57 protein-coding genes, 3 pseudogenes and 1 riboswitch (2 of these 61 cut by a window edge) are annotated in these 55,428 nt (G+C 70.2%); of the genes and pseudogenes, 20 read left to right on the top strand and 40 right to left on the bottom strand.

Annotated features, from left to right (window positions below; genetic code table 11):
• Positions 1-517, bottom strand: the beginning of a protein-coding gene (locus ABZ471_RS02570; protein ID WP_359061567.1) for a gamma-aminobutyraldehyde dehydrogenase. 923 nt of this gene lie to the left of the window's left edge; only the first 517 of its 1,440 coding nucleotides appear in the window; its start codon is at positions 515-517; its stop codon lies beyond the left edge, outside the window.
• Positions 518-714: 197 nt separating this feature from the next.
• Between ABZ471_RS02570 and ABZ471_RS02565 the strand changes: the two genes are divergently transcribed.
• From ABZ471_RS02565 to ABZ471_RS02535, 7 genes and pseudogenes are all read left to right on the top strand, one after another.
• The gene (locus ABZ471_RS02565) at positions 715-1,233 is read left to right on the top strand and encodes an Lrp/AsnC family transcriptional regulator (protein ID WP_359061564.1); all 519 of its coding nucleotides are present in this window, start codon (positions 715-717) and stop codon (positions 1,231-1,233) included.
• Positions 1,218-2,600 (top strand): aspartate aminotransferase family protein, encoded by a 1,383-nt coding sequence (locus tag ABZ471_RS02560; RefSeq protein WP_359061562.1) that lies wholly within the window; start codon positions 1,218-1,220, stop codon positions 2,598-2,600. Before ABZ471_RS02565 ends, ABZ471_RS02560 begins: the two co-directional genes overlap by 16 nt.
• Positions 2,601-2,808: 208 nt before the next feature.
• Positions 2,809-3,549, top strand: coding sequence for an ATP-binding cassette domain-containing protein (locus ABZ471_RS02555; protein WP_359061560.1), 741 nt, complete (start codon positions 2,809-2,811; stop codon positions 3,547-3,549).
• A complete protein-coding gene (locus ABZ471_RS02550) occupies positions 3,531-4,895 on the top strand; it encodes a hypothetical protein (protein WP_359061558.1) in 1,365 nt (454 codons plus the stop codon). Before ABZ471_RS02555 ends, ABZ471_RS02550 begins: the two co-directional genes overlap by 19 nt.
• 112 nt (positions 4,896-5,007) lie before the next feature.
• Positions 5,008-5,415, top strand: coding sequence for a VOC family protein (locus ABZ471_RS02545; RefSeq protein WP_359061556.1), 408 nt, complete (start codon positions 5,008-5,010; stop codon positions 5,413-5,415).
• 38 nt (positions 5,416-5,453) lie between these two features.
• Positions 5,454-6,652 (top strand): annotated as a pseudogene (locus ABZ471_RS02540) (Rossmann fold nucleotide-binding protein).
• 163 nt (positions 6,653-6,815) lie between these two features.
• Positions 6,816-7,502 (top strand): LAETG motif-containing sortase-dependent surface protein, encoded by a 687-nt coding sequence (locus ABZ471_RS02535; RefSeq protein WP_359061554.1) that lies wholly within the window; start codon positions 6,816-6,818, stop codon positions 7,500-7,502.
• Positions 7,503-7,574: 72 nt separating this feature from the next.
• On the opposite strand, the gene ABZ471_RS02530 is transcribed toward ABZ471_RS02535, so the two are convergent.
• The 6 genes from ABZ471_RS02530 to ABZ471_RS02505 all read right to left on the bottom strand — a co-directional run bounded on the left by ABZ471_RS02530 (position 7,575) and on the right by ABZ471_RS02505 (position 14,065).
• Entirely contained in the window at positions 7,575-8,372 is a 798-nt protein-coding gene (locus tag ABZ471_RS02530; RefSeq protein ID WP_359061552.1) for a maleylpyruvate isomerase family mycothiol-dependent enzyme, read from the bottom strand.
• Positions 8,373-8,397: 25 nt separating this feature from the next.
• The gene (locus tag ABZ471_RS02525; protein WP_359061550.1) at positions 8,398-9,420 is read right to left on the bottom strand and encodes an ABC transporter ATP-binding protein; all 1,023 of its coding nucleotides are present in this window, start codon (positions 9,418-9,420) and stop codon (positions 8,398-8,400) included.
• Positions 9,420-11,021: an iron ABC transporter permease gene (locus tag ABZ471_RS02520; protein ID WP_359061548.1), complete on the bottom strand. Its 1,602-nt coding sequence runs from the start codon at positions 11,019-11,021 to the stop codon at positions 9,420-9,422. Before ABZ471_RS02520 ends, ABZ471_RS02525 begins: the two co-directional genes overlap by 1 nt.
• Positions 11,022-11,062: 41 nt before the next feature.
• A complete protein-coding gene (locus ABZ471_RS02515; protein WP_359061546.1) occupies positions 11,063-12,172 on the bottom strand; it encodes a thiamine ABC transporter substrate-binding protein in 1,110 nt (369 codons plus the stop codon).
• Between the two features lie 73 nt (positions 12,173-12,245).
• A riboswitch (TPP riboswitch) is annotated at positions 12,246-12,353 on the bottom strand.
• Between the two features lie 24 nt (positions 12,354-12,377).
• Positions 12,378-13,484 (bottom strand): 23S rRNA (adenine(2503)-C(2))-methyltransferase RlmN, encoded by a 1,107-nt coding sequence (gene rlmN, locus ABZ471_RS02510; protein WP_359061544.1) that lies wholly within the window; start codon positions 13,482-13,484, stop codon positions 12,378-12,380.
• A gap of 125 nt (positions 13,485-13,609) precedes the next feature.
• The gene (locus ABZ471_RS02505; protein WP_359061542.1) at positions 13,610-14,065 is read right to left on the bottom strand and encodes a hypothetical protein; all 456 of its coding nucleotides are present in this window, start codon (positions 14,063-14,065) and stop codon (positions 13,610-13,612) included.
• A 42-nt stretch (positions 14,066-14,107) separates the two neighbouring features.
• Here ABZ471_RS02505 and ABZ471_RS02500 point away from each other — a divergent pair, with 42 nt between their 5' ends.
• The 3 genes from ABZ471_RS02500 (at position 14,108) to ABZ471_RS02490 (ending at position 15,361) form a co-directional block, all read left to right on the top strand.
• Positions 14,108-14,326 carry a hypothetical protein gene (locus ABZ471_RS02500; protein ID WP_359061540.1) on the top strand — a complete coding sequence of 73 codons (219 nt, stop codon included), beginning with the start codon at positions 14,108-14,110 and terminating at the stop codon, positions 14,324-14,326.
• A 121-nt stretch (positions 14,327-14,447) separates the two neighbouring features.
• Positions 14,448-14,654: a hypothetical protein gene (locus ABZ471_RS02495; protein WP_359061538.1), complete on the top strand. Its 207-nt coding sequence runs from the start codon at positions 14,448-14,450 to the stop codon at positions 14,652-14,654.
• A gap of 317 nt (positions 14,655-14,971) precedes the next feature.
• A complete protein-coding gene (locus ABZ471_RS02490) occupies positions 14,972-15,361 on the top strand; it encodes a hypothetical protein (protein ID WP_359061536.1) in 390 nt (129 codons plus the stop codon).
• Positions 15,362-15,842: 481 nt separating this feature from the next.
• Here ABZ471_RS02490 and ABZ471_RS02485 read toward each other — a convergent pair whose 3' ends face one another.
• Positions 15,843-16,220, bottom strand: coding sequence for a hypothetical protein (locus ABZ471_RS02485; RefSeq protein ID WP_359061534.1), 378 nt, complete (start codon positions 16,218-16,220; stop codon positions 15,843-15,845).
• 723 nt (positions 16,221-16,943) lie between these two features.
• Here ABZ471_RS02485 and ABZ471_RS02480 point away from each other — a divergent pair.
• A pseudogene (locus tag ABZ471_RS02480) lies at positions 16,944-17,096 on the top strand (site-specific integrase); the annotation flags it as partial.
• Between the two features lie 90 nt (positions 17,097-17,186).
• Positions 17,187-17,393 (top strand): cold-shock protein, encoded by a 207-nt coding sequence (locus ABZ471_RS02475; RefSeq protein ID WP_359061532.1) that lies wholly within the window; start codon positions 17,187-17,189, stop codon positions 17,391-17,393.
• 267 nt (positions 17,394-17,660) lie between these two features.
• Here ABZ471_RS02475 and ABZ471_RS02470 read toward each other — a convergent pair whose 3' ends face one another.
• The gene (locus ABZ471_RS02470; protein WP_359061530.1) at positions 17,661-17,975 is read right to left on the bottom strand and encodes a hypothetical protein; all 315 of its coding nucleotides are present in this window, start codon (positions 17,973-17,975) and stop codon (positions 17,661-17,663) included.
• 291 nt (positions 17,976-18,266) lie between these two features.
• The gene (locus ABZ471_RS02465) at positions 18,267-18,839 is read right to left on the bottom strand and encodes a TetR/AcrR family transcriptional regulator (RefSeq protein WP_359061528.1); all 573 of its coding nucleotides are present in this window, start codon (positions 18,837-18,839) and stop codon (positions 18,267-18,269) included.
• A 126-nt stretch (positions 18,840-18,965) separates the two neighbouring features.
• Here ABZ471_RS02465 and ABZ471_RS02460 point away from each other — a divergent pair, with 126 nt between their 5' ends.
• The 4 genes from ABZ471_RS02460 to ABZ471_RS02445 all read left to right on the top strand — a co-directional run bounded on the left by ABZ471_RS02460 (position 18,966) and on the right by ABZ471_RS02445 (position 21,956).
• A complete protein-coding gene (locus tag ABZ471_RS02460) occupies positions 18,966-19,988 on the top strand; it encodes a hypothetical protein (protein WP_359061526.1) in 1,023 nt (340 codons plus the stop codon).
• Between the two features lie 376 nt (positions 19,989-20,364).
• Positions 20,365-20,604 (top strand): hypothetical protein, encoded by a 240-nt coding sequence (locus ABZ471_RS02455; RefSeq protein WP_359061524.1) that lies wholly within the window; start codon positions 20,365-20,367, stop codon positions 20,602-20,604.
• A gap of 231 nt (positions 20,605-20,835) precedes the next feature.
• On the top strand, positions 20,836-21,165 hold the full coding sequence (locus ABZ471_RS02450; RefSeq protein ID WP_359061522.1) for a deoxyxylulose-5-phosphate synthase: 330 nt from the start codon (positions 20,836-20,838) through the stop codon (positions 21,163-21,165).
• Positions 21,162-21,956: an SMI1/KNR4 family protein gene (locus ABZ471_RS02445; protein WP_359061520.1), complete on the top strand. Its 795-nt coding sequence runs from the start codon at positions 21,162-21,164 to the stop codon at positions 21,954-21,956. Before ABZ471_RS02450 ends, ABZ471_RS02445 begins: the two co-directional genes overlap by 4 nt.
• Before the next feature lie 199 nt (positions 21,957-22,155).
• On the opposite strand, the gene ABZ471_RS02440 is transcribed toward ABZ471_RS02445, so the two are convergent.
• From ABZ471_RS02440 to rpsB, 5 genes are all read right to left on the bottom strand, one after another.
• Entirely contained in the window at positions 22,156-23,340 is a 1,185-nt protein-coding gene (locus tag ABZ471_RS02440) for a phosphatidate cytidylyltransferase (RefSeq protein WP_359061518.1), read from the bottom strand.
• Positions 23,340-23,897: a ribosome recycling factor gene (frr, locus tag ABZ471_RS02435; protein ID WP_359061516.1), complete on the bottom strand. Its 558-nt coding sequence runs from the start codon at positions 23,895-23,897 to the stop codon at positions 23,340-23,342. Before frr ends, ABZ471_RS02440 begins: the two co-directional genes overlap by 1 nt.
• Before the next feature lie 184 nt (positions 23,898-24,081).
• Positions 24,082-24,840, bottom strand: coding sequence for a UMP kinase (gene pyrH, locus ABZ471_RS02430; protein ID WP_359061514.1), 759 nt, complete (start codon positions 24,838-24,840; stop codon positions 24,082-24,084).
• Between the two features lie 203 nt (positions 24,841-25,043).
• Positions 25,044-25,880 (bottom strand): translation elongation factor Ts, encoded by an 837-nt coding sequence (tsf, locus tag ABZ471_RS02425; protein WP_359061512.1) that lies wholly within the window; start codon positions 25,878-25,880, stop codon positions 25,044-25,046.
• 151 nt (positions 25,881-26,031) lie between these two features.
• On the bottom strand, positions 26,032-26,973 hold the full coding sequence (rpsB, locus tag ABZ471_RS02420) for a 30S ribosomal protein S2 (protein WP_359061510.1): 942 nt from the start codon (positions 26,971-26,973) through the stop codon (positions 26,032-26,034).
• 298 nt (positions 26,974-27,271) lie between these two features.
• On the opposite strand from rpsB, the gene ABZ471_RS02415 reads away from it, so the two are divergent.
• Positions 27,272-27,832 (top strand): M23 family metallopeptidase, encoded by a 561-nt coding sequence (locus ABZ471_RS02415; protein WP_359061508.1) that lies wholly within the window; start codon positions 27,272-27,274, stop codon positions 27,830-27,832.
• 160 nt (positions 27,833-27,992) lie between these two features.
• Here ABZ471_RS02415 and ABZ471_RS02410 read toward each other — a convergent pair whose 3' ends face one another.
• From ABZ471_RS02410 to ABZ471_RS02330, 17 genes and pseudogenes are all read right to left on the bottom strand, one after another.
• Complete coding sequence (locus ABZ471_RS02410) at positions 27,993-28,550, bottom strand: helix-turn-helix domain-containing protein (protein ID WP_359061798.1); 558 nt, start codon at positions 28,548-28,550, stop codon at positions 27,993-27,995.
• 64 nt (positions 28,551-28,614) lie between these two features.
• On the bottom strand, positions 28,615-29,457 hold the full coding sequence (gene whiG, locus ABZ471_RS02405; RefSeq protein WP_359061506.1) for an RNA polymerase sigma factor WhiG: 843 nt from the start codon (positions 29,455-29,457) through the stop codon (positions 28,615-28,617).
• 351 nt (positions 29,458-29,808) lie between these two features.
• Positions 29,809-30,969, bottom strand: a complete 1,161-nt coding sequence (gene dprA, locus ABZ471_RS02400; protein ID WP_359061504.1) for a DNA-processing protein DprA — start codon at positions 30,967-30,969, stop codon at positions 29,809-29,811.
• The gene (locus ABZ471_RS02395; RefSeq protein ID WP_359061502.1) at positions 30,966-32,591 is read right to left on the bottom strand and encodes a YifB family Mg chelatase-like AAA ATPase; all 1,626 of its coding nucleotides are present in this window, start codon (positions 32,589-32,591) and stop codon (positions 30,966-30,968) included. The genes dprA and ABZ471_RS02395 overlap by 4 nt, the downstream gene beginning before the upstream one ends.
• A gap of 1 nt (position 32,592) precedes the next feature.
• On the bottom strand, positions 32,593-32,955 hold the full coding sequence (locus tag ABZ471_RS02390) for a YraN family protein (protein WP_359061500.1): 363 nt from the start codon (positions 32,953-32,955) through the stop codon (positions 32,593-32,595).
• 88 nt (positions 32,956-33,043) lie between these two features.
• Entirely contained in the window at positions 33,044-33,352 is a 309-nt protein-coding gene (locus tag ABZ471_RS02385; protein WP_003965949.1) for a DUF2469 domain-containing protein, read from the bottom strand.
• A gap of 56 nt (positions 33,353-33,408) precedes the next feature.
• Positions 33,409-33,933, bottom strand: coding sequence for an NUDIX hydrolase (locus ABZ471_RS02380; RefSeq protein ID WP_359061498.1), 525 nt, complete (start codon positions 33,931-33,933; stop codon positions 33,409-33,411).
• A complete protein-coding gene (lepB, locus tag ABZ471_RS02375; protein WP_359061496.1) occupies positions 33,923-34,705 on the bottom strand; it encodes a signal peptidase I in 783 nt (260 codons plus the stop codon). The genes ABZ471_RS02380 and lepB (ABZ471_RS02375) overlap by 11 nt, the downstream gene beginning before the upstream one ends.
• A 111-nt stretch (positions 34,706-34,816) precedes the next feature.
• Positions 34,817-35,827 (bottom strand): signal peptidase I, encoded by a 1,011-nt coding sequence (lepB, locus tag ABZ471_RS02370; RefSeq protein WP_359061494.1) that lies wholly within the window; start codon positions 35,825-35,827, stop codon positions 34,817-34,819.
• Positions 35,727-36,806, bottom strand: a pseudogene (gene lepB / locus ABZ471_RS02365) (signal peptidase I); the annotation flags it as partial. The gene lepB (ABZ471_RS02370) and the pseudogene lepB (ABZ471_RS02365), both read right to left, overlap by 101 nt.
• Positions 36,799-37,494 carry a signal peptidase I gene (lepB, locus tag ABZ471_RS02360; RefSeq protein ID WP_359061492.1) on the bottom strand — a complete coding sequence of 232 codons (696 nt, stop codon included), beginning with the start codon at positions 37,492-37,494 and terminating at the stop codon, positions 36,799-36,801. The gene lepB (ABZ471_RS02360) and the pseudogene lepB (ABZ471_RS02365), both read right to left, overlap by 8 nt.
• A gap of 45 nt (positions 37,495-37,539) precedes the next feature.
• Entirely contained in the window at positions 37,540-37,890 is a 351-nt protein-coding gene (rplS, locus tag ABZ471_RS02355; RefSeq protein WP_359061490.1) for a 50S ribosomal protein L19, read from the bottom strand.
• 135 nt (positions 37,891-38,025) lie between these two features.
• On the bottom strand, positions 38,026-38,859 hold the full coding sequence (gene trmD / locus ABZ471_RS02350; RefSeq protein WP_359061488.1) for a tRNA (guanosine(37)-N1)-methyltransferase TrmD: 834 nt from the start codon (positions 38,857-38,859) through the stop codon (positions 38,026-38,028).
• A complete protein-coding gene (gene rimM, locus ABZ471_RS02345; protein WP_359061486.1) occupies positions 38,859-39,401 on the bottom strand; it encodes a ribosome maturation factor RimM in 543 nt (180 codons plus the stop codon). Before rimM ends, trmD begins: the two co-directional genes overlap by 1 nt.
• Positions 39,402-39,483: 82 nt before the next feature.
• Positions 39,484-39,723, bottom strand: a complete 240-nt coding sequence (locus ABZ471_RS02340) for an RNA-binding protein (RefSeq protein WP_005479813.1) — start codon at positions 39,721-39,723, stop codon at positions 39,484-39,486.
• A gap of 5 nt (positions 39,724-39,728) precedes the next feature.
• Positions 39,729-40,148 carry a 30S ribosomal protein S16 gene (rpsP, locus tag ABZ471_RS02335; RefSeq protein ID WP_359061484.1) on the bottom strand — a complete coding sequence of 140 codons (420 nt, stop codon included), beginning with the start codon at positions 40,146-40,148 and terminating at the stop codon, positions 39,729-39,731.
• A 284-nt stretch (positions 40,149-40,432) separates the two neighbouring features.
• On the bottom strand, positions 40,433-41,035 hold the full coding sequence (locus tag ABZ471_RS02330; RefSeq protein WP_359061482.1) for a hypothetical protein: 603 nt from the start codon (positions 41,033-41,035) through the stop codon (positions 40,433-40,435).
• Between the two features lie 522 nt (positions 41,036-41,557).
• Between ABZ471_RS02330 and ABZ471_RS02325 the strand changes: the two genes are divergently transcribed.
• Positions 41,558-42,418: a class I SAM-dependent methyltransferase gene (locus ABZ471_RS02325; protein ID WP_359061480.1), complete on the top strand. Its 861-nt coding sequence runs from the start codon at positions 41,558-41,560 to the stop codon at positions 42,416-42,418.
• Positions 42,419-42,482: 64 nt separating this feature from the next.
• Here ABZ471_RS02325 and ABZ471_RS02320 read toward each other — a convergent pair whose 3' ends face one another.
• From ABZ471_RS02320 to ABZ471_RS02290, 7 genes are all read right to left on the bottom strand, one after another.
• A complete protein-coding gene (locus ABZ471_RS02320; protein ID WP_359061478.1) occupies positions 42,483-42,770 on the bottom strand; it encodes a hypothetical protein in 288 nt (95 codons plus the stop codon).
• Between the two features lie 131 nt (positions 42,771-42,901).
• Positions 42,902-44,839: an ATP-dependent zinc metalloprotease FtsH gene (gene ftsH / locus ABZ471_RS02315; RefSeq protein WP_359061476.1), complete on the bottom strand. Its 1,938-nt coding sequence runs from the start codon at positions 44,837-44,839 to the stop codon at positions 42,902-42,904.
• 117 nt (positions 44,840-44,956) lie between these two features.
• On the bottom strand, positions 44,957-46,504 hold the full coding sequence (gene ffh / locus ABZ471_RS02310; RefSeq protein ID WP_359061474.1) for a signal recognition particle protein: 1,548 nt from the start codon (positions 46,502-46,504) through the stop codon (positions 44,957-44,959).
• Between the two features lie 82 nt (positions 46,505-46,586).
• The gene (locus ABZ471_RS02305; RefSeq protein ID WP_359061472.1) at positions 46,587-49,091 is read right to left on the bottom strand and encodes a [protein-PII] uridylyltransferase; all 2,505 of its coding nucleotides are present in this window, start codon (positions 49,089-49,091) and stop codon (positions 46,587-46,589) included.
• Positions 49,092-49,117: 26 nt separating this feature from the next.
• Positions 49,118-49,456, bottom strand: a complete 339-nt coding sequence (locus tag ABZ471_RS02300) for a P-II family nitrogen regulator (RefSeq protein ID WP_030990174.1) — start codon at positions 49,454-49,456, stop codon at positions 49,118-49,120.
• Positions 49,453-50,796 carry an ammonium transporter gene (locus ABZ471_RS02295; protein WP_359061469.1) on the bottom strand — a complete coding sequence of 448 codons (1,344 nt, stop codon included), beginning with the start codon at positions 50,794-50,796 and terminating at the stop codon, positions 49,453-49,455. Before ABZ471_RS02295 ends, ABZ471_RS02300 begins: the two co-directional genes overlap by 4 nt.
• 404 nt (positions 50,797-51,200) lie before the next feature.
• The gene (locus tag ABZ471_RS02290) at positions 51,201-52,685 is read right to left on the bottom strand and encodes a hypothetical protein (protein WP_359061467.1); all 1,485 of its coding nucleotides are present in this window, start codon (positions 52,683-52,685) and stop codon (positions 51,201-51,203) included.
• Positions 52,686-53,141: 456 nt separating this feature from the next.
• On the opposite strand from ABZ471_RS02290, the gene ABZ471_RS02285 reads away from it, so the two are divergent.
• The gene (locus ABZ471_RS02285; RefSeq protein ID WP_359061465.1) at positions 53,142-53,804 is read left to right on the top strand and encodes a bifunctional DNA primase/polymerase; all 663 of its coding nucleotides are present in this window, start codon (positions 53,142-53,144) and stop codon (positions 53,802-53,804) included.
• Positions 53,805-53,989: 185 nt separating this feature from the next.
• Here the strand turns inward: ABZ471_RS02285 and ftsY are convergent, their stop codons facing one another.
• Entirely contained in the window at positions 53,990-55,192 is a 1,203-nt protein-coding gene (ftsY, locus tag ABZ471_RS02280) for a signal recognition particle-docking protein FtsY (RefSeq protein ID WP_359061463.1), read from the bottom strand.
• Positions 55,193-55,363: 171 nt separating this feature from the next.
• Between ftsY and ABZ471_RS02275 the strand changes: the two genes are divergently transcribed.
• Positions 55,364-55,428: the 5' end (the start) of a cytosine permease gene (locus tag ABZ471_RS02275; protein WP_359061461.1), read on the top strand. 1,411 nt of this gene lie beyond the right edge of the window; the window shows 65 of its 1,476 coding nt (coding positions 1-65); it begins with the start codon at positions 55,364-55,366; the stop codon falls past the right edge of the window.

Below are 55,428 nucleotides of genomic sequence, written 5' to 3'. Positions count from 1 at the left end.
TGCCCGCGGCGATGGCCGGGGCGAACTTCCACACGGCCATCATCATCGGGTAGTTCCACGGCGCGACCTGCGCACACACACCGACCGGCTCACGGCGGATGATCGAGGTCATCCCGTCCATGTACTCGCCGGCCGAGCGGCCCTCGAGCAGCCGGGCCGCGCCCGCGAAGAAGCGGATCTGGTCGACCATCGGCGGGATCTCCTCGGAGCGGGTCAGCCCGATGGGCTTGCCCGTGTTCTCCACCTCGGCCGCGATCAGCTCCTCGGCGCGCTCCTCGAACGCGTCCGCGATCTTCAGGAGGTACTTCTGCCGCTCGGACGGGGTCGTGTCGCGCCAGGCCGGGAAGGCCGCGGCGGCGGCGGCCATCGCGGCGTCCACGTCCACCTGCCCGGACAGCGGAGCGGTGGCGTACGCCTCGCCCGTCGCGGGGTTGACCACCTCGGTGGTCCGTCCGTCGGCGGCGTCCCGGAACTCACCGTCGATGTAGTTGCGCAGACGACGCAGCTCGGTGCTCACTGCCGGCCTCCTGATCTGGTTCAAGGGTTCACGCTGTCCAGCTGTCCCAGCTGTCCAATCGCTGAGACAACCCAACCCTAGTCTCCGTACCCACGTTTTCAACACCCCCGCCGTCACCAGTTCTGCGAAATCCGCAAGTCTGGGTATCGAAAACAACGAATTTCATCGCCGGGCCCTTGCGAAACTGTCGAGACGTCGTGCACAGTGAGGTCGTGGCCAGTCGAAGCGCAGACCAGAGGGACTCGTCCCGCGAGTCCAGGAACGGCACTCCCCAGCTGGATGCCGTCTCCCTCGCCATCATTCAGCAGCTCCAGGAGGACGGCCGCCGGCCGTACGCCGCGATCGGCAAGGCCGTCGGCCTCTCCGAGGCGGCCGTGCGCCAGCGCGTCCAGAAGCTGCTGGACCAGGGCGTGATGCAGATCGTCGCCGTGACGGACCCGCTCACCGTGGGCTTCCGCAGGCAGGCGATGGTCGGGATCAACGCCGAGGGCGATGTCGAGTCGATCGCGGATGCGCTGACCGGCATGTCGGAAGTCGAGTACGTGGTGATGGCCGCGGGCTCGTTCGACATCCTCGCCGAGATCGTCTGCGAGGACGACGACCACCTGCTGGACGTCATCAACAAACGCATCAGGGCCCTGCCCGGCGTGCGCTCCACCGAGAGCTTCGTCTACCTCAAGCTCAAGAAGCAGACCTACATGTGGGGAACCCGATAACCGTGACCCAGAAGGACCTCAGCCGTACCGCGTACGACCACTTGTGGATGCACTTCACCCGCATGTCCTCGTACGAGAACTCCCCCGTCCCGACCATCGTCCGGGGCGAGGGCACCTACATCTACGACGACAAGGGCAGGCGCTACCTCGACGGTCTCGCGGGCCTGTTCGTGGTCCAGGCCGGTCACGGCCGCACGGAACTCGCCGAGACCGCCTTCAAGCAGGCCCAGGAGCTGGCCTTCTTCCCGGTGTGGTCCTACGCCCACCCCAAGGCCGTCGAGCTGGCCGAGCGCCTCGCCGACTACGCCCCGGGCGACCTGAACAAGGTCTTCTTCACCACCGGCGGCGGCGAGGCCGTCGAGACCGCGTGGAAGCTCGCCAAGCAGTACTTCAAGCTCAAGGGCAAGCCGACCAAGTACAAGGTCATTTCGCGTGCGGTCGCCTACCACGGCACCCCGCAGGGCGCCCTGTCCATCACCGGCCTGCCGGCCCTGAAGGCCCCCTTCGAGCCGCTGGTGCCGGGCGCGCACAAGGTGCCGAACACCAACATCTACCGCGCCCCGCTCTTCGGTGACGACCCGGAGGCCTTCGGCCGCTGGGCCGCCGACCAGATCGAGCAGCAGATCCTCTTCGAGGGCCCGGACACCGTCGCCGCGGTCTTCCTGGAGCCCGTGCAGAACGCCGGCGGCTGCTTCCCGCCCCCGCCCGGCTACTTCCAGCGCGTGCGCGAGATCTGCGACCAGTACGACGTGCTGCTCGTGTCGGACGAGGTCATCTGCGCCTTCGGCCGCCTGGGCACGATGTTCGCCTGCGACAAGTTCGGCTACGTCCCGGACATGATCACCTGCGCCAAGGGCATGACCTCGGGCTACTCCCCGATCGGCGCCTGCATCATCTCCGACAAGCTCGCCGAGCCGTTCTACAAGGGCGACAACACCTTCCTGCACGGCTACACCTTCGGCGGTCACCCCGTGTCCGCGGCCGTGGGTCTCGCCAACCTCGACCTGTTCGAGCGCGAGGGCATCAACCAGCACGTGCTCGACAACGAGGGCGCCTTCCTGCAGACCCTGCAGAAGCTGCACGACCTGCCGATCGTCGGCGACGTCCGCGGCAACGGCTTCTTCTACGGCATCGAGCTGGTGAAGGACAAGCACACCAAGGAGTCCTTCAACGAGGAGGAGACCGAGCGCGTCCTGTACGGCTTCCTCTCCAAGGCGCTGTTCGAGAACGGCCTGTACTGCCGTGCCGACGACCGTGGCGACCCGGTCATCCAGCTCGCCCCGCCGCTGATCTCCAACCAGGAGACGTTCGACGAGATCGAGCAGATCCTGCGGGCCACCCTCACGGAGGCGTGGACGAAGCTCTGAGTCCTCGGCAGCGACCCTGATCATCCGACCGGATGATCGCCCCGGCCCCGGCGCCGTCCGTTCGAGTGAGAACGGCGGCCCGGGGCCGTGTGCTGTCCGGCCTCCCGGTGACGCCTGCCTAGCGTTCCAGTGACCGATCGGCCCAGCCTTCGTTCCCCCGGACGGGGGAAGAGGCACGGGAAAACGGATCAGAACGAGGTGTACGCCCATGGAGGCCCCGCCGGACAACGACGTGCTGTGGACACGTTCCCTGCACTTCAGGCACCCCGACGGCTCGCCCGGCCTGGCCGGGGTCTCGCTCGAAGTGCGTGCGGGCGAGATCCTCGCCGTCAGCGGCCCGCGCGGCAGTGGCAAGACCACGCTGCTGCGGTGCCTGTCCGGCGTGGTCTTGGCCGAGCGCGGCGAGGTCTGGTTCAACAGCGCACCCGTGCACACGATGGGGGCGATGGCCCGTGAGCGGCTGCGCCGCGACCGGTTCGCCTGGATCGACCCGGCCCCCGTGCTCGTACCGGAACTGAACGTCTGGGAGAACGCCGCGCTCCCGCTGATGCTGCGCGGCACCGGCCGCCGCCGGGCCAAGGTGGCCGCGCTGGAGTGGCTGGAGCGGCTGGACGTCGGCGACCAGGCCCGCAGGCGCCCGCACGCGCTGCAGCAGGCCGAGCGCCAGCGCGTCTGCATCGCCCGCGCGCTCGCCACCGGGCCCACCGTCCTCTTCGCTGACGAGCCGACCGCCCCGCTGCACCGCGCCGACCGCGCCCATGTGCTGCGCACCCTCACCACGGCGGCCCGCTCGCACGGCATCACCGTCGTGCTGGCCACGCACGACGGTGAGACCGCGGCCCTCGCCGACCGCACGGTCTCCCTGCTGGACGGGCGACGCGTGCGCACCGTGCACCTGCCGGAGACGTCCGAGACGGAAGGCCGGGCGGCGTGCTCGCTCTCCGTCTGACCCGCGCGGCCCGGCCCGCCGTCCAGCTGCGCCGCCTGCTGGTGGCCGCCGCCTCGGGGGGCACCGGCTTCCTCCTGCTCGGCGCCCTGGGCTACGCGCTGGGCCACCCCGGGACACCGGGCGGGGCCGTGCTGCGCCTGGCCTGGTGCGCGGTTCCGCTCGCCGCCACGGTGTACTTCGCACTCGCGGTGGCGCGCACGGATCCCGGCACCAGCCCCCGCCCGGGCCTGTCGGCCGTCGGCCTGGGCCCGGGTCGTCTGATGGCGATCTCCGCCCTGACGACGGCCCTGTCCTGCGCCCTGGGCTCGATGCTGGCATTGCTGGTCTTCCTGCACCTGCGCGGCGACCTGACGGGCATGCCCTTCGACGGCGCGGCGGCCCAGTTCCTGGCCGCGGACCAGCCCCTGCCGGTGCCGGCGGCCCTGACCCTGCTGGCCCTGGTCCCGGCGTTCGCCTCCACGACGGTGGCCGTGGCGCTGCGCCCCCGGGACCCGCGCCCGCCGGCCGGGACCGCCCGCACCTCCGGCCGCACCGGGTCGCACGGCCGCTCGGCGGCGCAGGGAACGTCCGGGGCGTACGGGAGGTTCGGGGCGCGGTTGCACGCCCCCGCGCGGAAGAAGGCCGCCGCCGCGCAGTCTCCGGCCGGGCCCACCGCGCCCGAGGTCGCCGTCGCGGAGGCCGCCGTCCCGGAAGCGCAGGAACGGGACACCGACGGGGCCGCCACGCTCATGAGCCCCCCGCCGCCCCGCGAAGCCCCCGCCGGCCTCCCGTGGGGCATCACCGTCATCGTCGCGGGCCTCGCCGCACAGGCCTACGCGGGCAGCTCCACCCCCGGCCCCGCCCTCACCGACCTGCCCGTCGAGGCCTTCACCGTGCTGACCGGCTGGATCCTCACCGCTCTCGGGCTCGTCCTCGCCTCCCCCGGCCTCACCCACCTGTGCGGGCGTCTTCTCCAGTCCGTCCGTCCGGGCGCCCTGCGGCTGCTGGCCGGCCGAGGCCTCATGGCGGAGGCCACCCGGATCGGCCGCCCCCTCGGCGTGGTCTGCGCGGTGGCGTCCGCCGCCTACTCCCTGACCGCCCTGTACCACGGACCCGCTCCCACCTTCGGCCCCCTGACCACCCTCGGCGCGCTCGTGGTCACCGGCTGCACGGTGGCGACCCTGCTGACGGCTGCCGTCGAGGCCCGTCAGTGCCGGGCCGACACCACCGCCGCCCTGCTGCGCCTCGGCGCCCCCGCCACGACGCTGCGCAGCGCCGCCGCCCTCCGCGCGGCCGCCCTGCTCGCCGTGTTCGGTCCGCTCATCCTGGTGATCGCCAACCTGGCGGCGCTGCCGATGGCCCACTGAGCCTCGTACGAAAAACTCTTTCGAAGAAAATCTCCGGTCGCCGATGAGTTCTGCGGCGGGCCGGCGTCTAACCCGGCGAACGGCAGCGAACGCTCGGATCCGAGGGAGAGACATGTACCAGCAGATGATCTTCGTGAACCTGGCCACCGACGACGTCGAGGCGTCGAAGAAGTTCTTCACCGCACTCGGCTACACGATCAACCCCCAGTTCAGCACCGACGACTGCACCTGTGTCGTGATCAGCGACACGATCATCGCGATGCTGCTCAGCAAGCAGCACTACGCCACCTTCACGAAGAAGGAGATCGCGGACTCGACGAAGTCCAGCGAGGTGCTGCTGTGTCTGAGCGCCGAGAGCCGCGCGAAGGTGGACGAGCTGGTGGACAGGGCGATCGCGGCCGGCGGCTCCGCCAGCGGCGAGACCCAGGACCACGGCTTCATGTACGGCCGCGCCTTCGACGACCTCGACGGCCACACCTGGGAGGTCATGTGGATGGACCCGGCCGCGGTGCAGGGCTGACCCCTTCCGGGCCGAACGTCCGTGCCTGGCATGGGCGGGTGCATCCCACACCCGCCCAGCCCAGCCGGGCCGCCCATGACCGCGAGATCGAGTCGCTCGCCGAGTTCGACGAGGTCGTCGCCGAGCACGGCTCGCTCGCGCAGTTCCGCCTCCAGGCCGTCGACCTGACGGACCGTACGGACGTCCTGCTCACCATCGACACCACCGGCGCCGTCTTCCTCGGCTGCCCGATGAACCCCCGCGGCGGCCGCCCGCGTCCGGTCGGCCGGTGCTCTGGTGTTCCCGCCTGTCCCGGGACTCCCCTTCGACCCCTACCGCGGTTTCGCCTACACGCCGGGGGAATTGTTCGAGTCCCTCGGCCAGGGCTACGAGGCGACACCGGACGCAGGGGCCTACGCCTGGTACCAGCGCACCAGGGCCGACGGCGACGTCCTCGCCCCGATGCTGCGCGCGATCCACGACGACACCGTCTCCGACGCGCTGGACGAACTCCTCGTCGGCGTCCAGGTGGTGGGCGATGGGGGCACCTCCCGCGCGAGCTGATTTCGAGCGTGGGGGAGGGTGGCCACGCCATGGCCCACGGCACGGACGCGTACGCCGGCGCCGCCCGGCTGGGCCGCGAGCTGACGCGTGCCGGATTCACCGTCGCCACCGGCGGCGGACCCGGCGCGATGGAGGCGGCGAACCTCGGCGCCTACGCCGCGCCCTTCGCGGACGACATGCTGCAGGACGCGCTCCGACTCCTGGCCAAGGCACCGTCGTTCCGGCCGTCCGTCACCGACTGGGCGCAAGCCGCCTTCGAGGTGCGCGAACGCCGGCCCGGCGGCGGGGAGTCGGTGGGCATCCCGACCTGGTTCTACGGCCACGAGCCGCCGAACGCCTTTCGCCGCGCACATAGCCAAGTACTTCGCAACGCCACCCTCCCCCACTCTCGGCTTCGCTCGAGCGGGGGAACCCCCAGGACGGCCTGCCGGCCCGCGCCACCGCCGGCGTGGTGTTCCTTCCCGGCGCCGCCGGCACCGTCCAGGAGATCTTCGACAACGCGACACCGAACTACTACGAGTCGCGCCGCGAACCCACACCCATGGCGCTCGTGAAGGAGGAGCACTGGACGCGCGAGTTGCCGGCCTGGCCGCTGCTGCGGTCGCTGGCGCGGGGGCGGTCGATGGAGTCCCGTATCGCCCTTGTTGACCGGATCGAGCAGGCTCCCGAGGCGTTGAAACGTCTCGGTGGTTAATAAGCAGGCAAAGCCAACGGCCGTCGCGGGCATATGCATTGACACTCCTTATGGAGCGCTTATAAACCTGTGAGCCTCCTGGGGGTGCTGGGGCATCACCTCTTCCCTCGTCCCGGCCTCCCCTCAAGCCCCCCGCAGCACTGCACTCTGTAAAGGACAAACGTTGTCCATAACCCGCCGCAGCGCACGCCGTTCCGTGCGCATCCTGGGTGTTGCCTCCGCCTCCGCCGCGCTGGCCCTCGGTGTCGCCGGGCAGGCGCTCGCCTGCAACATCAGTGAGTTCTCCGCCGAAGCCAAGTGCGACGGCAACAAGGGCACCATCGTCGTCAACGACCAGGACCCCTCCGGCACCCCGGCCACCATCACCGTGTTCTCGAAGAACGCCGCGGGCGTCGAGAAGCAGGTCGGCGAGCCGCAGGAGGTCAAGGGCTCCGTCGTGGGCACCACGGTGACCTTCCAGGAGAACTGGAAGCCGAACGCCACCTACCGCATCCACGTCAAGGCCGGTGACCAGGTCGACAAGGACATCAAGAACGACCTGGTGACCCCGTCCACGGCCTGCAAGAAGGAGGAGTCCCCGACTCCGAAGCCGTCGGCCACGCCGTCCCCGTCCAAGTCCACCCCGGCCGGCTCCGCGACCCCGACGCCGTCGGCCTCCGAGAGCAGCTCCGCCCCGGCGAGCACCCCGAGCAACGCGCCGTCCCCGGCGGCCGGTGACTCGAACCTCGCCGAGACCGGCGCGAACTCCAACACCGGCCTGATCGCCGGTGTCGCGGGCGCCCTGGTCGTCGTCGGCGGTGGCGCGGTCTACTTCGGCATGCGCCGCCGTGGGTCCAACAGCGGCAGCTGACGCCTCACTCCGTACACCGCTGCGGCCCGTCCCCGTATCCCCGGGGGACGGGCCGCAGTCGTGTCCGGCCGTTCACCCGAAAGTGGTCCGTTCCAGCCAGAACTCCAGCAGCTCGCGCTCGCCCAGCATCTCCAGGCCGGGCGCGTCCAGAGGCAGCCGCCGGTAGAAGGCGAGCAGGACCGGGGTGAGCGGGCCGCGCAGGGCGACGGTCGCCTTCTCGTGGCCGCGGCGCCAGCGAACGCCGTCCTCCTCCAGCTCGATGATCCACTCGGCGTTCAGGGCCGGATCGGTGTCGGTGGCGTGCAGGTGCATGCTCCGGCCGGGGCCACGCAGCTCCTGCGCCGCCGGGTGCGCCGCGTTCCGCTGCACCCACTCCACGAGCTGGAGCCATTCGTCCAGGGCGTCGGCGGCGATGTCGGGCGCGACCTCGTAGGGCAGCCCGGCCGTGAGCGCGGCGTCGGCGCGGTGCACGGTGATCTCGCACGCCATGCGCCGGGCCCAGAACCCGGAGTCGAGGATGCCGGCCCACGCCCACACCGTGGTGTGGGGCCCGGCCTCGCGCAGCGCCTCGACGACCCGCTCGCCGGTCTCCGCCAGCCACTTGTCCAGGGCCGCCGCGTCGCCCCGCTCCTCGGGTCCCGCGCCGAACGGAACCTGCTCCTCGGGGATGTTCTCCTGCGCCCGGCTGCGCACCAGGGCGTCCACCCAGCGCAGGGCGCCGCCCATATGGCGTACGAGGTCCTCAAGCGACCAGTCCGGGCAGGTCGGCACGGTGGCGGCGAGGTCCGTACCGGAGGTCACCACTGCCCTCAGCTGCCCCACCTGATGGGCGATTTCATCGCAGTAACGGTCATGTGCGAGCAATGTCATGACCCTCACCCTAGGGGCGCGGTGATCAGCCGAGCACGACGATTTCGGCCACGTCGAACGCGATCCCCACCTCGGTGCCGGCCTCCGGCGCGTCCCGGAGCGTACAGGCCGCCTCCAGGCGCGGGCCGTCGTCCCGGGGCTGGAGACGGACGGCCACATGGGTGCCCCGGAAGGTGCGGGCGGTCACCGTGCAGGGCAGGCCCTCGTCGGCGGCCACCAGCCGTACTCCGGCGGGCCGGACGAGCAGCTGCCGGGTGCCCTGGGGTGCGCCGTCGGGCACGGGCAGCTTGCCCCACGGGGTGTCCGCCGCCGCGCCCTCGACGGTCGCCGGGACGACGTTGTCGAAGCCGAGGAAGCGGGCCACGAACGCGTCCGCGGGGCGCTGCCAGACCTCCAGCGGCGTCCCGGACTGGGCGATGCGCCCGTCCCGCATCACCACCACGCGGTCGGCCAGCGCGAAGGCCTCGCCCTGGTCGTGGGTGACGGCGAGCACGGTCGTACCCAACCGGCCGAAGAGTTCCCGGAGTTCGACCACCAGCCGTTCCCGCAGCGAGCGGTCGAGCTGGCCGAGGGGTTCGTCCAGCATGAGCAGCCGCGGCCGGGGCGCGAGCGCCCGGGCGAGGGCCACGCGCTGCTGCTCGCCGCCGGACAGCCCGGCCACCGCCCGTCCGGCGGCCCCCGGCAGGCCGACCATCTCCAGCAACTGCCCGACCTCGGCGTCCCGTCCGCCCTTCGGCACGCCGTGCATCCGCAGCCCGAAGGCCACGTTGCCGCCGACGTCCCGCTGCGGGAAGAGCTGGTGGTCCTGGAACATCAGCCCGACGCCCCGCCGGTGCGCGGGCACGCCCGCCTGGTCCCGGCCGCCGAGCAGCACCTGTCCCGCGTCCAGGGGCTGCAGCCCGGCCACCGCTCTGAGCAGCGTCGACTTGCCGCTGCCGCTGGGCCCGAGCACACACACCACCTCGTGCTCGGCGACATCGAGGTCGACCGCGTCGAGCACGGGCCGCCCGCCGAAGCGCACGGTCGCGGCCTGGAGGCTCAGCAGCATCAGAACTCCCCCGTCCGGTCCGTGCGCAGCCGCTCCAGCACCAGCAGCGCGGCCGCGCACACCACCATCAGAATCGTGGACAGGGCCATCGCCTGCCCGTAGTTGAGGTCCCCGGGGCGGCTCAGCAGCCGGGCCACGGCGACCGGGAGCGTCGGGTTGTCGGGCCGCGCGATGAACACGGTCGCCCCGAACTCGCCGAGGGACACGGCGAAGGCGAACCCGGCCGCGATCAGCAGCGCCCGCCGCACCAGCGGCAGATCGACCTCCCGCCACACCCGCCAGGGCGAGGCCCCGAGCACGGCAGCCGCCTCCCTAAGCCGCCCGTCCACCGCCCGCAGCACGGGCAGCATGGTCCGTACGACGAAGGGGGCGCCCACGAGCGCCTGCGCGAGCGGGACGAGAATCCAGGACTGTCTGAGATCCAGCGGGGGTTTGTCCAGCGCGATGAGGAAGCCGAAGCCGACGGTGACGGCGGACACGCCGAGCGGCAGCATGAGCAGCGCGTCGAAGCCGCGCACCAGCCGTCCCGCGTCCCTGCGGGCCAGCGCGGCGGCCGCGAGTCCGCCGATCAGTACGGCGATGGCGGTGGCGGCGACGGCGTACTCGAGGGAGGTCCACACGGCGTGCAGCGGCGCCACGAGGAAGGTGCCGCCGTCGGAGTCGGTCAGCGCCCGGTAGTAGCCGAAGCCCGGCGCGTCGAGGGAGCGCCGCACCAGCACGGCGAGCGGCAGGACCAGCAGCAGGGCGATGGTGACCAGGACCCCGGCGAGCAGTGCCCACTGCCCGGCCCCGCGCGGCCGGCGGGCGGTCACCTTCGGGTCGACGAGCCGCAGGGCGGTCTCCCGCCGCCGTACCGTCCAGGCGTGCACGGCGAGGATCGCGCCCACCGCGACGAACTGGACGAGGGTGAGGACGGCGGCCGTCGGCAGGTCGAAGATCTCGGAGGTCTGCCGGTAGATCTCCACTTCGAGGGTGGAGAACGTGGGCCCGCCGAGGATCTGCACCACACCGAAGGAGGTGAAGGTGAACAGGAACACCATCAGCGCGGCAGCGGCCACGGCGGGTACGAGAGCGGGAAGCGTCACCTTCCGCCAGGCCCGCACCGGAGACGCGCCCAGCATCCGTGCGGCCTGCTCCTGCCGGGGATCGAGCTGGGCCCACAGCCCGCCCACCGTACGGACGACGACCGCGTAGTTGAAGAAGACGTGCGCCAGCAGGATCGCCCACACGGTCGTGTCCAGCCGCAGGCCCCACAGGTCGTCGAGGAGCCCGCCACGGCCGACGAGCGCGAGGAACGCCGTACCGACGACGACGGTCGGCAGCACGAACGGGACCGTGACGACGGCCCGCAGCAGCTGCTTGCCCGGGAAGTCCAGGCGGGCGAAGACATAGGCGGCGGGCAGGGCGAGCAGCAGGGTGAGCGCGGTGGAGGCGAGCGCCTGCCAGGTGGTGAACCACAGCACGTGCCGGATGTCCGGCTGTGTGACGACATCCGCCATGCGCCCGAACTGCCAGACGCCGTCCGTCTTCAGCCCGCGCGCGACGATCGCGGCGACGGGCCAGGCGAAGAAGACGGCGAAGAACGCGACGGGCAGAGCCATGAGCCCCAGCCGCGCCGCGCTCCCGCGCGTCCGCCCTTCGGCTACTTCAGTACGAGCGACGTCCACGACTTGACCCACTGGTCGCGGTTGGCGGCGATCTTGCCGGGGGCCATGGTCTCCGGGTTCTTGGCGGCCGGGCCGTACTCGGTGAAGTCGGCGGGCACCGCGGCACCCTGCACCACCGGGTACACGAACATGTTCAGCGGCATGTCCTGCTGGAACTGCTTGGAGAGCAGGAAGTCGATGAACGCCTTGCCGCCCTTGGTGTTCCGGGCGTTGCTCAGCAGCCCGGCGAACTCGATCTGCCGGAAGCAGGTGCCGGTCGCGACGCCGGTCGGTGCGGTGCTCGGCCGCTTCTTGGCGTAGATCACCTCGGCGGGCGGGGAGGAGGCGTAGGACACCACGAGCGGACGGTCGCCACCGGCCTTCTTCCCTTCGGACGAGCCGGAGAACTCCTGGCGGTAGGCCTGCTCCCAGCCGTCGACGACCTTGACGCCGTTGGCCTTGAGCTTCTTCCAGTAGTCCTGCCACCCTCCCCCACTCTCGGCTTCGCTCGAGCGGGAGGTGCCCCCATCCCCGTACTGCGCGGCGCTGCCGAGCAGGAAGCCGAGGCCGGGCGAGGAGGTGGCCGCGTTCTCGGTGACGAGGAGGTTCTTGTACTCCGGCTTGGCGAGGTCGGCGAAGGACTGCGGCGGGGTCAGCTTGTGCTCGCTGAAGTAGGCCTTGTCGTAGTTGACGCAGATGTCGCCGTAGTCGACGGGCGTGACCCGGTGCTTGTCCTTGTCGAGCTGGTAGGCGGCACCGGCGGTGTCCAGGCCCTTCGCCGTGTACGGCTGGAAGAGACCGTTGTCGAGGGCACGGGACAGCAGGGTGTTGTCGACGCCGAAGAAGACGTCGCCCTGCGGGTTGTCCTTGGTCAGGATCGCCTTGTTGACGGCCTGCCCGGCGTCACCGTCCTCCAGGACCCTGACCGTGTAGCCGGACTGCTTCTCGAAGTCCTTGAGTACGTTCTTGGAGACGGCCCACGAGTTGTGGCTGACAAGGGTCACGGTCTTGGAGTCCGTGGAACCCTTGGTGTCCGTCGATCCGCACGCGGACAGGGTGACGAGGCCGAGCCCTATCGTCACGGCCACGAGGGTCTTGTTGTGCACTGGATGTCCTCCTGGGGGTTGGCCAGGAAGAACGCGGCCCCGCCCGGGCACGGACCCGGGCAGGGCGCAACAGCATGAGTGATGACCGAACTTCCTACCCAGAATGACCTGGGCAAGGTTCAGAGGGTCTGCGGCCCGATTGCCGCACTCTCAGCGCTGTGGCGCTCCCCTGTCGGAATATGAAGATGTTGTTGGCGTGGAAAGATTACCGCTCGGTGGCCGCCAGCTGACCACACGCCCCGTCGATCTCCTGCCCACGGGTGTCCCGGACGGTCACGGGCACCCCGTGGGCGGCGATCGCCTCGACGAACGCCTTCTCGTCCTCGGGCCGGGAGGCGGTCCACTTCGACCCCGGCGTGGGGTTCAGCGGAATCAGGTTGACGTGCACGGGCTTGCCCTTGAGCAGCCGCCCGAGCCGGTCACCTCGCCAGGCCTGGTCGTTGATGTCGCGGATCAGCGCGTACTCGATCGACAGCCGGCGCCCGGACTTCTCCACGTACTCGAAGCCGGCGTCCAGCACCTCGCGCACCTTCCATCGCGTGTTCACGGGGACGAGGGTGTCGCGCAGTTCGTCGTCGGGCGCGTGCAGGGAGATCGCGAGCCGGCACTTGAGGCCCTCGTCGGCGAGCCGGTGGACGGCGGGCACGAGCCCGACCGTCGACACCGTGATGCCGCGCTGGGAGAGCCCGAGGCCGTCCGGAGCGGGATCGGTGAGCGCCCGGATGGCTCCCACGACCCGGTTGTAGTTGGCGAGCGGCTCCCCCATCCCCATGAAGACGATGTTGGACAGCCGCGCCGGCCCTCCGGGCACCTCGCCGTCCCGCAGAGCCCGCATCCCGTCGACGATCTGGTGGACGATCTCGGCGGTCGACAGATTCCGGTCGAGCCCCGCCTGCCCGGTGGCGCAGAAGGGACAGTTCATCCCGCACCCGGCCTGGGAACTGATGCACATCGTCACCCGGTCCGGGTACCGCATCAGCACCGACTCGACGAGCGTGCCGTCGAACAGCTTCCACAGCGTCTTGCGCGTCGTCCCCTCGTCGGTCGACAGATGCCGCACGACGGTCATCAGCTCCGGGAACAGCGCCTCGCGCAGCCTGTCCCGCGAGCCGGCCGGGATGTCCGTCCACTGCTCGGGGTCGTGCGCGTACCGCGCGAAGTAGTGCTGCGAGAGCTGCTTGGCACGGAACGGCTTCTCACCGATCTCGGCCACCGCGTCCTTGCGCTGGGCGGGCGTGAGGTCGGCGAGATGCCGCGGCGGCTTCTTGGCTCCGCGCGGGGCGACGAAAGTGAGTTCTCCGGGCTTAGGCATGGCTGTACCAGTGTCGCAGATCAAACTCGGTGACCTGCGGCTGCCGCCTGCTACGACTGTCGTTAGTAGGCATCATCGGTCGCTGCTGAGCGGCCTCGGACGGCCCAGGGACGGCCCAGGGGCGATCACTCGTGGGCCGCCCGCCACTCGTCGAGCCGGACCCTGACCTGGTGGTTGTAGGCGTGCCAGAAGACCTCACCACTGACGGAGGCCCCGAGGGGCGGAAGATCCATCTCCTGCGGCATGGCCGTGATCTCCGCCAGTGCTATGGCGTCCGGCACGCCATCCATACGTATGAAGACCCCGAAGCGCCGGCGACCGATGACCTCTCCGGTGATCTGGGTCCCGACAGGCAGGGTTGTGACGGTTGCCGCCCAGCGCTCCCGCACTGCGTCCGCGGCCAGCACTTCAGGGCCCGTGAGCCACCCGTACTCATCCATCGACAGATCAGGACGCAGCGCGGCCAGAGCCTCAGAGGCGGCCCGAGCTTCGCTGAGGATTCGCCGCTGGGCGCGATCGCTCCACGGGTCGCCCCACACCGAGGCGTGCCCCGACAACGTCGCCCAGACCGGCAGCATCATCTTCGATGGACTCGCAAATCGAACACGTGCTTGAATTTGGCCATGCGATCGTTCCCCTCCGACCTGGCCCAGGCACAGCAGGAATGGAGCGCCACCTACAGGCAGCTCGCCGAGCGGCCGGGCCGTATCGAGCTGCGCCGGCGCCTGTATCGGTTGTCGGCTCAGCTGTTCTTCCATCCCTACCGGCAGCAACGGCGGCCGAGCCCCGCGGCGTGGTGGGAGCTGCGTGACCTGGAACGGTCGGGACGGGACGTGAGTTGAGCGGCTTCATCACCGGATGCAGCTGCGGCCTTGGCGCGACGCGTTCTGCGGTCCGGAAACTGAGGGTCCCCGAATGACGCACGGGACTGCGGGGGCGTATACCCCGGATGATCCTGAAGGTATGTCCGGACCGATTCGCGTGATCGTCCATCCGCCGTCGCCCACAGGTGGCCGACGCGTGCGCATTGACGGCGAGATCCTCGGGCTGGCCCACAACGCGGTCGACCTAGCCGAGTTCCTCCGCCGAGCCGGGCTGGAGATCGACCCTGCCGAGATCGCGGGGGTGCCGTGGATCGACTGGCGCGGAGTGGGGCCGGACCGCTGGTGAACGAAGACAAGTAGCTGACGCCTGACCCTGCCGAGACAGCGCCCTGGGCCAACACGCTTTCCAGGTCTGTTGGTGCCTTGCTGGGAGGAGTACAGGGCCGTTCACCTGCGTTCATGGGCGGGTAAGTGCTGGGACGACCCCCGCGGATGGTCCTGCCTGAACGGCGGTGAACCTCGCCGAATGAGACGGAAACTGAGACGGCCTGGCACAGGGCAAGACCGTCTTCACCTGCTGCGACCTTTCTGATGCGCCCTGCGTAGTCTCCGTGACTTAGTCGCTCCTGCCACGTTGGTCAGGTCCCAGCAAAGGAGATCAACATGAAGAAGCCGGATGACGCTACGGACGTGGACCTGTACAAGATCCTGTCGGATATGGCGCCTCGGGTCTCATCCCTCCACGCCAAGATCAAGGCGGCCCCAGAGGATGGTGACCCGGGCTGGGATAAGCAGAAGGCAGAGGCCATCTGTGAGGAGGCCGCCACCTGGGTCGAGAATGCGAAGACTGTCGAGCTTCCGACGGCCACGGACATCAGGGGCGCACTGACGTTTCCGGTGATGCCGGACTTCGGGGCGCTCTACGCGCAGGCAGGGTTCTGCTACCCGGCTTCTGATTACGACAGGTCTGAGACGCTTGAGCAGGCTCGCCAGCTCAAGGACGCAGCCGCCTCGTTGCAGGCGCAGTTCCCCTACGGAAGTCATAAGGGTTAGCAGTGACCTCGACCGGTTGGAGATCACTGAGCCAGGCGTAAAAGCGTGGTCCGGGAATTGCTACGGGCGCGGTGACACTCAAGGCCAGCGGACTGTTCATGACCCAGTCCAGGGCCGCTGTTCAAGGCCCGCCGAGCGGGCACCCGAAGGCCACAAGGATGCCGCCGGTCACCGCTTTAGGAGCGAGGTGGGGCGATCACGCGCACGGCCTACGGAGTCCGTACCGTGGGCAGTCTGGCATCCCTCACCCCTGCAGACCCCGGTTCCCCGTGAGTCCCCGTCCGTTCTGGCACGAGAATGGCACGGCCACGGGACCGTGCCCAGGGCTCCTTGTGCTCGTCCGCGACCGTCCCACATGCACCGCACCTGAACTATCGACCTGCAGCCCAAGCGACCCCGGCACTCGCCGAGTCGCCCGCACCATCGTGCTCACCGGCTGACACCTGACACGGTTTAACTCATGGCCATTAAATCGGGTTTGTTACGAGTCCGTCTCGGGCACGGGCGGGTGCGACGTAATCCAATCCGGTGGCAGGTTCAGATTGGGCGCGTGGTGGCCCTGCCTAATCCGATCCTTCGGCGGTGGGGGACCGTTCATCGAGACGTTGTCGCTGCCGTAATCCGGGTTCAGACTGCCGCCGCTGCCGCCTTGGTTCACATCACCGTAATCCTGGTTCAGACCGCCATTGCCGCCGCCGCCCTGACCGGCGTCACCACCACCCTGGTTCAGGTTCTGTACCGTGCTCGCCGACTGAGGAGCCGCTTGAGCACCGACTGCTCCCGCCGTTCCGACGAGAAGCGCAGCAATGAAAGATGCGCCCAAAATTCGAGGTATCTGCAGGCGAATATTAGTGGTCATTGCTTTCTCCCTTGAGCGATAGCCTTTCGCATTTCCGAATGCGACGGGTCGAGGATTTCCTGTGACGTTTACACCGGCTCGACGATGGCGCCTCGACGCCTCCTTGAAACAGGTTCGCTCATCTGGAGAAACAGGCAGAACGACGGAAAGTCGGGGCTTGACAGGCTCAGAACGGGAAGTGACGTTCCACGGCGATCCGGCGTCGCTGGGCCGGGTACCGAACCGGTCAACGATTGGCGTCGGACCGCTGTGTCAGCAGATGACCTGCGGCTATAGCAAGATCCCTGCGGCACGGCAGCAGCCACGACAACCCACCACTTCCCCGGCTCCCATCCCGTACGCCGTCGACCCACACCCCGTGGAGCGGGCGTGGTTCATGGCGTCCAGGTGGAGCGCGTCACTGTACGAACGACCTGGACGCCATGGGCCGCGTCTGCTCGGCTCCGCCTGGGTCGACGGCGTATGGGATGGGAGCACCCCACGCACGCCACTACGGTCCCGCAGTCGGCGACGGCGCCCCCTCCATCCCGGTGCCGGCCGATCCCCCGCCGGAGGCAATTGCCTTGACCGCGGGTCGCTCTATGCGGTGATCGACTCATGGCCACCGGCCCTATCCACATGTGGGCGCGCGTCGGCGCAGCGCGGGCGGAGCGGGCCGGAGGCAGGAGCGTCGCCCGCAGCGGAGCCGGGAAGCGCGCCCGGCGGAGCGGAGCGCAGCCGGGGCTTGACGCGGGAGAGAGCATCAAGGCCGTCAGTCAGTACCTCGGGCACACCGACCCGGCGCTGACGCTGCGGGTATACGCGCACCTCATGCCGGATAGCCATGCGCGCACCCAACAGGCAATAGATGTCGTACTCATGACAGAATCGCCCTAATATGTTTATCCGCGCATAATTAGGCGGTTTTCGCCCCAAGGCAGCCGGGGATCATGGACGTGATCATCCATCAGAGAGAGGGCACGGCGCATGGCTCAGGGCACTGTGAAGTGGTTCAACGCGGATAAGGGTTTTGGGTTCATCACCCAGGACGACGGCGGCCCGGACGTGTACGTCCACTTCTCGGCTATCCAGACGTCCGGTTACAAGTCGCTGGAGGAGAACCAACGGGTGGAGTACAGCATCACCCAGGGACCCAAGGGACCGCAGGCCGAAAACGTGGTCCCTCAACGCTAGGTCCCCTGGTCAGCCTCGGACCCGGACGAGGAAGCGGCGAAACGACGGCCCAGAGACGGCCCGGCCGCCCAGGCTAGCCCTCTATCTGCACCGAACACGCAGGTAGGGGGCTGGTTGCTGCCGGAGCACTGCCAGTTCTCCGGGCTTAGGCGTGGCTGTACCAGTGTCGCAGATCCAATTGGGTGACCTGCGGGTGTGGCGGACTGCGACTGCCGTCAGTAGGCGTCACCGGTCGTTGCTGATCGGCCTCGGACGGCCCAGGGACGATCACTCGTCGGCTGTCAGCCACTCGTCGAGCCGGACCCTGACCTGGTGGTTGTGGGCGTGCCAGAAGACCTCACCACTGACAGAGGCACCGAGGGCCGGGAGGTCCATCCCCTGCGGCATGGCCGTGATCTCCGCCAGCGCTATGGCGTCCGGCACACCATCCATACCTATGAAGACCCCGAAGGGCTGGCGGCCGATGACCTCTCCGGTGATCCGGGTCCCTACGGGCAGGGCCGCGACGGTTGCCGCCCAGCTCTCCAGCACCGCGTCCGCGGCCGGCGCTCTACGGCCCGTGGGCCACGCGTACTCGTCCATCGCCAGATTCTGACGCCTCGGTCACCGGGGGCTCGGAGGATGCGGGCACACCTCGAGCGGACCGGCCCGGCAGCTCTCTGTCACCCCCGCGACGAGTTGCCGCGGGCCGTCGCCGTCCGCGGGCGTTGCCATCAGCCTTGCCGCCATTGCCGTCGGCGCCTCCTGGTGGCGGACCAACGCTTCAGGAGGTCGGTCCGAGCACCGTCCAGCTGCTGCTGGCGACCGATGCGATGCCCGGACACAGACGCTGGCGTACGCCCCGTACGGCGTCGTCGATGTCAGCAGCGGATGTCAGACATGTGGTCGCGGGGCGGGTGACAGTGCGGTGCGGGCGGCGGAGAGGACCTGCTCGGACAGCGGGGAGTCCTTGGTGGCGCGGGCCAGGAGAAGGGCGCCGAGCATGGTGCACAGCCGGGCGATGCCGTCCTCGTCGTCGGTGGCGAGCCACTGGGTGAAGTCCTGTACCCCTTCCGCGTAGGTGCGGTGCGCCGCGTGGTCGCCACTGTCCCGCGCCATGTCGGTGGCGAGCGCGGCGACGGGGCAGCCCGAGGCGGGGTTGTCCCGGTGTCGGACGGACAAGTACCCGTCGATCAGGGACTGCTGGGCCTCGACACAGTGCCCCTCATGCTCTTCGAGTGTGGCGGCGTGGAACTCGGCCAGTTTGCCGAACGCGTGGGTGACCGCCTCGTCGATCAGAGCCTCCTTGGAGGCGAACTGCTTGTAGAAGCCGCCGTGCGTCAGGCCGGCCGCCTTCATCAGATCCGCGACGCTCACGCCCGTGCCCTGCTCGCGGAACAGCTGCGAGGCCCGCTCCACGACCCGCCGGCGGTTCGCCTGCGCCTGCGCCTGTGAGACGCGACCCATCGGGCACCTCCCTTTTGAATGTCGTACGACATCTATCGTACGGTGCATTTAGATTACTTGCGTCATCTATTCGGGGCGCTCCTCTCCCCTCATCCAAGGGCGCGCCCCCTTCATTGGAGACACTTCATGGCCACTCGCCTCGGCCCGGCCGCCGAAGCCGACCTGACCACCGCCACCTCCTCCTCCGCAACCGCGCCACCGGTCCGCCTCTGGCTCCAGCCGGCCGTGATCGCCCTGGTCGTCGTGGCGGCCTTCGTCGGCTGCTACATCGGTCTGCAGCGCAACCCCCAGCCGCACCGGGTGCCGGTGGCTGTCGCCGGGCAGGAGCTTTCGGGCGAGATACGCCGGGTCCTTGGTGACAGCGTCGATGTCCATCCTGTCGCCGACGCCGCCACGGGGCGCGCTGAGGTGGAGCGCCGCGATGTCGTGGCCGCACTCAGCGGCCGCGCGGACTCCGACCGGTTGCGCCTGGACGTCGGCGGGGCCAACGGGCAGTCGACGACGATGGCCGTCAAGAGCCTGATCGGCGCCTATGCCCACGGATCGGGCCAGCGCCTGACCACGGTGGACGTCGTCCCGTTCGCCCGTTTCGACTCCCGTGGACTGGCCGGGTTCTATATGGCGTTCGGCGTCACGCTGGCCGGCTTCGTCCTTGCCCAGAACGCCCTGGGCCTCGCGAACCATCTGCACCTGCGCCACCGGTTCTGGCTGCTGTCCGGCGTCTCTGTGGCCATCGGCATCGTCGCCACCGTCATCGCCGGACCCATCCTCGGGGCGGTGCCCGCGCCCGTGATGCCGCTGGCCTTCGCCCTGACCCTGCTTGCCGCGGCAGCCACGTTCACCACCAAACTGCTGGGCACGTACCTCGGCCCGGTCGGCGTGCCCGTCGCCACCCTTTTGCTGCTCACGGTCGGCAACTCCACCAGCGGAGCCACCATCGGCCCGGACCTCCTGCCCTCCGCCGCTCGCGCCGTCTCCGCCCTGCTGCCGCCGGGCGCGGCCGTCCGCGCCGTCACCGACCTGAGCTACTTCCACGGCGCGCAGGCGGTGCAGCCATTGGCCACCCTGGCACTGTGGGCGGCGATCGCCGCCCTCCTGGTGGGCCTGCACCCCCGTCGGAGGCGGCGGCGCACGCGGGTGACCACCTGACCCACGGTCAGGGTGAAGGTCGTGCCACAGACGTGCCACTACGGGCTCGCAGGGTCCTGCTCGAACACCGAAGGGCCGGCCCGGGAGAAACCCCTCCTGAGCCGGCCCTCCTCGCTGTGCCCCGGCAGGATTCGAACCTCGAAGTCAGGACCCCCGGGCCGAACGGAGCGGGCGGCGGGAGTCGAACCCGGATAGCCGGTTCGATGGATCGCGTATGCAAATGATCGATGAGCTGGGATCCTGCTGAGCTGGGGTTACGCGACGCTCGACCCGTAGGCCCCCACTGTTCCCCGTTTGCGCTCGTCGCTTACGGCACACGGGTGACATGCCTGCGGCAGGGGCGTACCCTCCGATCGTTCCGATCGTTACAGCGAGCATGCGAAAGATCATCATCACTGCCGCGCTCGCCCTGGCCACCGCGGCCATGGCCGCTCCTGCAAACGCCGACGACGCCAACCTCGGCGGTGGCGTCACCGGTGGAAACCACTGGACCTTCTCGCCGGCAACCTCCTGCCTTTCCGGAGCAGTCGGGGTACCCATCCTGAGTGGCTACCTCCCCGCCGGCCCCACCAACAAGTGCGGAAACGGCGACGTGATCGACCACTTCGGCTTCTAGGCCGAACGGTCCCCTCACCCCAGCTCCCGTCCCGTCCGCCGTCGACCCACACACCACTCGGCTCTGCCTGGGGCGATGGCATACGGGACGGGAGCACCCCGCACATCGTTGTGCGACGGCCCCACCTCAGGCCTCGCCCGCGCACCCTGCTCCGCCCTGCGGACATCGCCCTCGTCGGCGGGTGCCGGAAACCCGCTTGGCCGGGATCCCGGGCCTCCCTAGGCTGGCGGCATGCCTGCCGCCAAGACCTCGTACGTCTGTCTGTCCTGCCGGGTCTCGTACAAGCAGTGCTACGACCCGTGGCGGGAGCGGACCTGTCCGCGCTGTGCGGGCGCGCTGATGTACGCGGGCTCGGCCTTCGCCGCGCCCCGGAGGCGGGACCTGGCCGCGTGGCGGACGCTCACCGTGTTGCTGAACGCGGGCGTCGCTTTCCACAAGAGCTGCTGCGGCGGCCCCGGCTACCGGCCGCGTACCCGGCGCGAGGTGCGCGAGCGGCTGGCGTACGCCCGCCGCACCGGTGAGCCGGCCGAGAGGGCCCTGCGCCGGATCGAACTGCCGTGACGGGTCTGGAAGCGCTCACCCGGCTGGTCCCGCCGCCGGAGCCGCCGGTCGACGGGCACGGGGACTGGGCCGCGGCCGAGGCACGGCTCGGGGTGCGGCTGCCCGCGGACTACAAGCTGCTGGCCGAGACGTACGGCTGGGGCGAGTTCTGCGACTACCTGTATCTGCGCACGCCGTTCGGGACGAGTCCGCACAACGGCCTGGAGCGGTACGACGGCCTGCTGGTGTGGGGCACCACGACGGACGCCGACCGGCTGTGCTGGCGTACCGAGGGGGATCCCGAGGAGTGGCCCGTGGTGGTCGTGGGCCGGGGCACCGGGCGGGAGGAGTGCGCGCCGGGCTCGGCCGCGTTCGTCGAGGAGTGGGTGACGGGGCGGCTGCGGTCCGCCGTCCTGGCCGACATGGAGCCGGAGCTGGCGCCCTGGTTCAACGCCTTCCGGCCCCGGCGGTACCGGTGCCTGCGGCTGTCCGAGGGCTCACGGCCGTACGCCGAGCGGCTGCGGATCCTGCGGGACGTGCTGGCCCCGACCGTGGACCGGGGCTCGTGGCAGTCCGAGGACGGCGAGCACGGCCAGGAGCACTTCGCGACGGCCGGCACGGACTGGCACCTCACCTACGACCGCTCCCACCCGCACCAGATCCGCGTCTCCTTCCCGCCCGGAGACCGCGCAGCGGCACGCGACCGGCTCTTCGCCGCCGTACGCCTCATGGGCTGCACGGTCCTGGAGATCACCACGGCAGAGGGCCTGCCCCTGCCGGACTGGGACGCCGACGACGGCCCGGCGGACTGAGCCGTCCCCTGCCGGGTACGACGACGGGCCCCGCCCTGTACTCAGGACGAGGCCCGAAAGCCGTGGCCGACAAGGCTCACGCGGAGCCGACGAAGACCACCATCAGCAGCCACACCACCGGAGCCGTAGGCAGCAAAGAGTCCAAGCGCTCCATGCTGTGTCCATGTGCCGCTACCGCGGCGCGGCGCCATGGCCTCCCTCAGCCACTCCCGACGAAAATCACCAGAAGAAGCCACACCACCGGAGCCGTAGGCAACAAGGAGTCCAAGCGGTCCATGATGCCGCCGTGGCCGGGGAGCAAGGTGCCCATGTCCTTGATGCCCAGGTCGCGCTTGATCATGGACTCGCCGAGGTCGCCCAGGGTCGCGCTGGCCGCGACCGCGAGGCCCAGCAGCAGGCCCTGCCACCAGGTGCCGTCGTTGATCAGGAACTGCATGCACAGCGCGCCCGCCACCATGGCGAACAGCACCGCGCCGAGCAGGCCCTCACGGGTCTTGCCGGGGCTGATGCGCGGGGCGAGCTTGTGCTTGCCGAAACGCCAGCCGACGGCGTACGCACCGGTGTCGCTGACGACCGTCAGGAGCAGGAAGGCGAGGACCCGCCAGGGACCGTCGTCGGCCGTGAGCATCATCGCGACGAAAGTCGCCAGGAACGGCACGTAGAACGCGGCGAAGACGCCCGCCGTGACGTCCTTCAGATAGCCCTCGGGTGGCTCGGTCATGCGCCAGACCAGGACGGCCAGCGCCGTCAGAGCCATGGCGACCCACGCACCCTCGGCACCCCGCACATAGCCCGCGACCACCATCGCCGCGCCGCCGACCGCGAGCGGCACGAGCGGCGCCTTGATGCCCTTGCGCTCCTGCAGCCTGCTGGTCAGCTCCCACAGGCCCACGACCACGGCGACCGCGACCACACCGACGAACACGGCCTTGACGACGAACAGGGAGGCGATGATCACCACACCGAGTCCCACGCCGACCCCTATGGCCGCGCTCAGGTCACGGCCCGCGCTCTTCTTCTGCGGCGCGGGCGCCGGCTGCGGGGCGTCGGGCATGGGCTCCGGATTCTGCGTCGGACTCTGTGTGAGGTTCATCGTCGGATTCGGCGTCGGACACTGCGGTGAATGCTGCGACGAATACTGCGGTGCGTAGTGCGTCTCGTCTCGGAACAAGGAGCCCAGCCGTGCGGCTCCCCGGTCGTCGTCCTGGTCTCCGCCATACGCGGGTACGTCGGGCACGATGGGCATGGGGCGAGTGTGCTGCGCCTCAGGCGCATCGTACGCGGGACCCGCCGGGGCAGCCCCCTGGACAGGCCCACCCTCGGTGGGCCCCCAGTACCCGGCCTGCCCCGCCGACGGCGGCGCCCCCCAGGAAGAGTCGCTCATCAGACTTCGAGCAGCTCCGCTTCCTTGTGCTTCAGGAGCTCGTCCACCTGTGCGACGTACTTCGCGGTGGTGTCGTCCAGCTCCTTCTCCGCACGGCGGCCCTCGTCCTCGCCGATCTCGCCGTCCTTGATCAGCTTGTCGATGGCGTCCTTGGCCTTGCGGCGCACCGAGCGGATCGAGATCTTGGCGTCCTCGCCCTTGGTCTTGGCGACCTTGATGTAGTCCCGGCGACGCTCCTCGGTCAGCTCGGGGAACACCACCCGGATGATGTTGCCGTCGTTGCTGGGGTTGACGCCCAGGTCGGAGTCGCGGATCGCCTGCTCGATGTTGCGCAGCGCGGTCTTGTCGAACGGGGTCACCACAGCCATGCGCGGCTCCGGCACGGAGAACGAAGCCAGCTGGTTGATCGGCGTCGGCGCACCGTAGTAGTCGGCCACGATCTTGTTGAACATCGCCGGGTGCGCACGGCCGGTGCGGATCGCGGCGAAGTCCTCCTTGGCGACCACGACGGCCTTCTCCATCTTCTCCTCGGCCTCGAGGAGGGTCTCTTCGATCACCACTTGCTCCTGCGTGTCTTGAGTGAGGCCCGGCTGCGGTTCCTCGTCGGGGCGGCGGCCGGCTGCGTCGCGTCTTCTTCCTGCACGGTTCCCGACCGGCAGGACATTGTCCATCCCCCGGCCAGGGTGCGTCCCGTCCGTCCCCCGGACAGGTGTCGTACCCCGGGTGACGGGGGTGTGCCGGTCAGTCCCGGCTGCCCTGGTCACCCACCAGCGTGCCGATCTTCTCACCCTTGACGGCCCGGGCGATATTGCCCTCCGCCAGCAGCTCGAACACGAGGATCGGAAGCTTGTTGTCGCGGCACAGGGTGATGGCGGTGGCGTCGGCGACCTTGAGGTCGCGGGTGATGACCTCGCCGTAGCCGAGGGCGTCGAACTTGACGGCGTCGGGGTTGGTCTTGGGGTCGGAGTCGTAGACCCCGTCCACGCCGTTCTTGCCCATGAGCAGCGCCTCGGCGTCGATCTCCAGGGCGCGCTGGGCGGCGGTGGTGTCGGTGGAGAAGTACGGCATGCCCATGCCGGCGCCGAAGATGACCACGCGGCCCTTCTCCAGGTGGCGCACGGCGCGCAGCGGAATGTACGGCTCGGCGACCTGTCCCATGGTGATGGCGGTCTGCACCCGGCTGTCGATGCCCTCCTTCTCCAGGAAGTCCTGGAGGGCGAGGCAGTTCATCACGGTGCCGAGCATGCCCATGTAGTCGGAGCGGGCGCGGTCCATGCCGCGCTGCTGCAGTTCGGCGCCGCGGAAGAAGTTGCCGCCGCCGATGACGACCGCGACCTCGGCACCGTCCCGGACGACGGCCGCGATCTCGCGGGCGATCTTGTGCACCACGTCCGGGTCCACGCCCAGGCCGCCGCCACCGGAGAAGGCCTCTCCGGACAGCTTCAGCAGAAACCGGCCGTGTACTTTGCCGTCGTCGCTCTTCTGGGCCTTGGTGGTCATGGAGATCCCGCCTCTTTCACGTGTTGCACATACGAAGAAGGCCATTGCCGGTGGGGTCGCTTTTCGCTCCCATGCGCGGCAATGGCCTCCTCGTCAGATCTGCTGCCGTCCGCCACTTGCCTGGATGTGGCGGTGTGCGCGGACGACTGCTGTCGACCCTACCGAGATTTCTCTTCGGGTCGCGCGTCGATCGCGGTACGGACTCAGATGCCGACCTTGATGCGCGAGAAGCGCGTCAGGGTGACACCGGCCTCGTCCAGCACCTTCTGGACCGACTTCTTGTTGTCCAGCGCGTACGGCTGGCCGAGCAGCGTGGCGTCCTTGAAGAAGCCGTTGAGGCGACCCTCGACGATCTTGGCGATCGCGGCCTCGGGCTTGCCCTCGGCGCGGGTGGTCTCCTCGGCGACGCGGCGCTCGGACTCGACGATCTCGGCCGGGACGTCCGCCTGGGAGAGGTACTTCGGCGCGAAGGCGGCGATGTGCTGCGCGATGCCCTTGGCGACCTCGGCGTTCGGCTTGTCCAGCTCGACGAGGACACCGATCTGCGGGGGCAGGTCGGGCATCGTGCGGTGCATGTACGCGGTCACGAAGCCGTCGGAGAACTGCGCGAAGCGGTCCAGGACGATCTTCTCGCCGAGGTTGGCGTTGGCCTCGTCCACGAACGCCTGGACGGTCTTGCCGGCCTCGATCTCGGAGGCGAGCAGCGCCTCGAGGTCGGCCGGGGAGGTCTTGGCGACGTGCTCGGCGATGGTCTTGGCCACGGCCTGGAACTTGTCACCCTTGGCGACGAAGTCCGTCTCGCACTTCAGCTCGACGAGGACGCCGGAGGAGTTGTCGTCGGCGATGATGGAGACCACGGCGCCGTTCTCGGCGGAGCGGCCCTCGCGCTTGGCGACGCCCTTCTGGCCCTTGATGCGCAGCGCCTCGACGGCCTTCTCGACGTTGCCCTCGGCCTCGTCCAGCGCCTTCTTGCAGTCCATCATGCCGGCGCCGGTCAGCTCACGGAGCTTCTTGACGTCGGCGGCGGTGTAGTTCGCCATGAGTCTGTGAGTCTTTCTCGAAGTCTTGGAAGATCGGAGATCAGCACAGTGTGCGGTCAACATGTAGACGCCGATCGCGGACGCCGCGCCGACCTACGCGTGAACAGCGGGGGCGGACTTCATGTCGCCGCCCCCGCCGTCAACGCTGACGTCAGGCCTGCTCGCCCTCGGCGGTCTTCTCGGCCTCGGCGGCCGGAGCAGCCTCAGCGGCCGGAGCCTCGGCCGGAGCAGCCTCAGCGGCCGGGGCCTCGGCCGGAGCAGCCTCGGCGGCCGGAGCAGCCTCAGCCGGAGCGGCCTCGGCGGCCGGAGCCTCGTCCTTCTTCTCACCCTCGAGCAGGTCGCGCTCCCACTCGGCGAGCGGCTCGCCCGCAGCCTTCTCACCCTTGTCACCGGTGGCGACGCGAGAGCGGGAGATGAGGCCCTCGGCGACGGCGTCGGCGATCACACGGGTGAGCAGGGTGACGGAGCGGATCGCGTCGTCGTTGCCCGGGATCTTGTAGTCGACCTCGTCGGGGTCGCAGTTGGTGTCGAGGATGGCGACGACCGGGATGTTGAGCTTCCGGGCCTCGCCGACCGCGATGTGCTCCTTCTTGGTGTCCACGATCCAGACGGCGCTGGGCACCTTCTGCATCTCGCGGATACCACCGAGGGTCTTCTCCAGCTTGGCCTTCTCGCGCGAGAGCACGAGAAGCTCCTTCTTGGTCAGACCGGACGCGGCGACGTCCTCGAAGTCGATCTGCTCGAGCTCCTTGAGGCGCTGCAGACGCTTGTAGACGGTCGAGAAGTTGGTGAGCATGCCGCCCAGCCAGCGCTGGTTGACGTAGGGCATGCCGACGCGGGTGGCCTGCTCGGCGATGGCCTCCTGCGCCTGCTTCTTCGTGCCGACGAACATGACCGTGCCGCCGTGGGCGACGGTCTCCTTGACGAACTCGTAGGCGCGGTCGATGTACGACAGCGACTGGAGCAGGTCGATGATGTAGATGCCGTTGCGCTCGGTGAAGATGAAGCGCTTCATCTTCGGGTTCCAGCGACGGGTCTGGTGACCGAAGTGGACGCCGCTCTCCAGCAGCTCCCGCATCGTGACGACGGCCATGGCCGTATCTCCTTGAATTTCTCGGTTGTGCCGCATCCACCGGACGGCGGATGCGCCTGACGCCCACGACGCGCCGTGCCACGAAGGACCGAGGGGCGCTTGGTACGAACCGACCGTTTCCGGCGGCCGCACCGGGGCGTGCGAAGTCGACCCGGTGACCCGGATCGCCAGAAGAAGTGTACGGGACCGCCGGGGCACCGGGTGACGCCGCCGTCCACAACCGGGGAGTAATCCACAGCTCCCGGCCATGATCGGCGGGGTGCGGGACGGTTTCCGCATGCGACGAGTGATGCGATGCATGGGTGTGTGGGCAGGGTTGTTGCTGGTCTCGGCGGTGGCGGCGCTGGCTCCCCTGGCCTGGGCAGACACCCCGGACCCGGCGTCCCCGCCACCTCCCGAGGGCCGAGTTCCGGCCATCGGCCGCGCGTGGCCGGTGGGCGCCCGGCCGGTGGTGCTACGGGGCTGGGAGCCCCCGGCGACGGTGTACGGCCCGGGGCACCGCGGCGTGGACCTGGGCGCGTCTTCCGGGGCTCCGGTACGCGCGGTGGCGGCCGGCCGCGTGTCCTTCGCGGGCCGGGTGGCGGGACGGGGCGTGGTGTCGGTGGAGCTGACGGGGACGGGTCTGCGGACCACGTACGAGCCGGTGAGTCCGTCGGTGCAGAAGGGGGATGCGGTGGGGGCGGGCGAGGTGGTGGGCACGGTGGAAGCCACGGGGTCGCACTGCCCCGGCACGTGCGTGCACTGGGGCCTGCTCAGAGGCGAGACCTACCTGGACCCCCTGTCCCTGCTGCCACCTTGGCTGCTGCACAGGGGCCCATCGAGACTGCTGCCGGTACTGGGAGTTCCGCTCCCTGCCTAGCTGCGGGCAGTCGTGCCTCCCCCGGTGCCTCAAAGGCCTGGGGGGACCCCCAGGCGGCACGGGTGGGCGATGTTGGTCCCGCCGCTCGAGCGAAGCCAGGAGTGGGGGCACCCCGCGGGCGCGGGCGAGTGACATCAACCCCCGCCTGCCACAGCGCCCCTCAGCCCTTCACACCGCGCAGAGCCATAGCCACAGCAGCGTCCGTAATGGCCGCAGGATCCTCAGCCGCACCCAGCTCGATCCGCCGCACGGCCGCATCCACGACCCCCTGCAGCAGCATCGCCGCCAGCCGAGGCTCCCTGTGCCCCATCGCCCCCAAGGCCTCGACGACCATCGCGACCAGCCCCCCGTGCGCGGCCCGGATCTTCTCCCGTGCCCCCGCATCCAGCTCACTCGCCGAGATCGCCACCACAGCCCGGTGCCGCCGGTCCCCGACCAGCGCCAGCTGCCGGCGCACATACGCCTCGACCTTGCCCTCGGCCGACGACGCCCGCTCCATCGCCGCCGCGACCTCCGCCGCCCACACGGGGAAGTCGACCTCGCACAGCTCTTCGACCACGGCGGCCCGCGAGCGGAAGTACTCGTACACGGACGACCGCGCCAGCCCCGTGCGCTCGGCGAGAGCCGGGAAGGTCAGCGCCTCCGTCCCGCCCTCGGACAGCAGGGACCGAGCCGCGTCCAGCAGGGCGGCTCGCTGCATCGACCGGTGCTCGGCCACGGAGGCCGCTCGAATCCTTGGCACGCCGACCACTTTACGGACACCCCACCCCGGAAGGGAGGACTCAGCGCCCGAAGCTCGCCAGCTTGGCCCGCAGCTGCAGCACCGACTTGGTGTGGATCTGGCTGACCCGGCTCTCGGTCACCCCGAGCACGTTGCCGATCTCGGCGAGGGTGAGCCCCTCGTAGTAGTAGAGCGTGACCACGGTCTTCTCCCGCTCGGGCAGCGTGTTGATCGCCCGTGCCAGGAACCGCCGCAGTTCCCGGTCCTCGGCCACCTCCACCGGATTGTCGGCGGCGGTGTCCTCCAGCGTGTCCATGAGACTGAGCCGGTCCCCGCCCTCGCCGCCGACGTGCAGCAGTTCCTCCAGGGCGACGACGTTGGCCAGCGACAACTGACTGAACACGGCATGGAGCTCGTCGACCTCCATGCCCAGCTCGGTCGCGACCTCCCCTTCCGTCGGCGTCCGCCGCAGCCGCGCCTCCAGGGTGGCGTAGGCCCGCTCGACGTTCCGCGCCTTCTGCCGGACCGACCGGGGGATCCAGTCCAGCGCTCGCAGCTCGTCGATCATCGCGCCCCGGATCCGGGTGATCGCGTACGTCTCGAACTTGATCTCCCGGTCGACGTCGAACTTCTCGATCGCGTCGATCAGCCCGAACACACCCGAGGAGACGAAGTCGGCCTGCTCGACATTGGGCGGCAGACCCACACTCACCCGGCCCGCCACGTATTTGACGAGCGGCGAGTAGTGCAGGATCAGCTGCTCCCTCAGCCGGTCGTCCCCCGTCGCCTTGTACGACCGCCACAGCTCGTCAAGCGTCGAGGGAGCGGGCGGCCGCACGCTGCCACCGTCGCGGGCGGCTGGGGGGATCGCCGCCCGGTCGGACCCGGAGGTGTGCTGGGGCATTCGTCGCCTTGTGCCGTTCTGCCGTGAAGTGCCGTGAAGTGCCGTGTTGCGCTGAGAAGTGGGTGAAGTGGGAGAGCTGGGGAGGGCTGGGCGGTCGTGGGGTGAAGTGGGCCACCTGGGTGAGCTGTCTGTCTGATGTCGAGTTGGCGCGGTCTGCGCCCGGACTTTCGTGAGCGTAGCGTGACTGAGGAGTCGCGGTGTGCGAACAACGAGGCTCCACCCGTGCGCGGGCCCCTTCCGCCGTTCGCACGACCGCGTCGCGCAGCTCGCTCTGCGTGATCGGACCAAGGGGTCAACTCCGGGAAATCCCAAGGGCGTAGGGGGTTCCCCCGGACGGCCGAACACGCTCGGTCAGCATGGACCACGACCGCCCCGCGCCGAGGTCATCGTCTGGCGTGTCAACTTCCAGCCGTCGCCGTGTCGTTCGACGTAACCAAGTGATCGGAGTTCGTACAGTCTCGCGATCGCGTCATCTGGGGTGGTGCGCGCGCCGGACGCGATCTCCTCGGCAGGGGCCGTACGGTTTGCGGGCAGGGCGGCGAGGACGGCCCGGGCAGCCGGTTCCAGCAGGTCGCGCGGGAGCACGGGGCCCCGTCGGGGCGGGGCCAGCTCGCCCATGTCGCCCACGAGTTCGATGACCTCCGCGGCATCCGTGACCAGGACGGCGTCGCCGCGCAGCAGCTCGTGCACGCCGACCGAGAGACCGCTGGTGACGGGCCCGGGCACCCCCATGGTGAATCGTCCTAGGCGCCCTGCCGCCCGCGCGGTGACCAGCGACCCGCTGCGGCAGGCGGCCTCCACGACGACGGTTCCCCTGGTGAGCGCCGCGATCACTCTGTTGCGCAGGATGAACCGGCTCGGCGTGGGATGGTCACCGGGCGGCAGCTCCCCGACCACCAGGCCCTGTTCCGCGATCCTGTTGATCAGTGCGGTGTGGCCGCGGGGGTAGGGCCGGTCGACGCCGCAGGCCAGGACGGCGACCGTGGCACCGCCGGCGGCGAGAGCGCCACGGTGGGCGGCCCCGTCGATCCCGTAGGCACCGCCCGACACGACGACCCAGCCCCGCTCGGCGAGTCCCGAGGCGAGGGTGCCGGCGACATGGGCGCCGTACTCGGTGCAGGCGCGCGCTCCGACGACGGCCACGGAGGTGAGCGCCCACATCCGCAGGCTGGGCCGCCCGCGCACCCACAGCCCCGTGGGCCGGCTGTCCCCGAGGTCGTCGAGCTGGCCCGGCCACTCCGCATCCCCCGGACACACGAACCGCACCCCGGCCGCCCGCGCCACGGCGAGATCCCGCTCCGGCTCCGCCCGCCGGGCGCGCCCCACCAGTCCACCCCACTGCGTCCCGCTCGCCCCCGGCAACGGCTCGCCGCCGTTCCGCAACCGCCGCACCACCTCCCCCACCCCGAACTCCCGCATCCACCGCCCACCGGCTTCGTCCCCGGGTTCGATGACCCGGGCGAGGAAGATCCGGCCCAGGAGTTCCTCGTCCGGATCACCCTCTGCGGTCATGTCAGGGCTCCGATGGCCATGGGCACGCCCCGCGGCACTCCGGTGCGCAGTTGCAGGGCGAGACAGACGTCGGTGGCGTCCGGGCGGTCGTGGCCGACGAGGTCCGCCACCGTCCAGGCGACGCGCAGGACCCGGTCGATCCCGCGGGCCGTGAGCACGCCCCGCTCGAGGTTGCGTTCGGCCTCGTCCATCGCACCGGCGACGGCGTGGAAGCGGCTGCGCAGCTCCCGCCCGGGCACCTCGCTGTTGGTGCGCCAGGGGGTTCCGGCGAGGCGGGCGGCCGTCCGCTGCCTGGCTGCCCGGACCCGGTCGGCGACGGTCGCGGTGGACTCGCCCCGGGCGCCGGGTTCGGTGAGCTGGGCGCGGGTGACCGGGTCGACCTCGACCCGCAGGTCGACCCGGTCCAGCAGCGGACCCGACAGCCGGGCCTGGTAGCGGCGGATGGCCGACGGCGGGCAGTCGCACAGGGAGTCGCGCTGCGAGAAGCGTCCGCAGGGGCAGGGGTTGGCCGCCAGGACCATGAGGAACCTCGCAGGGAACCGGACCACGCCCGCGCTCCGCGCGATCACCACGTGTCCGGACTCCAGGGGCTGCCGCAGGGCATCCAGGGTCTGGCTGTGGAATTCGGGCGCCTCGTCGAGGAACAGCACGCCCCGGTGGGCGAGGGACACGGCACCGGGCCGCGCGACGCCGGGTCCGCCGCCGACGAGGGACTGCATCGTGGCCGAGTGGTGCGGGGCGCAGTAGGGCGCGACGTCGATGAGCGGCTTGCCCGGGGGCAGCAGCCCGGCCACCGAGTGGACCGCGGTGACCTCCAGCGAGTCCTCCCGGGTGAGCCGGGGCAGAACGGCGGGCAGGCGCTCGGCGAGCATGGTCTTGCCCGCGCCCGGCGGGCCTTCGAGGAACAGATGGTGCCCGCCGGCCGCGGCCACCTCCACGGCCGTGCGCGCCGAGGTCTGACCCACGACATCGGCCAGGTCGTGGTCCTGATCGTGCTGTGCGGCACCGAAGCCGCGCATGCCGGTGGCCGCACCCGTGCCCGGCACCCGCAGACCGGCCAGGAGGGGATCCGGGCGTCCCTGATCGCCCGGATCCTCGTCGGGCACGGGCTCGTCGGTGAGCACGGCGATCAGCTGCCGCAGGCTGCGGATGCCGAGCACCGACACGCTGGGTACGAGCGAGGCCTCGGCAGCGGCGCACTCCGGGACGACCACCTGTTCGTAGCCGGCGTCGGCGGCGGCGAGGACCGCGGGCAGGATGCCCCGCACCGGCCGCACCCGGCCGTCCAGTCCCAGCTCTCCGATCATGACGATGTCGGCGAGGACCCGGGGGTCGATCCGCTCGGCGGCACCGAGCACCGCGCAGGCGACGGCCAGGTCGAATCCGGACCCGGCCTTGGGCACGGACGCCGGGCTGAGTCCCACGGTGAGCTTCTTCTGCGGCCATTCGCCGCCCGAGTTCACCACCGCCGCCCGAACCCGGTCCCGGCTCTCCGTCAGGCTCTTGTCCGGCAGCCCCACCAGTGTGAACGCCGCCACCCCGGGTTCCAGGTCCGCCTGGACCTCCACCACCACGCCCTCGACGCCCACCAGCGCCACCGAGCACGTACGGGCGAATCCCATCTCAGGCCACCCCCCGCGCGTGCTCGACCACAGGAGCGCCGCGGTCCGGGAGCAGGACGCCGACCAGGTCGATGCGGACGCCGCCGGGAGGGGCTCCTCCGTGGGTCTGGGTCCAGCGTTCGGCGAGGTCGCGCAGCCGCTCCGCCTTCTCCGGGGTCACCGCGGCCATGGGGTGCTCGTACGACCCGCCCCTGCGGGTCTTCACCTCGCAGACCACCAGGACGTCGCCGTCCCGGGCGACGATGTCGATCTCACCCGTCCTGCCGCAGCGCCAGTTGCGCTCCAGGACGGTCATCCCGGCCCCGGTCAGCCGCCGCGCGGCCAGTTCCTCGCCGTACTTGCCGAGTGCACCTCGTGCGTTCATGTCGGCACCACCTCCGGCGCCAACCGTCACGCATCCCACCCAGAGAAGTGGATCTTGGTGGGCTACTCAGCCGTTGTGGAAAACTCCGTCACCCGCCCGGGAGCTCCAGGTCGCTCTTGTTCAGCTCCTCGATATTCACGTCCTTGAACGTAAGGACACGGACCTGCTTCACGAAACGGGCCGGCCGGTACATGTCCCAGACCCAGGCGTCTGCCATCGACACCTCGAAGAACACCTCACCCTGGACCGAGTGCACCTGCATCTCATAGTCGTTGGTCAGGTAGAAGCGACGCTCGGTCTCGATCACGTATTTGAACAGACCGACGACGTCTCGATACTCCCGGTAGAGCTTCAGCTCCATCTCGGTCTCGTACTTCTCGAGGTCCTCGGCGCTCATGGCATGTTCCCCTTCAGCCGTGCGATCCCACCATTGTGCGCCAGTCCGACGAGCCCTCAGACGATTTCCGTGTCCAGGATCACGGGCCGGGCGGGGGGACCTTCGTCGAGCAGCGTACGCAGCAGCTCGGCGAGTCTGGTCGGATACACCGTCTCATGCGTCCGGGTCAGTTCCTGACACGTCCACCAGCGCGCTCCGGCGACACTGCGCCGCTCCAGCTCCGTCAGGCCCAGGGCCGCGGTGGCCGTCTGGCTCGTACGGGCCAGGTAGTACCACTCGTCCTGGTCCCAGCGGCGGCCCGCGAACGGGAAGGAGCACCGCCGGCGCCACAGCACGGGACCGAGTGCGACGTCGGTGACACCGGTCTCCTCCGCGAGTTCCCTGAGCGCGGCCTCCTCGCGCGTCTCGCTGCCCTCCAGGCCGCCGCCGGGGGTGAACCACCAGTCGTCGGCCGGATCCTCCGGCTCGTGGCCGTGCAGGAGGAGGATGCGGTCCTCGGGGTCGAGAAGGACCACCCGGGCCACCTTGCGCAGGCCGTCCTCGTAGGTGTCCTCGCCCGTCCTCGTGGTCTCAGCGGGCACCGGCCGGCTCCGGGGTGGGACGGGTGCGGGAGCGGCCCAGCCGCTTGGCGATCGGGCCGTACGCACCGCCGCCGAGGACCAGTACGGCGCCGGCGACGATCATCAGCTCGATGGTCCTGAGCGGGCCGGGCTGGGAGAGGGCACCGAGGGTCTCGAAGCCGGTGGGGCGCTTGAGCATGCCCTTCATGGGCCAGACGACGGCGTCGACGCGGGCGGAAACGGCATCGCCGGCCACCGTGCCCTTGGCCGCGTCGGTGAGGTGGGCGGTGGAGTCCAGCGAGCCCTGGCGTTCGTCGCCGAGGAGGAAGAGCCGTCCCTTGGGGACGGTCACGGTCGGGAAGTTCTGGATCTCGGCCAGGCTGCCCGCGGGCAGGTACGGCTCGTCGATCTGCTTGCCGTTGACGGTGAGCTTGCCGTTGGTGCAGCAGGAGACGGTGTCGCCGCCGACGGCGACGACCCGCTTGACCACGTTGGCATTGGTGACCCAGCTCTTGTCGCGGAAGACGACCACGTCACCGCGCCGGACCTCGGTGCCGTCCACGCGCTGGGCCATCACCCGGTCACCGATGCCGATCGTCGGGCTCATCGAGCTGGTGGGCACGGTGTACGGCCGGTAGATCAGCGCTCCCCAGACGAAACCTCCGAGGAACAGCACCAGGCCCAGCGCCATGGCCAGCCCGGACAGCCGGTGCCCGATCCGGCTGCCGCCGGCCTGTGCCGTGCCTGTGCCCGCGCTGCGCGGGGCCGTACGCGTCGTGCTCTCGCCACCCATGGACCCGCACCCTACCCGGCGGTACCGAGCAGGGGCAGCCCCTCTTGCGCGGCCCTGGTCACAGCTTTCCCAGAGCTTCACCGAGGGGCAGGTCCCGACCGGCCGACAGGCTCACCGCTTTCCGGCGGCCGCCTTCGGCTCCGTCCTGGACTCCAGGCGGTCGGCCCGCCTGCGCCGCCACAACGCCACGGGCAGGACCGCCGTCACCGCCACGCCCTCCGGCGCCACCGAGAGGGACGCCGCCGCGGAGGACTTCTGGTCCAGGCCCTGGTCGAAGGTGTCCGGGATCGGCAGGGTGCCCCAGCGGTTGATCGGCCAGGCCTTGACGATGGCGCGGCCGACGACCTTGTCGACGGGGACCATGCCGTGGTTCTTGTCGGACTGGTTGTAGCGGGAGTCCCGGGAGTTCTGGCGGTGGTCACCCATCACCCAGATGAAGCCCTTGGGGACCTTCACCGTGAACTGACCGCCCTGCTCGTCCTGGCTGCACGGCGTGTTGCCGGGGTAGACGTACGGCTCGTTCAGCGCCTTGCCGTTGACCAGCAGCGGGCCGGTGCCCTTGCACTGGACCGTGTCGCCGCCCACTCCGATGACCCGCTTGATCAGGTCCTTCTCCTCAGCGGACGGCATCAGGCCGATCCAGCTGAGCACCTTCTGCACCGCGTTCGGGTTGGGTGCGGGCTCGCCCGCCAGCCAGTTGTCCGGGTCGTGGAAGACGACGACCTCACCGCGCTCGGGCTCGGAGCCGAACCACGGGGTGAGCTTGTCGACCAGGACGCGGTCACCCTGCTGGAGGGTGTTCTGCATCGAGTCGGACGGAATCGAGAACGCCTGCACCAGGAACGTCTTGATCAGCAACGCCAGGACCAGCGCGATGACGACCAGGATCGGCAGTTCTTTCCAGAAGGAGCGGGGCTTCTTCGGCGGGCGCGCCGCCTCGTCCGTGCCCACGCTCCCGGTCGAGGGCTGCTGACCCTCCGGCGTGCCGTCGTCGGACGCCGAGAAGCCGGAAGCCCCAGGGGTCACGGCGTCGTCCGGAGCCGGGGCGTTCCCTTCCACGGGGTGCCCGCGGTGCTCCTCGCCGTCGTGTCCCGACCGTGCGCCAACCGCCACATCCCCCACGCCAACTCCTTACTCTGCGCCGCCGCCTGCCCCATCCAAGGTGCAGGCCCACCACTCCCATAACGAGCGGGAGTTCCGCAGGGGTCGGGAGTTGGGTCAATGCGTTCGGATCGTCGGAGGCAACCCTATGCGACAGCCGAGGGGCGGCGGTCGACCCCGACACGGAGTTCGCAACGCTTGCGAAGGTTTTAGGTTCGTCGAGGCTGGTCCAGTGGCCGATGGGCCAGCCGATGACCATGGCCCGGCCGACCACCGAGTCCTCGGAGACCGTGCCGCCGTAGGAGGTGTTCTGGTGGGCGCGGGAGTCCGCCGAGTTGTCCCGGTGGTCGCCCATCACCCAGAGCCGGCCCTGGGGCACGGTGATGTCGAAGGGTGTGGAGGAGGGGGAGTTGCCCGGGTAGAGGTAGTCCCCTTCGGTCAGCGGCACTCCGTTGACGGTGACCCGGCCCTGCGCGTCACAGCACTTGACGTGGTCACCTCCAACCCCGATCACCCGCTTGATCAGGTCCTTCTCGTTGTCGGAGGGCAGCAGGCCGATGAAGGTGAGGCCTTCCTTGAACTGCTTGACGACGAGGGGGTCGTGCTTCTTGGCCGTCTGCTCGTCGGCGAGCCAGCCGCCCGGGTCGTGGAAGACGACGACGTCCCCGCGCTGCGGCTTTGAGCCGAACCACGGGGTGAACTTGTCGACCAGGACGCGGTCGCCGATCCGGATCGTCTGCTCCATGGAGCCCGAGGGGATCACGAACGCCTGGACGAGGAACGTCTTCAGGACCAGCGCTATGAGGACGGCGACGCCCACCAGAAGGGGAATCTCCCGAACGGCCGAGCGCCTGCGCTTGCGCTTCACCTTGCGCTGGAGCTTGCGTCGCTCCGCGCGCGTGCGGCCGCCGCCCGGCGCGGAGGTGCGGCGGGCCCCGGTGGGCAGCAGGTTGTCGGCGGGTGTGCTGGGCACGCCGCGCGGCTTGCCGCGGTTACCCATGTGCGCCCTCCGGGGCGGGCACGGGCGCGTACGCGGCGGGACGGTGCAGGTGCTCGAAACGGGCGTACGGCCAGATGATCCAGTCGGCCCGGCCGATGACCTCGCCGACGGGGATCATGCCGCCGCCCGGCGAGCCGAGGTGGTCGCGGGAGTCGCTGGAGTCGCTGCGGTGGTCCCCGAGGACGAACAGGCGGCCCGCGGGCACGACGACGTCGAAGGGGACGGTGGACGGGGTGTCCCCGGGATAGAGGAACGCCGTCTCGTCGACCGGCCGGCCGTTCACCTCGAGCCTCCCCTCCTTGTCGCAGCAGACCACATGGTCTCCCCCCACCCCTACAACGCGTTTGATGTAGTCGGCGTCCCCGAAATACCCGGTCCCGTCGAAGACAACCACGTCGCCGCGGCTCGGCTGGGCACCGAAACGGTACGCCAACTTATTTACGAGGACGCGGTCGCCGATCCTCAATCGCTGCTCCATGGATCCGCTGGGAATCTGGAACGGCTGCGTCACGAAGGTGTTGAGGAGCAGCAAAAACACCAGGCAGACGAAGAGGGTGAGGGTGATCCGGCCGCCGGGCAGCCAGTCGGTGATCCGCGACACCAACGCGAAACGCGACCGGCCCTCCCGCCCCGGAGTACCGGGGTGGGAGGAGCGGTCGCGTTCCGTCGGCTGTGCTTCGGTGTCCATCGGAGCCAGATGCTATCCGGCCCCGCTGTGACCCCGAGAAAGCGCTCAGCTCTCGCGCTTCTCCTTGATCTTCGCGGCCTTGCCGCGCAGGTCACGGAGGTAGTACAGCTTGGCGCGGCGCACGTCACCCTTGGTGACCAGCTCGATCTTCTCGACGATCGGGGTGTGCACCGGGAAGGTGCGCTCGACGCCGACGGAGAACGAGACCTTGCGGACCGTGAAGGTCTCGCGGACGCCGGAGCCCTGGCGACGGATCACAACGCCCTTGAACTGCTGCACACGGGAGCGGTTGCCCTCGATGACGCGGACGTGGACGTTGACGGTGTCACCCGGGCGGAAGGCCGGGATGTCGCTGCGCAGCGACGCGACGTCGACGGTGTCGAGCAGGTGAGACATTTCGTCTGCTTTCTTCGCTGATGCCACAGGTCATCAACGGCAACTAGGTGTACAAGAGGTCTGCTGTGCGGGTCGGGACGGGCGTCGTGTCCCCCTGCGGCAGGGGCGCACGCCGGACGGGCGCACAACAGCGGTCTATTCTTCCACGGCCTCGGTCCTGCGCCAAAATCGGCCGTACGGCTCGCCCTCCGGATCCGGGGCCCAGCCCAGGATGGAGAGCATCTCGCGGTCCTTCTTGTCGAAGGCCTTGGGGTCGCAGCGCTCGATCAGGTCGGGCCGGTTGCTGGTGGTGCGCCGCAGGGCCTCGTCGCGGCGCCAGCGGGCGATCTTGCCGTGGTGGCCGCTGAGCAGCACCTCCGGGATGTCCCGGTCGCGCCAGATCGGCGGCTTGGTGTAGACGGGACCTTCCAGGAGGTTGGCCATCGCACCGGGTGCGAACGAGTCGTCCCGGTGGGACTCGGCGTTGCCGAGGACGCCGGGCAGCAGCCGGGCGACGGCCTCCGTGATGACCAGAACGGCCGCCTCGCCGCCGGCGAGCACATAGTCGCCGATGGAGACCTCGTGGACGGGCATCCGGGTGGCGTACTCGTCCATGACGCGCCGGTCGATGCCCTCGTATCGGGCCGGGGTGAAGATCAGCCAGGGGCGCTCGGAGAGTTCGACCGCCAGTTCCTGGGTGAAGGGGCGGCCGCTAGGGGTGGGCACGATCAGCGCGGGGGCCTGGGCGCCGCTCTCGTAGCCGTCGGCGAGCACCGTGTCCAGGGCGTCTCCCCAGGGCTCGGTCTTCATGACCATGCCGGGGCCGCCGCCGTACGGCGTGTCGTCGACCGTGTTGTGCCGGTCGTACGTCCAGGTCCGCAGGTCGTGGACGTGCACGTGCAGCCGGCCACGCGCGCGTGCCTTGCCGACGAGGGAGACGTTCAGGGGCTCCAGGTACTCGGGGAAGATCGTGACGACGTCGAGGCGCATCAGGACTCTTCCTGGGACGAGTCGATCACCGCGCGGTCGTCGATCAGACCCGGCGGGGGCGCGATGACCGCCTTCTGCTCCTCCAGGTCGATCTCGGTGACGATCTCCTCCACGAAGGGGATCATCACCTCGCTGCCGTCCGGGCGCTCGACGATGAAGAGGTCCTGGGAGGGCAGGTGCGAGATCTCGGTGATCCGGCCGACCTCCATGCCGTCCTCGGTCACCACGTCGAGGTCCATGAGCTGGTGGTCGTAGTACTCGTCCTCGCCCTCGGGGAGTTCCTCGGGGTCGATCTCGGCGATCAGTAGTGTGTTGCGCAGGGCCTCGGCGGCGTTGCGGTCGCCGACTCCCTCGAAGCGCAGGAGCAGGCGGCCGCTGTGGACGCGGCCGGTGGCGATGGTGAGCGGCCCGGCGGAGGCCGGGTCGGTGGCCAGGACGGCGCCCGGCGCGAGCCGCAGCTCGGGCTCGTCGGTACGTACCTCGACGGTGACCTCGCCCTTGATGCCGTGAGCGCGGCCGATCCGTGCGACTACCAGCTGCACGTGTACAGATCTCCTGTCATACGACTGCGGGCCGGGGACGGCCCAGTGGCCCTCCCCGGCCCGAGCCGGTTGCGATGAAGCGTCAGCGGACGTGGTCCACGTCGACGAGGTCGACGCGGACACCGCGGCCGCCGATGGCGCCCACGACGGTACGCAGAGCACGAGCGGTACGGCCGTTGCGGCCGATCACCTTGCCGAGGTCGTCGGGGTGGACCCGGACCTCCAGCACGCGCCCGCGGCGCAGGTCACGCGAGGCGACCTGCACATCGTCAGGGTTGTCGACGATGCCCTTCACGAGGTGCTCAAGCGCCTCTTCGAGCATGCTGCTCAGGCCTCGGTCGACTCGGACTCAGCCGCAGCCTCGTCCTTCTTCTCAGCCTTCTTCTTCTGGGTGATCGCCTCACCCTTGCCCTCGTCGTCACCGCCGAGCGCCTCGAACGACGGACGCGCGGCCTTCGGCGCGGCGACGAGCAGCGGCGCCGGGGCGGGCTCGCCCTTGAACTTCTGCCAGTCGCCGGTCTTCTTCAGGATGGCGAGGACGGGCTCGGTCGGCTGCGCGCCGACACCCAGCCAGTACGCCACGCGGTCGGCGTCCACCTCGATGACCGACGGGTTGTAGGTCGGGTGGTACTTGCCGATCTCCTCGATGGCCCGGCCGTCACGGCGGGTACGGGAGTCGGCGATGACGATGCGGTAGTGAGGCGAACGGATCTTGCCCAGACGCTTCAGCTTGATCTTGACTGCCACGGGAGTGGGTTCTCCTGGAATTGACGTGGTTGGGCACGGCGAGCTGCCGCGTGGGGTTGCGGTACCCGAGTGCCCGATGGACGCGTCAGCCGGAGGAGAGAGGGGTCCTGTTCGGCTGTCGAGTACAGCTAGCCATTGTGCCACACCCTGCAGGTCGCTTCTGGCCACGGGGGGCCGAGCTGCGCCCGGGCATGCCGGAGAGGCACCCGGCGTGGAGGTAAGTACGTCGGGTGCGCGAACCCGACGGGAGCGGCCGGGTACGGCTGCCACGAGCAGCCGTACCCCTAGCTCACCGCCGCTCCCACGACCTCCGGGATGCGGAACGGCTTGCCGCAGCCGCCGCACACGATGGGGGCCTGGGCCAGGACCGAGGGGACCACCCTCACGTTCCGTCCGCAGTCGCAGACCGCCTTCACGCGGACGCCGCCGCCGGAGGAGCCGTGCCGGGCGGCCGGCCCTCGGAAGGTGCGGGAGGTGTCGGAGGAGGTGGCCACCGTGTGCGCCTTCAGCGCGCGCTGGAGCCGCTCGATGGTCGGGCGGTAGCGCCGCTTCGCCTCGGGGTTGAGCGTGACCAGGGAGAAGCCGCTGCTGGGGTGCGGTTCCTCCGGGTGGTCCAGGCCCAGCTCCTCGGCGATGGCGAGGAAACGGCGGTTGTGGTACCGGCCGGCGCGGGAGGTGTCGCGGACTCCGCGGGCGGCGGCGATGCCGTGGACTGCCTCATGAAGCAGTCGCTCGAAGGAGAGTTCGTGACCGCACGCGGACGACGACTCCCCGATCAGGGACTCTGGCGCGGCAAGGTCCGGCAGCTCGGGGTGGTACCGCTGAATGTCGGCCCACGCCTGCGCCAGCTCTGCGGCGAGAACAGGTGGTGTCTGTGTCGTGCTCACGTAATGACAACGAGCGGGGGTACCGCTGTGTTCCTATTCCGGGGCATCCCAAATAATTTGCACGTACCCGTCAGTTGCCGCTGATGCGTCCGGACGAGGGCGGGTGCGCTGATCTGCGGAGAAGCCGCACAGCTCGTACCAAGCCGGTGCGTAGGCTGACGTACGACCCGGCGGTCTGACACCGGAGCAGCTGTGGTGCGCGGATGCGCAAGAGGCGTTTCGGTCGCTCTCGCACGAGGGCGTCACCTCGTTCAGCGTCCGCGACGCCCGAGACGTTACCGGGCGCGTCCGTGCCCCCGGTCACCGGCCCGTCCCCGTGAGCGGCCACCGTAGGGTCGGCCAGATTGCCGGGATGTGAAATCTCGCCACAGTCGGGCCCAGTCCCCAAGCCGGGGCCCACGACCCCTGGACGGCACCGCGAGCCGGGAGTTACCTGGCATACGTGGATAGTGCGAGCGCACGGCACGGGGGCCACGCAATCGGGCACTGCGGCGAACTGTCGGCGGAATGGGGCGCTTACCTATGACACCTACGCTCGTGCGGGAACACCTGTCTCACGTGGGCTCCGCACCACCCCGCGTGAACCTGTGCGCACGCGCGCGTGACTGGTCCGAGATCCAGGAGCGGATGCTGGTGCCGCTCTACGAGACCGTCCACGAGCGACTTGAAGTGGGCCCTGCCACAAGACTGCTGGGCCTGCGCTGCGGCTCCGGGCTCGCTTTGCTGATGGCGGCCTCCAGAGGGGCCGCGGTCACCGGTGTCGAATCCTGCCCGCAGCGGCTCGCGCTCGCGCGCGAGCGCCTGCTGCCGGACGTTCCGCGCGCCGCGCGGGCGCGTGGCGCCACGAAACTCGTCGAGGGCACATCCGCGGACGCGGTCGGCACGGCAACTCCCGCGTACACCTTGGTGACCGTCTTCGAGCCGATCGGCTGTCTGGCGGGCGACTCCGAGGGACTCGGCGAGTTGCTGGCGGCCGCGCTCCCGCTGGCCGCGCACGGGGCCGCCGTGGTGCTGGCCGGCTGGGGGCCGCCGGAGCGCTGCGCGACGTCGTCGGTGGTGCGGGTGGCGACGAAACTGGCCGACCCCCTGCGCAGCGCGGGCAGTTGGCGCCCCGCCCGCCGGGACGACCTGGAGGAGGTCGCCCAGCGGGCCGGGCTGAAACCGGACGGCTCGGGGCGGGTGGCCTGCCCGTTCGGGTACGCCGATCTCGACAGCGCGGTGCGCGGGCTGCTGTCGACGTGCCTGTTCGACGCGGCGATCGCGGCGACCGACCGCAAGCAGGTGGACAAGGAACTGACGGAGGCGCTGCATCCGTACCGTCGTCAGGACGGGACCGTGTGGATGCCGAACGTGTTCCGCTACCTGATCGCGCGCGTGCCCTGATCGCGCGCGTGCCCTGATCGCGCGCGTGCCCTGATCCTGCGGTCCTCGTCCGGGCCCGGGACTCTCAACCCATGAATATGCTGTGCGTTCCGGGCACCTGCACGGCCAGCCCGGGAGGGATGATCTGGACGACCCCGCCCGCGCAGCCCGGAACGTTGTGGACGAGCGCGGGTATGTCCGCGACATTGAAGACGGTGGACAGCCGCGGGATCTCGAAGCAGCCTCTCGGGTTCTGGTGAAAGACTCCGTTGATCACGAGGGCCCCGTTCGCGGCGAAGGCCGAGCCGGGAACGGCGAGCGCGAGCACCCCGGCGGCGGCGAGTGTGGCGAGTGTCGAGCTGATGCAGCGCATGACGAACCTCCCGGCGTGGGGGCCAGGCACATCCCGGCCCTGCAACCGACCGTACGGAAACGTGCACGCACTGCATCCGGGCATCACCCAGGTGGGTGACTGCGGCGACCGACCACGCCGGCGCCCCCGCTCTAGGCCTCGGAGTCCTTGGTGAGGCGGGTGATCCCGGCGATCCGGTACGCGTCCGCCTCCTCCAGCGTCTCGTTCTCCAGGAGCGCCTGCGCCAGCGCGTCCAACTGGCCGCGGTGGTCGCGGAGTTTGCGGCTCGCCTCCTCGTAGCACTCGTCCACGATCCGGCGCATCTCATGGTCGATCACGTCGAGGGTGTGGGGAGCGGCGGACAGTCCGTACGCCTGCTGGGCGTCGCTCGGGAGGGCGGACAGGCGGCCGACGCGCTCGCTCATGCCCCAGCGGGCCACCATCCCGCGGGCGATGTTGGTGACCTGCTCCAGGTCGTTCTCCGCGCCCGTGGTGACGACACCGTAGACGACCTCTTCCGCCGCCATGCCGCCCAGGGCGCCGATGATGCGGCCGCGCAGGTACTCCTCCGAGTGTGCGTACCGCTCCACCTCGGGCGTGGACATCGTCACCCCGAGCGCCCGGCCGCGCGGCACGATGGTGACCTTGCGGACGGGGTCGGCGCCGGGCTGCAGCATGCCGAGGAGGGCGTGGCCGCTCTCGTGGTACGCGGTCCTGCGGCGGTCCTCCTCGGGCATCACGAGGGTGCGTTCGGCGCCCAGCTGGACCTTCTCCAGGGCTTCGGAGAGGTCGGCCTGGGTCACCTGCTCCTGCTTGCGCTTGACGGCGAGCAGAGCGGCCTCGTTGGCGAGATTGGCCAGATCTGCACCCGTCATGCCCGGGGTGACACGCGCCAGCTGGGTCAGGTCCACGCCGGACGCGAGCGGGATGTCCCGGGTGTGGATGCGCAGGATCGACTCGCGGCCGCCCCGGTCCGGCGGGGCCACGCTGACCACCCGGTCGAAGCGGCCGGGCCGGGTCAGCGCCGGGTCCAGGATGTCGGCGCGGTTCGTCGCGGCGATGACGATCACACCCTCCGAACCCGAGAAGCCGTCCATCTCCGTGAGGATCTGGTTCAGCGTCTGCTCGCGCTCGTCGTGGCCGCTCATCGAGGCGCCGCCGGCGCGCACCCGTCCGATGGTGTCGATCTCGTCGATGAAGATGATCGACGGCGCCACCTTGCGGGCCTCGGCGAACAGCTCACGGACGCGGGACGCGCCGACGCCCACGATCATCTCGATGAACTCGGACGCCGAGGCGGAGAAGAACGGCACGCCGGCCTCCCCCGCGACCGCCCGTGCCAGCAGGGTCTTGCCGGTGCCGGGCGAGCCCGCGAGCAGCACACCGCGCGGCAGCTTCGCGCCCATCCTGCGGTAGGTGTCGGGGTACTTCAGAAAGTCGACGACATCGTCCAGTTCGCCCTTGACCTCGTCGATGCCGGCGACGTCCGCGAACGTCGTACGCCCGGTGCCGGGCCGCAGTTCGACCGGTTTGGGGGGCGTCTTGCGGCCGAACATGCCGCCCGCACCCCCCAGACCGGCGCCGATCCGTCGGGCGAAGAAGATCCACACCGCGACCAGGAGCACGATCGGGATCAGGGAGATCAGCAGGTTGGACAGGAAGCCCCGCTCCTGCACGACCGGTCGCGCCGTCACCGTGACGCCGTGGCTGCTCAGGTTCTGCCACAGCTTGTCGTCGGCGAAGGCCGGCCGCTGCGTCTTGAACTTGGTGTAGTCGCCGCCGCCCTCGGGGTTTGCGCGCGGGCTCTTGAGCTGGCCCTGGATCGCGTCGCCCTTGGAGTAGATCTTGGCGACGTTGCCGTCGCCGACCTCCCTGCTGAACTCCGTGTAGGAGATCGTCGGCTCATTGCCCTGGCCGAGGTAGTTCAGTCCCACGTAGGCCAGCAGGAAGACGATCACCGCGGTGACGAGCAGGCCCCACCATTTGCCGCCTCTGAGTCCACCGCCGGGACGCCGGGGCGACTCGTCCGGTGTGCCCTCGGCGCGCCACGGCTGGTCAGGGGCCTTGCGTGGGGGCGCCGCATTGCTCATATCTGGACGTTACGGCACACAACGGACCTCGGCACGCGCTGGGGGCGCACCGTACGCAACACGCGCTGGGGGCGCCCCCTCGCAGAGAGAGCGCCCCCAGGGACGTACGCGCGGGACTCAGCCCATGAACTTCTTGAACTCGTCCGGAAGCTCGAACTCCTGGCCGCCCTGCTGCGGCAGCCCGAAGGCACCGCCCTGCGCGGCCGCCTCGCGGCGCTGCGCCTCCTCCAACTCCTGCTGCTTGCGCTTCATCGGGTTGCCGGAGCGCTGCTTGCCCTTGGCCTGCTTGGGCTGCTTCTTCTGCCGGCCGGGGCCGCCGCCCATGCCCGGGATCCCCGGCATGCCGGGCATGCCGCCGCCCTGGGCCATGCGGGACATCATCTTGCGGGCCTCGAAGAACCGCTCGACCAGGTTCTTGACCGCGCTGACCTCGACGCCGGAGCCCTTGGCGATACGGGCGCGGCGGGAGCCGTTGATGATCGTCGGTTCCTGGCGCTCGGCCGGGGTCATCGACTTGATGATCGCGGCGGTGCGGTCGACGTCGCGCTCGTCCAGGTTGTTGATCTGGTCCTTGATCTGGCCCATGCCCGGGAGCATGCCGAGCAGCTTGGAGATGGAGCCCATCTTCCTGACCTGCTCCATCTGGGCCAGGAAGTCGTCCAGGGTGAAGTCCTGGCCCTTCTTGGACGCCAGCTTCGAGGCCATCTTCTGGGCCTCTTCCTGGCTGAACGTCTTCTCCGCCTGCTCGATCAGGGTGAGCAGGTCACCCATGTCGAGGATGCGGGAGGCCATCCGGTCCGGGTGGAACGCGTCGAACTCGTCGAGCTTCTCGCCGTTCGACGCGAACATGATCGGCTTGCCGGTGATCTGGCGGATCGACAGGGCCGCACCACCGCGGGCGTCACCGTCGAGCTTGGAGAGCACCACGCCGTCGAAGCCGACGCCGTCGCGGAAGGCCTCGGCGGTGTTGACGGCGTCCTGACCGATCATCGCGTCGACGACGAACAGGATCTCGTCCGGGGAGACGGCGTCGCGGATGTCCGCGGCCTGCTGCATCATCTCCTGGTCGATGCCGAGGCGGCCGGCGGTGTCCACGATCACGATGTCGTGGACCTTGGACTTCGCGAAGTCGATGGAGTCCTTGGCGACCTTGACCGGGTCGCCGACGCCGTTGCCCGGCTCCGGGGCGTAGACGGCGACACCGGCGCGCTCGGCGACGACGCTCAGCTGGTTGACCGCGTTCGGGCGCTGGAGGTCGGCGGCGACCAGCAGCGGCGAGTGGCCCTGCTCCTTCAGCCACCGGGCGAGCTTGCCCGCGAGCGTGGTCTTACCGGCACCCTGGAGACCCGCCAGCATGATCACGGTGGGGGGCTGCTTGGCGAAGCGCAGGCGCCGGGTCTCGCCGCCGAGGATGGTGACGAGTTCGTCGTTGACGATCTTCAGGACCTGCTGGGCGGGGTTCAGCGCCTTGGAGACCTCGACACCGAGAGCGCGCTCCTTGACGTTCTTGATGAACGTGCGCACGACGGGCAGGGCCACGTCGGCTTCGAGGAGCGCGATACGGATCTCGCGTGCGGTGGCGTCGATGTCCGCCTCGGAGAGCCGTCCCTTGCCGCGCAGGTTCTTGAAAGTCGCTGACAGGCGATCGGAGAGAGTGTCGAACACGGCGCTCGCGGTCCTCGGGGTCGGTGGTGGCTGCGGGAATCGCCCTCCAGGGTATCCCGGCGGTGAACGGAGCGGGGCAGGGTCACCCTCGGAGGGTCTCCTCGAGCACCCTGGCCAGCGAGGTCGCGTCCTCGACGGGCAGGGGCGCGCCCGTTCCGGTGGTGACGTAGAACGCGTCGACCGCGTTGGCGCCGAGGGTGCTGACGTGCATGCTGCGCACCCGCACCCCGGCCTTCTCCAGGGCCATCCCGATCCGGTGCAGCAGTCCGGGGGCGTCCTGTGTCCGCACCTCGATCACCGTGGCGTGGTGGGAGGCCGCCGGGGCCACCGTCACCCGCGGGGGCGGGGCCACCCAGCCCCGGCGGCGCGGGTAGGCCGCGTCGCGCTCGGCGAGACGGCCCGCGATGTCGAGGGAGCCGTCGAGGGCGCGGACCAGGTCGGCCCGCAGCCGGGCGGCCTGCGGCAGGGAGCCGTACTCGGCCGCGACCCGCCAGTTCAGCAGGAGGACCGCACCGTCGTCGACGTCGTCGGGCAGCCGCAGGGCCCGCAGCTCGGCCGTGCGGACGGTCAGGCGGTGCACGGCGAGGACACCGGCCACCGCGGGCAGCACGGCGGGCTGGTCCGGTACGGCGATGAGCAGTTCCACGCCGAGCGGCTCGGGCTCGCCCGAGGGTTCGTCCTCCGGTACCGGTTCCCTCTGCGCGCGCAGGGCGAGGACCGGGCTGCCGGTGCGGAAGGCCTCGATGGCCAGGCGCTCCTGCTCGGCCGTGGGCGCGCCCGGCTCGGGTTCGTCGGGGGCGTCCCCGGCGAGGACGGCGGCGACGCGCCGCACCAGGTCGGCGACGAGGGAGCCGCGCCAGGACGACCAGGCTGCGGGGCCGGTCGCGAGTGCGTCCGCCTCGGTGAGGGCGTGCAGCAGCTCCAGGGTGCTCTGGGTGCCGACGGCCTCGGCGACGGAGCGGACGGTCGCGGGGTCCTCCAGATCGCGCCGGGTGGCCGTCTCGATGAGCAGCAGATGGTGCCGTACGAGTGCCGACAGCACCGCCACGTCCGTGCGGTCGAAGCCGATCCGGGCGGCCACGTCCTTGGCGATGATCTCGCCGGCCACGGAGTGGTCGCCGGGCCAGCCCTTGCCGATGTCGTGCAGCAGGGCGCCGACGAGGAGCAGGTCGGGGCGGCCGACGCGGCGGGTCAGCTCGGAGGCGCGCACCGCCGTCTCGATCAGGTGCCGGTCCACGGTCCAGATGTGGACGGCGTTGCGCTGCGGGCGGCAGCGGACCCGTTCCCAGTCGGGCAGGAGCTGACTGATCAGGCCCTCCGCCTCCAGGGCCTCCCAGACGTCGACGGTCGGGCGGCCGGAGCCGAGCAGGGTCACCAGCTGTTCCCGGGCCTCGGCGGGCCAGGGCGTGGGCAGGGGGCGCACGGTGGCCGCCATGCGCCGTACGGCGTGCAGGGAGAGCGGAAGTCCGGCCTGCGCGGCGGCGGCCGCGGCACGCAGGGGGAGCACGGGGTCGCGTTCGGGGCGTGCGGCGCGGGCGAGCACCACTTCGCCGTCCTGTTCCACCACACCCTCGGCCAGCGGCGAGCGCTCGGCGACCGGCTTGCTGCCGCCCAGCATGGCGCGCAGCCGCGGGCGCACGGCGCGCGAGCGCAGCACGCGCCCCACCTCGCGCCAGGTGACGTCACTGGCGTACGAGATCACGCGCGCAGCTTCGTACACCTGCCGCAGCAGGGTGTCGGCGTCCAGCAGGCCCAGCTCGGCCGCCACCTGGTCCTGTTCCTGCAGCGCGAGCCGGTCGGTGGCGCGGCCGGTGGCCAGGTGCAGCGCGTCCCGGACGTCGAGCAGGCGCCGGCGCGCGTCCGCGAGGCCCTCGCGCGGGGCGTCGGCCAGCCAGGAGGCGGCTACGGCGCGCAGGGCAGTGGCGTCCCTGAGGCCGCCGCGGGCCTCCTTGAGGTCGGGTTCCAGGAGGTACTGCAGCTCGCCCTGGCGCTCGGCGCGCTCGGTGCAGAGTTCCTGGAGTTCGGGGAGGCGCTTGGGCGCCTGGTTGCGCCAGTCGGCGAGGACGGCGGTGCGCAGTCCGGCGGTCAGACCGAGGTCGCCGACGAGGTGGCGGGCGTCCAGGAGGCCGAGTTGGACTTTCAAATCCTCGCCGGCCGTCTTGCGGGCCTCCGCCGGGGTGCGCACGGAGTGGTCGAGGGCGAGGCCGAGGTCCCAGACGGGGTACCAGAGGCGGTCGGCCAGGGCGGCGACCGCGCTGGGGTCGCTTCCGTCGTGCAGCAGCAGGAGGTCGAGGTCGCTGCGCGGGGACAGCTCGCCGCGGCCGTAGCCGCCGACGGCGACCAGCGAGACGCCCTTGAGGCCCTCCCGTCGCCCACCACCGTCCTTCTGAGGAAGTCGCTCCGCTCCCTCTTGTTCTCCGGCCGCGGCCGTGAACAGCCCGGTGAGCCAGTCGTCGGTCAGTTCGGCGAGGGCCGAACGGCGCGGCGGCCCGGACCGCGCCCCTTCGGTGAGGAGGCGCAGCCGGGCCGCCGCATAGCCGCTGGGTCCCGAGTCATCCGCTTCTTTCCGCACATCCGTACCCGTCACCCAGCGACTCCTGTCCTTCTGTCGTGTCAGAGCGCGTCCGGGCCGCGCTCGCCGGTACGGACCCGTACGGCTGTCTCGACCGGCAGGGACCAGACCTTGCCGTCACCGATCTTGCCGGTGCGGGCGGCCTTGACGATGACCTCGATCAGCTGCTCGGCGTCGTCGTCCTCGGCCAGTACCTCGATGCGGATCTTGGGGACCAGGTCGACGGTGTACTCGGCACCGCGGTAGACCTCGGTGTGGCCCCGCTGACGACCGTAACCGCTCGCCTCGGTGACCGTCAGCCCGTGGACGCCGAAGGCCTGGAGTGCCTCCTTGATCTCGTCCAGCCGGTGGGGCTTGACGACGGCGGTGATGAGCTTCATGCGTCCACCTTCTTGGTCTGCGTGGCGGCCAGGGCCGAGGCGCTCGCGACGGTGCTGACGACACCGCCGCCGGCGCCGCTGAAGTCGTATGCGGTCTCGGCGTGCTCGGCCTGGTCGATGCCGGAGATCTCCTCGTCCTCACTGACCCGCATTCCGATGGTCTTGTCGAGGAGGAAGGCGAGGACCGCGGAGACGATCAGGGAGTAGGCGAGGACCGCGAAGACACCGGCGCACTGCTTCCACAGCTGGTCGAAGGAGTGGTTGCCGTAGAAGACACCCGTGGCGGTGGACTGGCCCTTGCCGGTGGCGAAGAAGCCGATGAGCAGGGAGCCGATGATGCCGCCGACCATGTGGACGCCGACGACGTCGAGCGAGTCGTCGTAGCCGAACTTGAACTTCAGGCCGACGGCCGCGGCGCAGGCGACACCGGCGATGGCACCGACGGCGATCGCGCCGAGCGGGGAGACCGCGCCACCGGACGGGGTGATCGCGACCAGACCGGCGACCGCGCCGGAGGCGGCGCCCAGCGTGGTGAACGCACCGTGCCGGATCTTCTCGTAGGCGAGCCAGGCCAGCATGGCGGCGGCGGTCGCGACCTGCGTGTTGACGAACATCAGCGCGCCGACGCCGTCGTCGTTGCCGAGCCACGAGCCGGCGTTGAAGCCGAACCAGCCGAACCACAGCAGACCTGCGCCGAGCATGACCCACGGGAGGCTGTGCGGGCGCATCGGGTCCTTCTTGAATCCGACGCGCTTGCCGATGACCAGGATCACGCCGAGCGCCGCGGCACCCGCGTTGATGTGGACCGCCGTACCACCGGCGAAGTCGATCACGCCGAGCTTGAAGGCCCAGCCGTCGGCACCCCAGACCCAGTGGGCGACCGGGACGTAGACGATCGTGGCCCACAGGGCGATGAACAGCGACCACGCCGAGAACTTCACGCGGTCCGCGAGGGCGCCGCTTATCAGGGCCGGCGTGATGATCGCGAACATCAGCTGGAACACCATGAAGACGAAGATCGGGATGGTGTAGCCGTCCCAGAGCTCCGTCAGCCCGATGTTGCTGAGACCGAACCAGTCGGAGTTCCAGCCGATGAACTGGTTGTTTGTGCCGAAGGCGAGGGAGAAGCCGTAGAGCACCCACAGAATGGTGACGATGCCCATGCTGATGAAGCTCATCATCAACATGTTGAGGGTGCTCTTGACCCGGACCATGCCTCCGTAGAAGAAGGCGAGGCCCGGTGTCATGAGCAGCACCAGGGCGGAACAGATGAGCATGAAGCCTGTGTTCGCGGAGGAAAGCTTGGGTGCCTCCGCGGCAAGCGTGATGGCTGGTGCCATCGGCGTCTCCTCGTCGGTTGGTACGGCCCCGTGCGGGCGGTGCCTGAGCGGTCCGGTCAGTGAGGGGTGGGCCGGTTATGCGCCATGAGATTGGCGCAGCGCGGTTTCGGTGGAGGCCCCTCGTTGTTTCGCCGGGGTGACGAAGGCGCATGGCGTGTTACGCGTGCATGAACTGCCGGATGTCCGGCGCGCCGATCGTTATCGTGACGCAACCAACGCGAATGGCACAGCAACCACGCATTGAGGAACCACGACGGCGAGCAACCACGTCCGCGAGAGCGGCGCCGGTTCAGGCGCAAAAAGGGTCCGGCCGCGGCGGGCCTCTCGATGACCTGGCGTGGGGGAGCCGAGTCGGGCAGTTCGGGAGGACCGGCCGCGGCCGGGGCATGGGTGTCCTGCTGTGGTCAGACCGCCTCGGCGGTCTCCGGCAGGTCGACGGCGAGCTGGTCGGTGAGGTCGACGACGGCGGTGAGATCGCCGAAGTCGCGCACGGCCGTGTCGACCGTCTTTCGAATACGAGTGTTCACACGCTCGGAGCGGACCTTCTTGGCGATCTCCATGGCCTGCGAGGCGTACTCCGTGCTGCGCTCGGGCTCGCGCTGGAGCAGGTGCACGGTGGCCATGCCGATCAGGTTCAGCGCATACGACCGCTGGTGCTCGCCGTCCTTGGCGAACAGCTCCACCGCCCGGTGCATCACCGGCTCGGCCAGCGAGGCGTAGGCGGGGCTGCGCCCGGCGACGTAGGCGAGATCGCGGAAGGAGTGGGAGTTCTCCCCGTACAGCTCGGCCTCGGAGAAGAAGCGGATCCAGTCGGGGTCCGGCTCGTCCCACTCGTCGGCCTCGGCGAAGGTGTCCTCGGCCATCCGGACCGCCCGCTTGCACTTGCCGGGCTGGCCCATGTTGGCGTAGGCGCGGGCCTCCATCGCATACAGCATGGACTGGGTGCGCGGGCTCGCGCAGTCACGGCTGCCGTACTGGGCGAGGTGGATCAGCTCCAGGGCGTCGTCGGGCCGGCCGAGATGGATCATCTGGCGGCTCATGCTGGAGAGGACGTAGGAACCGAGGGGCTTGTCGCCGGCCTCCTTGGCCGCGTGCAGGGCGAGGACGAAGTACTTCTGCGCGGTGGGCTGGAGCCCCACGTCGTACGACATCCAGCCCGCGAGTTCGGCGAGTTCCGCGGCGACCTTGAAGAGCTTGCGGGTGGTGGCCTCGGGCTGGGGTTCCTGGAGGAGGTCGGTGACCTCGTGGAGCTGGCCGACGACCGCCTTGCGGCGCAGGCCGCCGCCGCACTGGGCGTCCCACTGGCGGAACATCCGGGTGGTGGACTCCAGCAGGTCCAGCTCGGGCTTGGACAGCCGGCCGGGCCTGCGGGACTCGAAGACGGGCTCGGGCTGGGCCTCCGGCGTGACCGGCGAGGACGAGGTCGGGACGAGCCAGCGCTGCATGGGCTCGATGAGGGCCGGGCCCGCGGACAGGGCCAGCGAGGTTCCGAGGAAGCCGCGCCGCGCCAGCATCAGGTCGCTGCGCGAGAACTCGCTGAGCAGGGCCACCGTCTGCGGGCCCGTCCAGGGCAGGTCGACGCCGGACGCGGAGGGTGACTGGCGGGCGGCGCGCAGACCGAGGTCCTCGATGGAGACGACGCAGCCGAAGCGCTCGGAGAACAGCTCGGAGAGGATCCGCGGGATCGGCTCGCGCGGGTTCTCCCCGTCCAGCCAGCGGCGCACCCGCGAGGTGTCCGTAGAGATGTGGTTGGCACCCAACTGGCGTGCCCTGCGGTTCACTTGGCGGGCCAGCTCACCCTTGGACCAGCCGCTGCGCACGAACCACGAACCGAGCAGCTCGTTGGGGAGCTTGTCAGCGTTCGTACCGCTACCGCCGTTGCCGCCCACTGGAACGCCCCCATCCCTGAGACCACTTGTCGCCGAATGTGCCAAGCCCTATCAGAATGCCGGTAAATACGGCCGCCCGTCCGCAGTTCTCACCCTTCGAACGAGCTGACGACTTGCCTCCGGCATACCCACGGGTGCATGTGCCCCCAGGCCTCGCACACTCACAGTAATCCTACGATCACCGGTACAGCCATGGCGATCCCTGAATCGCCACCATTCGCCACCCCTTCGAATGAACTCATAGTGGCCCTCACGCGATTCACTTGACATAGGACGGCCGGAAGTGGGCGGAGCGATGCGCGCAGGGGCGCGCGGACCCCGATGCACCACCCGTTGCACTGCAAGGCGCTGCCTTCGCCTGACGGGAGTCGGGGAAGGCGGAGCCGTAGCGTTACGTTCCGCTTTCGTCCCGCTCCGTGTCGTAACCACCGGCGCGCTGGACCCGTTGGAGGGGGCATGGGCTTCACGATCGGCGGCAATCGCGAGATCCGCTCCGGCACGCGCCGGCGCGGCCGCTCGTCGGAGTGCACCGCCGTCGCCGAGTTCACCGGACTGTGGGGCTGGGACGTGGTGCCGGGCGCACGGGCCGCGGCGGGTGCCTGCTCCTGCGGGCACGCCGACTGCCCGGCGCCGGGTGCGCACCCGCTCGACTTCGCGCCGCAGGTGCCGGCCGGGGCCACGCTCGACGAGGCGACCAAGGCCTGGGCCGAGTTCCCGGGTGCGTCCGTGATGCTGCCCGTCGGGCACGCGTTCGACGTCATCGAGGTCGCCGAACCCGCCGGGCGCCGCGCCCTGGTCCGCCTGGAGCGCATGGGCCTTCCGCTCGGCCCGGTCACGGCGACCCCGGACGGCCGCGCCCACTTCTTCGTCGCGCCCGGCGCCGCCGCCGACCTCCCCCAGCTGCTCTACCGCATGGGCTGGGACGACCCGTCCGCCCTGGACCTGCGCGGCCTCGGCCCGGGCACGCACCTCACCGCCCCGCCCTCCGACCGGGGCGGCCTCGGCCCGGTGCGCTGGCTGCGCCCGCCGGCCCTGGACTCGGCGACGCGGCCGCCGGCCGCCCGGCTGTTGCTGGGCACCCTCGCGTATGTGGCGCACCGGTCGCGGGCGCGAGCATGACGATCGCGGGCGTGATGGCCGTATCCCCGGCGCACATGGCGAAGCCCCGTCCCCAGCTGCACCCTGGGGGCGGGGCTTCTCGTTTTTGCGCCTGAACCGGCGCCGCTCTCGCGGACGTGGTTGATCGCCGTCGTGGTTCCTCAATCAATGGTTGCGGTCCGCAGGCGGGGCCGAGCCTCAGGTCCTCAGTCGCCGATCAGGGCATCCACGAACGCCTCGGGCTCGAACGGCGCCAGATCGTCGGCGCCCTCGCCGAGGCCCACCAGCTTGACCGGCACGCCCAGCTCGCGCTGGACCGCGACCACGATGCCGCCCTTCGCCGTGCCGTCCAGCTTGGTCAGCACGATGCCGGTGATGTCCACGACCTCGGCGAACACCCGGGCCTGCACCAGACCGTTCTGACCGGTGGTGGCGTCGAGGACGAGCAGCACCTCGTCCAGCGGAGCGTGCTTCTCGACCACGCGCTTGACCTTGCCCAGCTCGTCCATCAGGCCGGTCTTGGTGTGCAGGCGGCCGGCGGTGTCGATGAGGACGACGTCGACCCCCATCTCCTTGCCCTCCTTGACCGCGTCGAAGGCGACGGAGGCGGGGTCGCCGGCCTCCGGCCCGCGCACGGTGTAGGCGCCGACGCGCTCGCCCCAGGTCTGCAGCTGGTCGGCGGCAGCGGCACGGAAGGTGTCCGCGGCGCCGAGAACGACGGTACGGCCGTCGGCCACCAGCACGCGGGCGAGCTTGCCGGTCGTGGTGGTCTTGCCGGTGCCGTTGACGCCGACGACCATCACGATGCCGGGCTTGCGGTCCTCGGGCTCGGTCTTCACCGTGCGGTCGGCATCGGTACCGACCAGCTTGAGGAGTTCCTCGCGCAGCAGGCCGCGCAGCTCCTCGGGGGTGCGGGTGCCGAGCACCTTGACGCGCTCGCGCAGGTTCTCGACCAGCTCCTGGGTGGGCTGCACGCCGACGTCGGCGGTGAGCAGCGTGTCCTCGATCTCCTCCCATGTGTCCTCGTCGAGGTGCTCGCGGGAGAGCAGCGTGAGCAGGCCCTTGCCGAGGGCGTTCTGCGAGCGGGACAGGCGGGTGCGCAGACGGACCAGCCGGCCTGCGGTGGGCTCCGGGATCTCGATCTCGGGAGCCTCGACAGCGGGGGGCTCCTCCACGGCGACCGGTGCCGAGCCGCCGGGGAGATCCACCTCCTCGATCGTCCGGCGCGGTTCGTCGCGCGGCGTCTCGGCCTCGTCGCCGACATGCGGCTCGGCCGGGGGCGCGGTGATGTCGGGCGCGGCGGGGGGCGGCGGGGGCAGCGACTTCCGGCGCCGGCTGCCGACGATGAGCCCGCCGAGCGCGCCGAGCACGACCACGGCGATGACTACAGCAAGGATGACGGTTTCCATAACCCGTCCAGTATCAGCCATGGGTTACGGAGAGGCCTCGCTTGTGCCTTCCTCTGAGAGACAAACCCCCCTTACAGTAACGAGTCGTATCAAAGTACGATGGCAGTGATCTGTCGACGCGCGTAGAGTCCCCACGTCCCCCTGTCCCCCACCCCATAGGCACCCTTTTTCATGAGCAAGACAGCCGAGACCGAAGGCGCTCTCGAAACCCGTGGCATCGAGCAGGTACCCGACCA

Source organism: Streptomyces sp. NPDC005728 (assembly GCF_040630895.1).
Taxonomy (GTDB): Bacteria; Actinomycetota; Actinomycetes; order Streptomycetales; family Streptomycetaceae; genus Streptomyces.
The sequence above is the reverse complement of the archived record's forward strand: the minus strand, read 5'-3'. Positions and strand labels throughout refer to the sequence as shown.

Bases quoted from the DNA above. Each gene is read 5' to 3' on its own strand.
- ABZ471_RS02555 (WP_359061560.1), top strand. From the start codon at position 2,809: ATGGAGGCCCCGCCGGACAACGACGTGCTGTGGACACGTTCCCTGCAC.
- ABZ471_RS02545 (WP_359061556.1), top strand. From the start codon at position 5,008: ATGTACCAGCAGATGATCTTCGTGAACCTGGCCACCGACGACGTCGAG.
- ABZ471_RS02530 (WP_359061552.1), bottom strand. From the start codon at position 8,372: ATGACATTGCTCGCACATGACCGTTACTGCGATGAAATCGCCCATCAG.
- ABZ471_RS02525 (WP_359061550.1), bottom strand. From the start codon at position 9,420: ATGCTGCTGAGCCTCCAGGCCGCGACCGTGCGCTTCGGCGGGCGGCCC.
- ABZ471_RS02520 (WP_359061548.1), bottom strand. From the start codon at position 11,021: ATGGCTCTGCCCGTCGCGTTCTTCGCCGTCTTCTTCGCCTGGCCCGTC.
- rlmN (WP_359061544.1), bottom strand. From the start codon at position 13,484: ATGCCTAAGCCCGGAGAACTCACTTTCGTCGCCCCGCGCGGAGCCAAG.
- ABZ471_RS02505 (WP_359061542.1), bottom strand. From the start codon at position 14,065: ATGATGCTGCCGGTCTGGGCGACGTTGTCGGGGCACGCCTCGGTGTGG.
- ABZ471_RS02500 (WP_359061540.1), top strand. From the start codon at position 14,108: ATGCGATCGTTCCCCTCCGACCTGGCCCAGGCACAGCAGGAATGGAGC.
- ABZ471_RS02495 (WP_359061538.1), top strand. From the start codon at position 14,448: ATGTCCGGACCGATTCGCGTGATCGTCCATCCGCCGTCGCCCACAGGT.
- ABZ471_RS02490 (WP_359061536.1), top strand. From the start codon at position 14,972: ATGAAGAAGCCGGATGACGCTACGGACGTGGACCTGTACAAGATCCTG.
- ABZ471_RS02485 (WP_359061534.1), bottom strand. From the start codon at position 16,220: ATGACCACTAATATTCGCCTGCAGATACCTCGAATTTTGGGCGCATCT.
- ABZ471_RS02475 (WP_359061532.1), top strand. From the start codon at position 17,187: ATGGCTCAGGGCACTGTGAAGTGGTTCAACGCGGATAAGGGTTTTGGG.
- ABZ471_RS02470 (WP_359061530.1), bottom strand. From the start codon at position 17,975: ATGGACGAGTACGCGTGGCCCACGGGCCGTAGAGCGCCGGCCGCGGAC.
- ABZ471_RS02465 (WP_359061528.1), bottom strand. From the start codon at position 18,839: ATGGGTCGCGTCTCACAGGCGCAGGCGCAGGCGAACCGCCGGCGGGTC.
- ABZ471_RS02460 (WP_359061526.1), top strand. From the start codon at position 18,966: ATGGCCACTCGCCTCGGCCCGGCCGCCGAAGCCGACCTGACCACCGCC.
- ABZ471_RS02455 (WP_359061524.1), top strand. From the start codon at position 20,365: ATGCGAAAGATCATCATCACTGCCGCGCTCGCCCTGGCCACCGCGGCC.
- ABZ471_RS02450 (WP_359061522.1), top strand. From the start codon at position 20,836: ATGCCTGCCGCCAAGACCTCGTACGTCTGTCTGTCCTGCCGGGTCTCG.
- ABZ471_RS02440 (WP_359061518.1), bottom strand. From the start codon at position 23,340: ATGAGCGACTCTTCCTGGGGGGCGCCGCCGTCGGCGGGGCAGGCCGGG.
- pyrH (WP_359061514.1), bottom strand. From the start codon at position 24,840: ATGACCACCAAGGCCCAGAAGAGCGACGACGGCAAAGTACACGGCCGG.
- tsf (WP_359061512.1), bottom strand. From the start codon at position 25,880: ATGGCGAACTACACCGCCGCCGACGTCAAGAAGCTCCGTGAGCTGACC.
- rpsB (WP_359061510.1), bottom strand. From the start codon at position 26,973: ATGGCCGTCGTCACGATGCGGGAGCTGCTGGAGAGCGGCGTCCACTTC.
- ABZ471_RS02415 (WP_359061508.1), top strand. From the start codon at position 27,272: ATGGGTGTGTGGGCAGGGTTGTTGCTGGTCTCGGCGGTGGCGGCGCTG.
- whiG (WP_359061506.1), bottom strand. From the start codon at position 29,457: ATGCCCCAGCACACCTCCGGGTCCGACCGGGCGGCGATCCCCCCAGCC.
- dprA (WP_359061504.1), bottom strand. From the start codon at position 30,969: ATGACCGCAGAGGGTGATCCGGACGAGGAACTCCTGGGCCGGATCTTC.
- ABZ471_RS02395 (WP_359061502.1), bottom strand. From the start codon at position 32,591: ATGGGATTCGCCCGTACGTGCTCGGTGGCGCTGGTGGGCGTCGAGGGC.
- ABZ471_RS02390 (WP_359061500.1), bottom strand. From the start codon at position 32,955: ATGAACGCACGAGGTGCACTCGGCAAGTACGGCGAGGAACTGGCCGCG.
- ABZ471_RS02385 (WP_003965949.1), bottom strand. From the start codon at position 33,352: ATGAGCGCCGAGGACCTCGAGAAGTACGAGACCGAGATGGAGCTGAAG.
- lepB (WP_359061496.1), bottom strand. From the start codon at position 34,705: ATGGGTGGCGAGAGCACGACGCGTACGGCCCCGCGCAGCGCGGGCACA.
- lepB (WP_359061492.1), bottom strand. From the start codon at position 37,494: ATGGACACCGAAGCACAGCCGACGGAACGCGACCGCTCCTCCCACCCC.
- rplS (WP_359061490.1), bottom strand. From the start codon at position 37,890: ATGTCTCACCTGCTCGACACCGTCGACGTCGCGTCGCTGCGCAGCGAC.
- trmD (WP_359061488.1), bottom strand. From the start codon at position 38,859: ATGCGCCTCGACGTCGTCACGATCTTCCCCGAGTACCTGGAGCCCCTG.
- ABZ471_RS02340 (WP_005479813.1), bottom strand. From the start codon at position 39,723: ATGCTCGAAGAGGCGCTTGAGCACCTCGTGAAGGGCATCGTCGACAAC.
- ABZ471_RS02325 (WP_359061480.1), top strand. From the start codon at position 41,558: ATGACACCTACGCTCGTGCGGGAACACCTGTCTCACGTGGGCTCCGCA.
- ABZ471_RS02320 (WP_359061478.1), bottom strand. From the start codon at position 42,770: ATGCGCTGCATCAGCTCGACACTCGCCACACTCGCCGCCGCCGGGGTG.
- ftsH (WP_359061476.1), bottom strand. From the start codon at position 44,839: ATGAGCAATGCGGCGCCCCCACGCAAGGCCCCTGACCAGCCGTGGCGC.
- ABZ471_RS02300 (WP_030990174.1), bottom strand. From the start codon at position 49,456: ATGAAGCTCATCACCGCCGTCGTCAAGCCCCACCGGCTGGACGAGATC.
- ABZ471_RS02295 (WP_359061469.1), bottom strand. From the start codon at position 50,796: ATGGCACCAGCCATCACGCTTGCCGCGGAGGCACCCAAGCTTTCCTCC.
- ABZ471_RS02285 (WP_359061465.1), top strand. From the start codon at position 53,142: ATGGGCTTCACGATCGGCGGCAATCGCGAGATCCGCTCCGGCACGCGC.
- ftsY (WP_359061463.1), bottom strand. From the start codon at position 55,192: ATGGAAACCGTCATCCTTGCTGTAGTCATCGCCGTGGTCGTGCTCGGC.